This is a genomic window from Clostridium sp. CAG:265, assembly GCF_000436575.1.
Lineage (GTDB): Bacteria > Bacillota > Clostridia > Clostridiales > Clostridiaceae > Clostridium > Clostridium lentum.
Window position 1 is genome coordinate 1 of sequence record NZ_FR886642.1, and the last position, 57,671, is coordinate 57,671.

General features: G+C 28.6%; 55 protein-coding genes, 1 tRNA gene, 1 pseudogene and 2 riboswitches. Of the genes and pseudogenes, 8 read left to right on the plus strand and 49 right to left on the minus strand.

The genetic code is table 11. The features are described 5' to 3' along the window. Positions 1-23: 23 nt before the first annotated feature. Positions 24-100 (minus strand) — tRNA-Arg (locus tag Q5O29_RS10785). A 347-nt stretch (positions 101-447) separates the two neighbouring features. Between Q5O29_RS10785 and Q5O29_RS10790 the strand changes: the two genes are divergently transcribed. Next, a complete protein-coding gene (locus Q5O29_RS10790; protein ID WP_022212953.1) occupies positions 448-1,623 on the plus strand; it encodes an MFS transporter in 1,176 nt (391 codons plus the stop codon). A 44-nt stretch (positions 1,624-1,667) separates the two neighbouring features. On the opposite strand, the gene clpB is transcribed toward Q5O29_RS10790, so the two are convergent. Next, on the minus strand, positions 1,668-4,268 hold the full coding sequence (clpB, locus tag Q5O29_RS10795) for an ATP-dependent chaperone ClpB (protein ID WP_022212954.1): 2,601 nt from the start codon (positions 4,266-4,268) through the stop codon (positions 1,668-1,670). A gap of 197 nt (positions 4,269-4,465) precedes the next feature. Between clpB and Q5O29_RS10800 the strand changes: the two genes are divergently transcribed. Next, the gene (locus Q5O29_RS10800; protein WP_022212955.1) at positions 4,466-6,532 is read left to right on the plus strand and encodes a helix-turn-helix domain-containing protein; all 2,067 of its coding nucleotides are present in this window, start codon (positions 4,466-4,468) and stop codon (positions 6,530-6,532) included. Between the two features lie 38 nt (positions 6,533-6,570). Here Q5O29_RS10800 and Q5O29_RS10805 read toward each other — a convergent pair whose 3' ends face one another. The 5 genes from Q5O29_RS10805 to Q5O29_RS10825 all read right to left on the minus strand — a co-directional run bounded on the left by Q5O29_RS10805 (position 6,571) and on the right by Q5O29_RS10825 (position 11,538). Continuing rightward, positions 6,571-7,833, minus strand: a complete 1,263-nt coding sequence (locus Q5O29_RS10805; RefSeq protein ID WP_022212956.1) for a helix-turn-helix domain-containing protein — start codon at positions 7,831-7,833, stop codon at positions 6,571-6,573. A 17-nt stretch (positions 7,834-7,850) separates the two neighbouring features. Next, on the minus strand, positions 7,851-9,152 hold the full coding sequence (locus tag Q5O29_RS10810) for a helix-turn-helix domain-containing protein (protein ID WP_022212957.1): 1,302 nt from the start codon (positions 9,150-9,152) through the stop codon (positions 7,851-7,853). A gap of 234 nt (positions 9,153-9,386) precedes the next feature. Further along, on the minus strand, positions 9,387-9,557 hold the full coding sequence (locus Q5O29_RS10815) for a hypothetical protein (protein ID WP_022212958.1): 171 nt from the start codon (positions 9,555-9,557) through the stop codon (positions 9,387-9,389). An 82-nt stretch (positions 9,558-9,639) separates the two neighbouring features. Continuing rightward, positions 9,640-10,554, minus strand: coding sequence for a viroplasmin family protein (locus tag Q5O29_RS10820; RefSeq protein ID WP_022212959.1), 915 nt, complete (start codon positions 10,552-10,554; stop codon positions 9,640-9,642). A gap of 27 nt (positions 10,555-10,581) precedes the next feature. After that, a complete protein-coding gene (locus Q5O29_RS10825; protein ID WP_022212960.1) occupies positions 10,582-11,538 on the minus strand; it encodes a YkvA family protein in 957 nt (318 codons plus the stop codon). Positions 11,539-11,756: 218 nt separating this feature from the next. On the opposite strand from Q5O29_RS10825, the gene Q5O29_RS10830 reads away from it, so the two are divergent. After that, positions 11,757-13,508 (plus strand): ATP-dependent metallopeptidase FtsH/Yme1/Tma family protein, encoded by a 1,752-nt coding sequence (locus Q5O29_RS10830; RefSeq protein WP_022212961.1) that lies wholly within the window; start codon positions 11,757-11,759, stop codon positions 13,506-13,508. Positions 13,509-13,549: 41 nt separating this feature from the next. On the opposite strand, the gene Q5O29_RS10835 is transcribed toward Q5O29_RS10830, so the two are convergent. From Q5O29_RS10835 to Q5O29_RS10930, 20 genes are all read right to left on the minus strand, one after another. Further along, entirely contained in the window at positions 13,550-14,233 is a 684-nt protein-coding gene (locus Q5O29_RS10835; RefSeq protein ID WP_022212962.1) for an N-acetylmuramoyl-L-alanine amidase, read from the minus strand. 282 nt (positions 14,234-14,515) lie between these two features. Beyond that, positions 14,516-15,328, minus strand: a complete 813-nt coding sequence (locus Q5O29_RS10840; protein WP_022212963.1) for a MetQ/NlpA family ABC transporter substrate-binding protein — start codon at positions 15,326-15,328, stop codon at positions 14,516-14,518. A gap of 16 nt (positions 15,329-15,344) precedes the next feature. Next, on the minus strand, positions 15,345-15,983 hold the full coding sequence (locus tag Q5O29_RS10845; RefSeq protein WP_022212964.1) for a methionine ABC transporter permease: 639 nt from the start codon (positions 15,981-15,983) through the stop codon (positions 15,345-15,347). Continuing rightward, positions 15,983-16,948 (minus strand): methionine ABC transporter ATP-binding protein, encoded by a 966-nt coding sequence (locus Q5O29_RS10850; protein WP_022212965.1) that lies wholly within the window; start codon positions 16,946-16,948, stop codon positions 15,983-15,985. The genes Q5O29_RS10845 and Q5O29_RS10850 overlap by 1 nt, the downstream gene beginning before the upstream one ends. Positions 16,949-17,042: 94 nt before the next feature. After that, positions 17,043-17,248, minus strand: a riboswitch (SAM riboswitch). Between the two features lie 90 nt (positions 17,249-17,338). Further along, on the minus strand, positions 17,339-17,767 hold the full coding sequence (locus tag Q5O29_RS10855) for an Rrf2 family transcriptional regulator (RefSeq protein WP_022212966.1): 429 nt from the start codon (positions 17,765-17,767) through the stop codon (positions 17,339-17,341). 64 nt (positions 17,768-17,831) lie between these two features. Further along, positions 17,832-19,205, minus strand: a complete 1,374-nt coding sequence (locus Q5O29_RS10860) for a cation:dicarboxylate symporter family transporter (RefSeq protein WP_022212967.1) — start codon at positions 19,203-19,205, stop codon at positions 17,832-17,834. 114 nt (positions 19,206-19,319) lie between these two features. After that, complete coding sequence (gene ftsW, locus Q5O29_RS10865) at positions 19,320-20,471, minus strand: putative lipid II flippase FtsW (protein WP_186835244.1); 1,152 nt, start codon at positions 20,469-20,471, stop codon at positions 19,320-19,322. 48 nt (positions 20,472-20,519) lie between these two features. Beyond that, positions 20,520-22,736, minus strand: a complete 2,217-nt coding sequence (locus tag Q5O29_RS10870) for a stage V sporulation protein D (RefSeq protein ID WP_022212969.1) — start codon at positions 22,734-22,736, stop codon at positions 20,520-20,522. Positions 22,737-22,865: 129 nt separating this feature from the next. After that, complete coding sequence (locus Q5O29_RS10875) at positions 22,866-23,516, minus strand: HAD family hydrolase (protein WP_022212970.1); 651 nt, start codon at positions 23,514-23,516, stop codon at positions 22,866-22,868. 147 nt (positions 23,517-23,663) lie between these two features. Continuing rightward, complete coding sequence (locus Q5O29_RS10880) at positions 23,664-24,611, minus strand: siderophore ABC transporter substrate-binding protein (protein ID WP_022212971.1); 948 nt, start codon at positions 24,609-24,611, stop codon at positions 23,664-23,666. Positions 24,612-24,698: 87 nt separating this feature from the next. Further along, positions 24,699-25,454, minus strand: coding sequence for an ABC transporter ATP-binding protein (locus Q5O29_RS10885; protein WP_022212972.1), 756 nt, complete (start codon positions 25,452-25,454; stop codon positions 24,699-24,701). Positions 25,455-25,491: 37 nt separating this feature from the next. Beyond that, a complete protein-coding gene (locus Q5O29_RS10890; RefSeq protein ID WP_022212973.1) occupies positions 25,492-26,460 on the minus strand; it encodes an iron chelate uptake ABC transporter family permease subunit in 969 nt (322 codons plus the stop codon). Next, entirely contained in the window at positions 26,460-27,404 is a 945-nt protein-coding gene (locus tag Q5O29_RS10895) for an ABC transporter permease (RefSeq protein WP_022212974.1), read from the minus strand. Before Q5O29_RS10895 ends, Q5O29_RS10890 begins: the two co-directional genes overlap by 1 nt. Before the next feature lie 141 nt (positions 27,405-27,545). Then, entirely contained in the window at positions 27,546-27,941 is a 396-nt protein-coding gene (locus Q5O29_RS10900; RefSeq protein WP_022212975.1) for an ATP-binding protein, read from the minus strand. Between the two features lie 360 nt (positions 27,942-28,301). Next, the gene (locus Q5O29_RS10905) at positions 28,302-28,823 is read right to left on the minus strand and encodes a phosphatase PAP2 family protein (protein WP_022212976.1); all 522 of its coding nucleotides are present in this window, start codon (positions 28,821-28,823) and stop codon (positions 28,302-28,304) included. A gap of 120 nt (positions 28,824-28,943) precedes the next feature. Next, positions 28,944-29,513, minus strand: a complete 570-nt coding sequence (locus Q5O29_RS10910) for a hypothetical protein (RefSeq protein WP_022212977.1) — start codon at positions 29,511-29,513, stop codon at positions 28,944-28,946. Between the two features lie 166 nt (positions 29,514-29,679). Further along, on the minus strand, positions 29,680-30,882 hold the full coding sequence (locus Q5O29_RS10915) for a DHHA1 domain-containing protein (protein WP_022212978.1): 1,203 nt from the start codon (positions 30,880-30,882) through the stop codon (positions 29,680-29,682). Further along, complete coding sequence (locus Q5O29_RS10920; protein WP_022212979.1) at positions 30,863-31,600, minus strand: DUF975 family protein; 738 nt, start codon at positions 31,598-31,600, stop codon at positions 30,863-30,865. Before Q5O29_RS10920 ends, Q5O29_RS10915 begins: the two co-directional genes overlap by 20 nt. A 120-nt stretch (positions 31,601-31,720) precedes the next feature. Then, complete coding sequence (locus Q5O29_RS10925) at positions 31,721-32,074, minus strand: arsenate reductase family protein (protein ID WP_022212980.1); 354 nt, start codon at positions 32,072-32,074, stop codon at positions 31,721-31,723. A gap of 150 nt (positions 32,075-32,224) precedes the next feature. After that, positions 32,225-32,431, minus strand: a complete 207-nt coding sequence (locus tag Q5O29_RS10930; RefSeq protein ID WP_022212981.1) for a hypothetical protein — start codon at positions 32,429-32,431, stop codon at positions 32,225-32,227. Positions 32,432-32,664: 233 nt separating this feature from the next. Between Q5O29_RS10930 and Q5O29_RS10935 the strand changes: the two genes are divergently transcribed. Further along, a complete protein-coding gene (locus Q5O29_RS10935) occupies positions 32,665-33,474 on the plus strand; it encodes a lipopolysaccharide assembly protein LapB (RefSeq protein WP_022212982.1) in 810 nt (269 codons plus the stop codon). Between the two features lie 38 nt (positions 33,475-33,512). Here the strand turns inward: Q5O29_RS10935 and Q5O29_RS10940 are convergent, their stop codons facing one another. The 8 genes from Q5O29_RS10940 to Q5O29_RS10975 all read right to left on the minus strand — a co-directional run bounded on the left by Q5O29_RS10940 (position 33,513) and on the right by Q5O29_RS10975 (position 42,143). After that, positions 33,513-34,676 carry an AI-2E family transporter gene (locus Q5O29_RS10940; protein ID WP_022212983.1) on the minus strand — a complete coding sequence of 388 codons (1,164 nt, stop codon included), beginning with the start codon at positions 34,674-34,676 and terminating at the stop codon, positions 33,513-33,515. 237 nt (positions 34,677-34,913) lie between these two features. After that, a complete protein-coding gene (locus Q5O29_RS10945; protein ID WP_022212984.1) occupies positions 34,914-36,341 on the minus strand; it encodes a glycoside hydrolase family 32 protein in 1,428 nt (475 codons plus the stop codon). Between the two features lie 4 nt (positions 36,342-36,345). Next, positions 36,346-37,317, minus strand: coding sequence for a carbohydrate kinase (locus Q5O29_RS10950; RefSeq protein ID WP_022212985.1), 972 nt, complete (start codon positions 37,315-37,317; stop codon positions 36,346-36,348). 219 nt (positions 37,318-37,536) lie between these two features. Continuing rightward, complete coding sequence (locus tag Q5O29_RS10955) at positions 37,537-38,868, minus strand: FAD-dependent oxidoreductase (protein ID WP_022212986.1); 1,332 nt, start codon at positions 38,866-38,868, stop codon at positions 37,537-37,539. Positions 38,869-39,189: 321 nt separating this feature from the next. Beyond that, positions 39,190-39,375: a ferredoxin gene (locus Q5O29_RS10960; RefSeq protein ID WP_022212987.1), complete on the minus strand. Its 186-nt coding sequence runs from the start codon at positions 39,373-39,375 to the stop codon at positions 39,190-39,192. A 55-nt stretch (positions 39,376-39,430) separates the two neighbouring features. Then, positions 39,431-40,273, minus strand: coding sequence for a sirohydrochlorin cobaltochelatase (locus tag Q5O29_RS10965; RefSeq protein ID WP_022212988.1), 843 nt, complete (start codon positions 40,271-40,273; stop codon positions 39,431-39,433). A 71-nt stretch (positions 40,274-40,344) separates the two neighbouring features. Continuing rightward, positions 40,345-41,130, minus strand: coding sequence for a hypothetical protein (locus tag Q5O29_RS10970; protein WP_022212989.1), 786 nt, complete (start codon positions 41,128-41,130; stop codon positions 40,345-40,347). A 302-nt stretch (positions 41,131-41,432) separates the two neighbouring features. Continuing rightward, the gene (locus Q5O29_RS10975; RefSeq protein WP_022212990.1) at positions 41,433-42,143 is read right to left on the minus strand and encodes a PHP domain-containing protein; all 711 of its coding nucleotides are present in this window, start codon (positions 42,141-42,143) and stop codon (positions 41,433-41,435) included. Positions 42,144-42,289: 146 nt separating this feature from the next. Between Q5O29_RS10975 and Q5O29_RS10980 the strand changes: the two genes are divergently transcribed. After that, positions 42,290-43,072, plus strand: a complete 783-nt coding sequence (locus tag Q5O29_RS10980) for a Cof-type HAD-IIB family hydrolase (RefSeq protein ID WP_022212991.1) — start codon at positions 42,290-42,292, stop codon at positions 43,070-43,072. A 94-nt stretch (positions 43,073-43,166) separates the two neighbouring features. Here Q5O29_RS10980 and Q5O29_RS10985 read toward each other — a convergent pair whose 3' ends face one another. Beyond that, entirely contained in the window at positions 43,167-43,415 is a 249-nt protein-coding gene (locus tag Q5O29_RS10985; protein WP_022212992.1) for a DUF1653 domain-containing protein, read from the minus strand. Between the two features lie 167 nt (positions 43,416-43,582). On the opposite strand from Q5O29_RS10985, the gene Q5O29_RS10990 reads away from it, so the two are divergent. Next, positions 43,583-44,296: a gamma-glutamyl-gamma-aminobutyrate hydrolase family protein gene (locus Q5O29_RS10990; RefSeq protein ID WP_022212993.1), complete on the plus strand. Its 714-nt coding sequence runs from the start codon at positions 43,583-43,585 to the stop codon at positions 44,294-44,296. 123 nt (positions 44,297-44,419) lie between these two features. Then, positions 44,420-45,799 carry a GntP family permease gene (locus tag Q5O29_RS10995; RefSeq protein ID WP_022212994.1) on the plus strand — a complete coding sequence of 460 codons (1,380 nt, stop codon included), beginning with the start codon at positions 44,420-44,422 and terminating at the stop codon, positions 45,797-45,799. Between the two features lie 159 nt (positions 45,800-45,958). Here the strand turns inward: Q5O29_RS10995 and Q5O29_RS11000 are convergent, their stop codons facing one another. Continuing rightward, a complete protein-coding gene (locus Q5O29_RS11000; RefSeq protein ID WP_022212995.1) occupies positions 45,959-46,585 on the minus strand; it encodes an HAD family hydrolase in 627 nt (208 codons plus the stop codon). A 302-nt stretch (positions 46,586-46,887) separates the two neighbouring features. Between Q5O29_RS11000 and rpsD the strand changes: the two genes are divergently transcribed. Beyond that, entirely contained in the window at positions 46,888-47,484 is a 597-nt protein-coding gene (gene rpsD, locus Q5O29_RS11005) for a 30S ribosomal protein S4 (RefSeq protein WP_022212996.1), read from the plus strand. 208 nt (positions 47,485-47,692) lie between these two features. Here rpsD and Q5O29_RS11010 read toward each other — a convergent pair whose 3' ends face one another. The 12 genes and pseudogenes from Q5O29_RS11010 to mobB all read right to left on the minus strand — a co-directional run bounded on the left by Q5O29_RS11010 (position 47,693) and on the right by mobB (position 57,605). Further along, the gene (locus Q5O29_RS11010) at positions 47,693-48,964 is read right to left on the minus strand and encodes a serine dehydratase subunit alpha family protein (protein ID WP_022166555.1); all 1,272 of its coding nucleotides are present in this window, start codon (positions 48,962-48,964) and stop codon (positions 47,693-47,695) included. 104 nt (positions 48,965-49,068) lie between these two features. Beyond that, entirely contained in the window at positions 49,069-49,773 is a 705-nt protein-coding gene (locus Q5O29_RS11015) for an amino acid ABC transporter ATP-binding protein (RefSeq protein WP_022212997.1), read from the minus strand. Positions 49,774-49,785: 12 nt separating this feature from the next. After that, positions 49,786-50,454, minus strand: coding sequence for an amino acid ABC transporter permease (locus Q5O29_RS11020; RefSeq protein WP_022166557.1), 669 nt, complete (start codon positions 50,452-50,454; stop codon positions 49,786-49,788). A gap of 21 nt (positions 50,455-50,475) precedes the next feature. Then, the gene (locus tag Q5O29_RS11025) at positions 50,476-51,285 is read right to left on the minus strand and encodes an amino acid ABC transporter substrate-binding protein (RefSeq protein ID WP_022166558.1); all 810 of its coding nucleotides are present in this window, start codon (positions 51,283-51,285) and stop codon (positions 50,476-50,478) included. Between the two features lie 225 nt (positions 51,286-51,510). Further along, the gene (locus Q5O29_RS11030; RefSeq protein ID WP_022166559.1) at positions 51,511-51,966 is read right to left on the minus strand and encodes an MOSC domain-containing protein; all 456 of its coding nucleotides are present in this window, start codon (positions 51,964-51,966) and stop codon (positions 51,511-51,513) included. 7 nt (positions 51,967-51,973) lie between these two features. Continuing rightward, positions 51,974-52,945, minus strand: a complete 972-nt coding sequence (moaA, locus tag Q5O29_RS11035; protein WP_022212998.1) for a GTP 3',8-cyclase MoaA — start codon at positions 52,943-52,945, stop codon at positions 51,974-51,976. A 23-nt stretch (positions 52,946-52,968) separates the two neighbouring features. After that, on the minus strand, positions 52,969-53,445 hold the full coding sequence (gene moaC / locus Q5O29_RS11040) for a cyclic pyranopterin monophosphate synthase MoaC (RefSeq protein ID WP_022166561.1): 477 nt from the start codon (positions 53,443-53,445) through the stop codon (positions 52,969-52,971). 21 nt (positions 53,446-53,466) lie between these two features. After that, entirely contained in the window at positions 53,467-54,486 is a 1,020-nt protein-coding gene (locus tag Q5O29_RS11045) for a molybdopterin-binding protein (RefSeq protein ID WP_302631032.1), read from the minus strand. Between the two features lie 33 nt (positions 54,487-54,519). Further along, the gene (locus Q5O29_RS11050) at positions 54,520-55,011 is read right to left on the minus strand and encodes a molybdenum cofactor biosynthesis protein B (RefSeq protein ID WP_186834626.1); all 492 of its coding nucleotides are present in this window, start codon (positions 55,009-55,011) and stop codon (positions 54,520-54,522) included. Positions 55,012-55,122: 111 nt separating this feature from the next. Further along, positions 55,123-55,557 (minus strand): annotated as a pseudogene (locus tag Q5O29_RS11055) (molybdenum cofactor guanylyltransferase); the annotation flags it as partial. A 40-nt stretch (positions 55,558-55,597) separates the two neighbouring features. Continuing rightward, on the minus strand, positions 55,598-56,803 hold the full coding sequence (glp, locus tag Q5O29_RS11060) for a gephyrin-like molybdotransferase Glp (protein ID WP_022213001.1): 1,206 nt from the start codon (positions 56,801-56,803) through the stop codon (positions 55,598-55,600). Positions 56,804-56,976: 173 nt separating this feature from the next. Further along, a riboswitch (molybdenum cofactor riboswitch) is annotated at positions 56,977-57,111 on the minus strand. Further along, entirely contained in the window at positions 57,108-57,605 is a 498-nt protein-coding gene (mobB, locus tag Q5O29_RS11065; protein ID WP_022213002.1) for a molybdopterin-guanine dinucleotide biosynthesis protein B, read from the minus strand. (Overlaps the previous riboswitch by 4 nt.) Positions 57,606-57,671 lie beyond the last annotated feature (66 nt).

The window sequence follows — 57,671 nt, forward strand, 5'->3', positions numbered from 1 at the left end:
AACTGAACTACGTCCACCATACATGGTGCGTGTTAAGAGATTCGAACTCCTGGCCCACGCCTTAGAAGGGCGTTGCTCTATCCAGCTGAGCTAAACACGCATGTGTCTGTCGACTACTTTTAATATTATATAGACAAGTTCTACATATGTCAACAATTTTTTAAAACTTTGCTCAAAGTTTTAAAAAGTTAACTTTTAGAAACTACATTAGGCGTTTCATCCTAAATTAGCGAAGCGGTTAACTTAACAGCAACGGTTTAACTAACGAAGTGTTAATTAGCGTAGCGTTAATTCTTAACTAAACAAAGGCGTCTTAACTCGGCTTTGCATAAGCTACAAGCCAACTTAACTATAACTCTATTCCACTTAACTAATTAACGTTTCCAATCCCATCTCTATTATGGTAATATATCTCCATAAAATATATTCATTACACAGGAGGAAAAAATGAAAAACAAATCTTTAATATTTATATTATTACTTACCCTATTTAGTTCATTAACTTTCAGCATGGCACATCCAGTAACACCTATGCTTATGAAATCATTAAGTTTACCATCTTTTATGTTTGGTATTTTATTTGCAGTAATGGCTATTGGAAACTTTATTGGTTCTCCACTATGGGGAACATTATCCGATAATAAGGGAAGAATTAAATTTTTAATATTAGGTGCTTTAGGATATGGTTTTAGTCAATTGGGATTTGGATATGTAACTAACCCGTTAATAATTCTTCTTTTTAGATTTACAGGTGGTTTTTTTGTAGTAAGCTATCTAACTACTTCTATGGCTTATATTACTGATATAACCACTAAAGAAACAAGAGTTAAGTATATAACTTACTATTCAGCAACTAGTACAATTGGTTCTGCTCTTGGTTCTCTTTTGGGTGGTACTATTGGACGTAATAACTATAAAATTACATTTATTGTACAATTTATTTTCTGTATGATATTAGCTATATCTGTATACTTTTTATTGAATGAAACTATAACACCTTCAAGTGAAAAAATATACTTTAAGAAAAATAAATCTAATACTAATTCAACTTTTACTAATAAAAACTTAATGTCAGTTTTTATCGTAATAATATTATTTTTCTTTGCTTCCACAAGTTATAATTCGACAATAAATTATTATATAGAAGATGTATTAAATTTATCATCAACATTTATAGGTGCTTTCTTAGCTATAGCTGGTATAGTCGGATTTACAGTGAACTTATTTTTCACACCACTACTTACAAAATACTTTAAAGAAATTAATGTTTTTAAAATAATTACTTTACTTTTAAGCTTAACATTATTACTTATGGTTTATTGCAATAATTTAACAATATTCTTTTGTGCAGCAATACTTTTTGCTTCATTAGCAAGTATGCATATTCCTCTTCAACAAACTTTAATAACCAAACTATCTAATGGAAACTATGGCTCATTGATGGGTATTCTTAATTCTTGTAAAGCTATAGGTATGGTTGCTGGTTCACTTTCTGCAGGATTTATATTTGAACTTGGAAATAAATTACCTTTCTTTATTTCAGCTATAATTATTGCCACTGGACTTATTATATTAGCTTTATCAACAAAAAAAAGTTTGTCAAATAAAATTAAATCATATTAATTACAAAAACAAGGATATGACTTATTCCATATCCTTGATATTTATTATTCACTTTTTATTACTATTTCATCATCATGGCCATCAACAATTACATGTGAACCATAATGTACATCTCCAGAGATTATCTTTCTAGCAAGGTTATTTTCTAGAGTATTTTGAATAAATCTCTTAAGTGGCCTTGCTCCATAAACTGGATCGTAACCTTCAACAGCCAAGATATGCTTAGCTGCTGGTGTAATTTCTAAAGTTATATTTCTATCTTTTAATCTATTGGCAACTTCACCAACAAATATATCAATAATCTTTGTGATACCTGATTCAGATAATGGTTTAAACATAATTATATCGTCAACCCTATTTAAGAATTCCGGCTTAAATCTCATCTTTAATTCATCCATAACGGAAGCTCTTATGCTAGGATCTATACTTTCTTCAGAAGTATTTTCAAGCAAATAGTTACTTCCTATATTAGATGTCATAATAATTATTGTATTTTTAAAATCTACAGTCTTACCTTTATTATCAGTAAGTCTTCCATCATCTAATATTTGTAGGAAGATATTAAAGACATCTTCATGGGCCTTTTCAATTTCATCAAAAAGAATTACACTATATGGTTTTCTTCTAACTGCCTCAGTAAGCTGCCCACCTTCTTCATAGCCAACATATCCTGGAGGAGCTCCAACTAATCTAGATACTGTATGCTTTTCCATATATTCAGACATATCAATTCTGATGATATTTTCCTCTGAATCAAAAAGATTTCTAGCAAGTGTTTTAGCAAGTTCTGTTTTACCTACACCTGTTGGACCTAAAAAGATGAATGATCCTATTGGTCTATTTATGTCCTTTAATCCAGCTCTAGCTCTTAAAATAGCTGATGTAACTGCGGTAACTGCTTCACTTTGACCAATAACCCTCTTTTCCATTTCATCTTCTAGTCTTAATAATTTTTCTCTTTCACCTTCTAGAAGATTAGATACTGGAATTCCTGTCCATTTTGAAAGTATTTGAGAAACTTCTTCCTCAGTTACTTCTTCCTTAAGAAGTGCACCTTCATAATTCTCCTTTACCTCTACTTCCATCTGCTTAATAGCTTCTTCTAATGATGGAATTTCACTATATTGTATTTCAGCTGCCTTATTATAGTCATAATTTCTTTGAGCTTGCTCTAAGTTTCCTCTAGCATCATCAAGCCTACTCTTCAACTCTTTAAGTTTATCTATGGAACCTTTTTCTCTTTCAAATTTGGCAGTCATTTCATCATTTTTACCCTTAAGCTCTGCATATTCCTTTTCAAGAGCTTCTAACTTCTTTTTAGAACCTTCATCCTTTTCCTTAGTCAATGCTTCTTTTTCAATTTCAAGTTGCATAAGCTTTCTTCTTACAACATCAAGCTCTGATGGTAGAGAATCTATTTCTGTTCTTATCATAGCACCTGCTTCATCAATAAGATCTATAGCCTTATCTGGTAAATATCTATCTGATATATACCTATCTGATAATTTTGCTGCTGCAACTAATGCTGAGTCATGAATTCTAACACCATGATGAATTTCAAATCTTTCTTTTAACCCTCTTAAAATAGAAATTGCATCTTCCACTGATGGTTCATCAACAATTACTGGTTGGAACCTTCTCTCTAGAGCCTTATCCTTTTCTATATATTGTCTATATTCATCAAAGGTTGTTGCACCTATACAGTGAAGTTCTCCTCTAGCTAAAAGTGGCTTAATTAAATTACCAGCATCCATTGCCCCATCTGTTTTACCAGCACCAACAATAGTATGGATTTCGTCAATAAATAAAATAATTCTTCCTTCACTATTTTGAACTTCTTTCAATACAGCTTTTAATCTTTCTTCAAACTCACCTCTATACTTTGCTCCAGCAATCAATGAACCCATATCTAATGAAAAGATAATCTTATCCTTTAGACCTTCTGGTACATCTCCTCGAACAATTCTTTCAGCAAGCCCTTCTACAATAGCAGTTTTACCTACACCTGGCTCACCAATAAGCACTGGATTATTCTTAGTTCTTCTAGAAAGTATTCTTACTGTTCTTCTTATTTCATCATCTCTTCCTATAACTGGATCAAGCTTATGCTTCTTAGCTAGCTCCACAAGATTCGTACCGTATTTAGCAAGAGCATCATATGTTCCTTCTGGATCTTGTGTATCAACTCTTTGGCTTCCTCTTACTTCCTGAAGTACTTTCATAAAGCTCTTCTTATTAACACCATATTTATTTAAAATCTCTTTAGTTGATCCTTTTTTATCTACATCTAATATAGCAAGCATAAGATGTTCTACACTTATATATGAATCTTTAAATTCTTTTGCTATTTCATCTGCTGCAATAAGCACCCTATCAATATCCCTTGTTATATATGGTCCTGCACCTTCAGAACCACTGCCTGATACCTTTGGCATTCTTTCTAAAGCTGATGCAACATCTAATTTCATCATTTTTATATTAATACCCATCTTTGTGAAAATATTAGGTACCAATCCATCTTCTTGTTCTAATAAAGCAGAAAATAAGTGAATTATATCAATTTGTTGATGACTATATTTTACTGCTGTTAAATTGGCGTCATTTAATGCTTGTTGTACTCTTAATGTCATTTTTTCAACGTTCATTTATTTCACCTCGTTTATTTTTTTCTTACTATATTATTATAGTAATATAAAAGTCAAAGAAAGTCAAAGTATATTTTTATCTTTTTTCTTTTTATATTATTACCAGTATTTTTGTTTTATAATAAATTAATTGATATAATATTTACCATAAGCTTAAGATAGTAAAAAAGATAATTTTAGATAAAAGAGGTGAAATTTTGAGAAAGCAATATATAAACTATTCTTTAAATCTACCAGTGAATATTTCGTATTATAATATTCATAATTATCCCACTCACTGGCATAGTTCCACCGAGATCATTTATGTACTGGAGGGAACTATAAATATTTCCATAGATACAGATAGTTTTATTTTAAAAGAAAATGAAGTTGAAATAATTAACCCTGATGAATGTCATTCATTCTCCAGCGAAAGTGATAATAAAGTGTTGATATTTCAAATCGATCCTGATTTCTTCGAAAAATATTATAAGGATATTAGAAATGTTTTCTTTTATACTAATTCTAACGATGAAGAGGATCAAAGTGGCGAAAAATATGATGAGCTTAAATCTCTTCTTTGCAAAATATTATGTGAATTTGTTCAGACTCTAGATGATTTTGACGAACAAATAGAAGATATTCTAATCAACTTGCTTTATCATTTAATAAATAATTTTCACTACCTTACTACCGATAAAGAGGAGCTTAAAGAAAAATCAGAACAACTAGATAGATATCATCGAATCTCTAAGTATATCTTTAATAATTATAACAATAATATAACCTTACAGGAAATAGCTAAAAAGGAATTTCTTAGTCCACATTATTTATCTCATGAAATTAAATATGCTACTGGCCACAGTTTTACTCATTTAATAAATCTTACTCGTATAGAGGAATCAATTAAACTTCTTTTAGATACTTCTATGAGTATAACTGAAATATCTGAAGAAATAGGTTTTTCCCATGTACGTTATTATAATAAAAACTTTAAATTATATTTTGGTTGTACCCCCCTTCAATACAGAAAGAAATATTATTTAAACGAAAAGGATTTTGATAATTCCAAAAATGTTACTTCCTTAGATTTAAATAATGCTCTTAATTTATTATCATATAATTTAGAAAACTATGATAGGTTTAATTTTGAAAATAAACTTTGGAATATACATATAAACATGAATGAATCATTAAATATATTTGATAATAATTTCAAAGATATTCTAAATCTCGGTGAAGCTTTCGACCTGTTAATTGAAGATAATAAAGATATTTTAGAAGAGGTGCAAGAAGAAATACACTTTACTTATGGTAGACTGGAAAAGATGTTCCATAACGATATGGGGGTCTTCATAGATTCTGACTTTTATAATTGGAATAGAGCTAAATCTGTATTAGAATTTCTTTATGATATTGACATAAAACCATTAATAGTTATTGATAATTTAACCTTTACCACCGAAAAATATAGAAATGTTTTAAAAAGCTTTATTGAATATTTTTCAGCATTAGATTTTTCACCTATAGAACACTTAAAATTTCAATTTTCTTCTACCATAAACAAAGAAATTAAAAATAATCTTTTAGATTTTCTAAATAGTGAATTTAATTTCGAAATTTTGGATAATGATTTTATCATTGAAAACACTTTAAATCAAATATATGACACTTCTTACATGCTTCCTTATATAATACACAGTACTATCTTTAAAAAGGATAACCTTTCATTTTTAAGAAATTTTGATGTGTTAGAAAAAGCTACCAACATCACTAACGAAGTATTTATTGGAGCCTCTGGAATTGTTAATGATATGGGGATACGTAAACCATCTTATTATGCTTTTTATCTTTTAAGCAAGCTGGCTGATGAAATAGTATCCATTGATGATGGTTGTATCGTAACTAAATCTGATGACCTATGTGCTATACTTCTATATTGTCATAATAACGATATGGACTCTTTAGCTAAATATGACACTATCTATAAAAATGGTATATTAAAAAAATCCTTTAAAAAGAAATACTCTTTAAATATAGCTAATTTAAAAAGTTCAACAAGGATAATCACTTATACCATCGATGAAAGCACGGGTTCTTCCTATAACTATTGGCTTTCTATGGGCTCTCCTAAAAGACTTAACAAAGAAGAAAAAGAAATACTCCATAAAGCTTCTTATCCTAAAATTGAATTTAAATACAGCAAAAAAAATTCTGTCTTAAATATAATTACTGAATTAAATGGATACGGTGCAAAACTAATAATTTTACGAAACATAAAATAACAATTATTTATAAAAAGATAAGCAGTTTTGCTTATCTTTTATAGCTTCTTTTCTAAATTCATAGCTAAAGTAAAATATTTTATACATTCTTTTGGTTCATTTAAATTATAATATAAATCAGCCATTTCCAGACATCTCTTATATCTCTCTTCTTTATTGGCAAATCTAAATAAAGAATCTGTAGATAAATTCATATACATTTCTGCTTCTCTATATTTATTATTTTTTTGTAAAAGCATTCCTTTAAAATAATATGCTCTTTCAATAAGATGTAAGTCATTAAAGCATATAGCTAAATTCAAAGCAGTATCACAAATAGAAACAGCTAAATCAAGTTCATTATTATAATATAAAGTACAAATACATTTTATAAGAAATTTCACATATTCTCTTTCATTTTCCTTTGGGAAAATATCTATAGATTCTTTTATTTCATTTATTGCCTTAACATTATCCATTATGGCAAAGTAATATTTTCCATTTTCTGCTTTTGAATTTGCAACTTCAACTAAATCATTACCTTGATATCTTCTTGCAAGATTTATATATCTATCTGCCTCAACTTTATTTAACAATATATTTAAATTAGCAAACTCTTGATATATTTTTCCTTTATCCTTATTATCTTCAATATAATCTATATATTTTACGGCATTCATAAGTTTATTATATCCCTCTTGTATTTCATTAGTTTCTTTGTAGCAAAGCCCCTCTCTGAAACAAGTATATACATACCCCTTCTTATCTCTTATTCCATTTTCTTCAATTACTTCCCTTATCTTTGAGAAATAATTAATTGCTTCATTATACTCTTTCATCTTCATAAAAAATGAAGCCATATCATTATAATAAATCAAAGTATTTTTATCACTGCTACTTTTTTGATATAAATCATAATATTGCGAAATAAGAAGCTGTATATTTTCAATTTTATTATTTTCAACATAAAAATTTAATAATCTATGAATTAACTCAAATGCTAAGTCTAAGTATGAATAATCCATAGCATACTCTAAATTATAATTTATAAATTCATCTATTTTATTAAGTGGTACTTTATTATTTCTTAATAAATTAAGATTTTCTTCTATTTGTTCATAAACATCTTGAACTAGATAGTTATAATCTATATCAATTTTTTTAGAAATATACTGTAATACTTCACTATCTGCCTTTATTTTTCCATTTTCAATACAGCTCATTTTAGAGATAGATATTTCATCACTACATAGTTCCTTAAGTGTTATCCCTTTATAAACTCTGGCTCTTTTTATTTTTTCTCCAGTTGATAATATTTCCATTCCTACCCCCAAATAACTTAATTATTTAGAATACCTAACTCCTTAAATATTGTAACTCCTTGATTTAAATATTCAGCTGCTTCGCCATCTTTTTTTAGATCTATATATAATTTACCAATAATTATAGCAACTTGTGCTGCTCTCTTCTCTAGTCCATTGTTTTTTGCTAGATTAAATGTATCTATTAGTATATTCTCTGCTTGCTTGTACATTTCTCTAATCATATAAATTCTATACCATAAAAGATTATATTCAACTAATTGAGGAATACTACTTTCATTCATTAAGCTACGTATTTCATCTAAAACCTCTTCACATTTGTCTAAGTTTTTAAGCTTAATATAATTTTCGCAAATATTAATAAGCGTTTCAATAATGCTTCCATCTTTACTCTTTAATCTTATTTCCTTAGCTATTTCAAAATGTTTAAATGATTCTTCTAAATTATCAAATTCATAGAATAACTTCCCTAAATTATTTTCTATATTTGATATACTCTTTTCTTGCTGTAATTCCTTGTAAACTTCCAGTGTCTTTTGAGAATATTTTATGGCATTAACTAAATCGCCTTTCTTATTATAGTCTTCTGATAATAATAATAATGCTTTTGCATACTCTTCTCTATTATGTATCTGTTGGAACTTCTGCTTAGCTAGGAAAGAATAATTTATTGATTGCGAAATATTTTCTACCTTATAATAGGCATCTGCCATTTGATAATATATTTCTCCAAGTAAAAAATCATTTCCTATATTATTATCAATATATACTTTTTCAGCTTGACGTAAATAGCTAGTTGCTGAATGAAATGCTTTTAGCTTCAATGTTATCTTTCCTAAATTCAAGAATGTCTTAATAACCTCTTCATAATTATTATTCTTTATAAATATAACATTAGCTGATAGGTAAAATTGTTGAGCTAGAACTAATTCATTTTTACTCATACATATATTAGCTCTCAAGAATAATTTCTTAGCTTTTCTATATTCTAAATGAAACTTTTCATCATAATACAAAGCATTTTCTATATATTTTTCTGCTGTTATATATCCACCATTTAATATATATGATTCTGCAATCTGTTCGTAATAAATACTTATTTTTTCAGCTTGTGTTTCCTCTGACTCCATTAGATATTCCACAGATGTATTAAGAGCTCCAGCTAAGTACTCCAATAAATCCATTGACGGATTAGATCTTCCAGACTCAACTAAACTTATTTGCCCAGGTGTTATTCTATCACCTGCTAAGTCTTTCAATGTCATATTTAATTCTTTTCTTATTCTTTTGATTTTTTCGCCTAATGATAGAATTTCCATGTAATTATTCATCCTTTACAGTAAATTTATATAAATATATACCAATTTTCCCTATATATATTAATTATATCATAAATTTATCCAAATATATATTTTTTTTTACTTATTCTAATATAAATACGATATTAATAAAAAAAACTGCTACATTTTTTGAGGGCACTGAAAAACATTAAATTTTTCAGTGCCCTCTATTTTTATAGCAGTTTTTTATTAAAATAAATATAGTTATAAAACTCACTTCATATAACACATAATATTGTCATATGTATCATTAGCCATACATCTAGCTCTTTTCTTAGCTCTCTTTATGTTTCTTTGTGTTTTTCTATCGAATTCTGGAAACATCACAATTCCCATAACAGTTCCAATGGCTAATCCCAACATCATTGATTTAACTATTTTCATTATTAACACCTCACTTATTTCACCATAAATATTATATGTAAAATAAATAAGATCTAATCAGCAAGTTAAAATGTAATTTTTTCTATTTCTTTAATGTATATTGAAGAAGATATTCAATAAAATCTTCTTTCTTTTCTTCACTTAATTTAGATATTTCATTCATAATTCTATCTTTATTTTCAGCATATTCTTTCATTAAAACTTCAAAACTTTCTTCTTCAGCTTCTTCTTTTCTTTCATCACCAACCACTATAATATTTTCACTATATTTAGTAATTAATTTAGAAAGCTTTTCTTTTACTTCTTCACTTACCACTTTAATTTCATTACTACTTAGCCATTTTTCTACAATTTTATCAGAAGCTATTCTCAACTTTTCCTTACATATCTCATCTGCTAGTTCATTAAACAAATCTCCAGTATGGCTATCTACCTTTACAAATATGATTTCCATACCGCTATTTATGAAGTTTTGCATCTTTTCATAATATATTTTTGATGATTCTTCTTTCCTTTCCCAGAACCCTGTTGCATGATAGCATATGCCTATATAATCATGGAAAATAACAACTTTTTTCTCATGATTTTTCTTGGCATACTCTACACCTCTAACAGTAGCATCTAATTCTCCTGCTATCTGCCTTATATTTCTACTAGAATCATTAATTCCAATGCCTCCATCAATATATTCTATGATATTATTCTTCATGGCAACAAGACCATATGAGTATTGCTTCGTAGCCATATTATAACTTCCATCCACATATATATGCAAACAGTCCATAGGATAGTTATTATCTTCTTTCTTTAATACATCATTGGAATTATTTAAGAATTCATTGGCATCTACCATACTTTCAAAACTTTTATATTTTGCTCCTTTAACACCTTTAACATACTTTAAACATTCAGCCCATGTATTAACTACAATATTTTCTACTTTTTTATTATTTGTTGAATCAAAACCTTCTTTTATTGCATATACTTTTTTTGCCATCAACATCTGCTCCCTTAATTATCATCTTTATATTGAAACTATTTCATCTATTATACCATAGATAGTTTCTACATTTTTCGCACCAGTAAAATCTGTAACATATTGTGCAGCAGTTTTTAATACTATCACTATATTATTTTTTCCACCCCAATTTTCCAAGATTACTTTTGCTGGAACATCTTCAATTATCTTATTTAAGGCAAAAAAAGCCATAGCAATATCATCAATCTTTCCAATGAAAGGAATCTTATCCGGTATTATATCACTTGGTACTGCCATATAGCATATCACTGAAGATATAATTACCTTTGTCTTAATAGGCACTCTCTTATCCTTCAAAAGCCTATAAATCAATGCTATAATATCAGGTATTATAAGTATATAATCACTATATTTCTTAATCTTTATAGGCATTTTTTCCTTAACTTTTTCCCTTCCTACAGTATAGCAATCTTCTACTTTTTTAATTTCTTCTTCTTGGTAAACATCATTTTTTACACTTCTATCTATAAGCTGTACATCTTTCTTAATCAATCCTGCTGTAGAAACTTGTACATTACTTACTTCCACATTTACACATCCTAAATAGCAAAAAATATTTTCTATATCAAAATCCACATATGACACATCTTTTAATACATACTTATACTCTATTTCAACTTTCCCTTTATTATAAGTGATTCCCTTTTCCTTAAAAGATTTTAAAAGATACTTTATAGCCATATTTTTAATAAATTTTAAAATTCCAATATTTAATACTTTTATTTTTGTTATCTCTATTTTTATTATGTTATTTTCATAAGATTCAAATTTTAAATTTACTAAAAAATCAATATTAAATCCTTTATTAAGCCTTCCTGTAATATTTATTCCATCACTTATTTCAATATTTTTTACTTCAAGCCCTTCAACAGATACAAATTCACTATAAATACTTAATAAATCTTCTCCTGTTAAATTCACTTTTATTTTTGTAATATTCATTCCTTCAATCCCCCGAATATAGTTATAATTTTCCACTTACCGAAACATATATAAAAAGTATACTTCATTTAAATAAATTTTTAAAGTTACTTCTAACTTCTAACCTCTAAACCTTTTCCAGTAATTTCATTGGTAAATAATATGTCTTTTATTAGACTTTTTATTTCTTAAGTCTATAATAAAATTAATTTAAGGTTATTTACAAAGGAGGACTATCATTGAAAAATAATAAATTTAAGATAATTTTAATCCCAATAATCACCGCTGTACTCTCTTTAATAGTGTTGGGCTTTTCCTCTTTATATCCCAAAACTAAAAATAGTAAAACTTATTCTAATTTTCTTGAAGATTTAAATAACGAGGAAATTTCACAGGTATCCTTTAATTCATCATCAAAGATTTTAGTTACTTTAAAAGATGGATACACTTACCTAACAGATAATCCTAATTCTGAAAATTTTAAAGAAAATTTACTACTTAATAATATAGATGTTGTAGAAGAACCTGTTGCTCCTCTTAGCAAAACTATACCAGCAACTATTTTGATAATATCAATTTTTGCCATAGTGTTTCTTAAACTCAACAAAGGCTTTACGTCAAAATCATCCTTTGGTGAATTAAATCTACAGGATTTTAGCAATAAAGATTTAAATAGCTATGACTTTAGTAAAGTAGCAGGAAATGCTGAAGCTAAAGAAAGTTTAAATGATATCGTAGACTTTTTGAAAACACCTGAAAAATATAGCTCTTATGGAGCAAAAATGCCTAAAGGAATTATTCTCTATGGCCCTCCTGGTACAGGGAAAACGCTTTTAGCAAAAGCTGTAGCTGGTGAAGCTGGTGTACCATTTTATGCTTTAAGCGGCTCAGACTTTATACAAGTTTATGCTGGTGTAGGAGCCAGTAGAATAAGAAGCCTATTTAAAAAAGCTAAATCTCATGGAAAAGCTGTTATTTTTATCGACGAAATCGATGCTATAGGTAAAACAAGATCTGGTGGAAATGCTTCTTCTACAGGTAATGATGAACGTGATCAGACTTTAAATGCACTACTTACTGAAATGTCAGGTTTTAATGATTCTGATGGAATAATTGTAATAGCTGCTACCAATAGGTTAGACACTTTAGATTCTGCTTTATTAAGACCTGGACGTTTTGATAGGCATGTGGAGGTATCACTTCCTGATTTGAAAGCACGTGAACAAATATTAAAGCTTTACCTAAAAAATAAACCTCATGAAACAATAAATATAGAAAGCCTAGCTAAGAAAACAGCTTATTTTTCTGGTGCCAAACTAGAAAGTTTAATAAACGAAGCTGCCATTCTAGCTGCTAAACGAAATAAAGGCTCCATTACTTCTAATGAAATAAATGATGCTTTCTCCCTTGTACTAGCTGGAGCTAACAAGAAAGAACGTTCACATTTGAAGAAGGAAGATTTATTATTAACAGCATATCATGAAGCAGGTCATGCACTAGTATCGTTAATTGTACTACCTGAAGAAACTATCTCAAAGATAAGTATAATCCCTACTACTAAAGGTGCTGGTGGCTATACAATCACCATTCCTCAAGATAGCAGCTATCAACGAATTAATTATTTAAAATCAAAAATCATGGTTCTTTTAGGTGGTAGAGCTTCTGAGGAACTTATTTTTAATAAAAGTCAGATTTCAACTGGTGCTCAAGGAGATTTAGGGCAAGTAACTGATATTGCCATTGCTATGATTGCTGAATATGGTATGGGTGAAAGTTTAGGGCTATTAAAAATATCCAACCTAGGTAATCTTACATCAGGCTATGGTAATATAATTGTGGAAGAAGCAAAACTTCTTATAAATAATTTATATCAGGAAACTATAGATTTATTAAATAATAATAAATCATCTCTTGATAAGCTAGCTCTTCTACTTTTAGAAAATGAAACTCTTCATGAAGAAGAAATTGAAAACTTTAAGAATACTATTTAAAAGGAATTCCTCCAGGAATTCCTTCATTAATTTTCTATTATTTAATTTCCTTCATAAGGTACTACATAAGCATCTTTTACACCATCTTCATTAAGTTGTAAAACTTTATCCATTGCTGAATCATAATCCTTATAATATCCTACACATACTCTATAGGCTCTTTTCTGCATTTTTTTAGGAACCATTCTTTCACTGCTTAAAAGCACCTTATCCTTATATGCTAAGCATGCTTTAGCCACCATATAACCATATTTTTTACTATCAAAATTCTCCATAACTTTAATATTGCTAATGTACTCACCATAAACAATTACTGCATTGCAATTAATATCCTTATATAAATTACTTTCATTTATTACTCCACAATCTGCTGTATTTAACTCACTTTGTATTTCACACTTTATAAGTTGTGCTAAATATTCCATATCACCTGTTCTATTTACATAAGCTACTTTTACACCTTTTATGTTTATATCATCACTACTGTTCATGCGAAAAATAACTAATATTTCTATTTCACTATCTTTTATTATACCCTTTCTCTTACTGGCACTTATATACTCATCCATTTCCCTTGTAATTATAGTTTTTTCCCCATTTCTCTCCAAATGCCTTTGAGCCTCTAATACTGCTTCTAATACAATAGTACTCTCCCTTTCGCCATATGCTCCTATGTGTCCTATTTCAGCTCCTCCACCAAATGGATATAATCCCCATAATGACATAACTTTATCTCCTTATACAAAAAAATCTCATTATACTATATTTTATTTTATATAATCTTGTGTCATTTTAGCTAAGAAAATATACTGATGTAAATATTTAAACACAAATTAAAACAGCATGCTTTGCATGCTGTTTACATATACGTTTCCCTATATTTATTGCTTATATTTATTACTGCTTTTTATTTTTCTAAACCATCTTTTTTTCATTGATGATTAGCAGATTTCTTATTAATCCTCCTTAATTTTAGCCCCTTTAGGAGGAAATATAAAATTTCTTATTTAGAATACTGGTACTACCGCACCTTTATATTGCTTTTCTATAAATGTTCTAACATCATCTGAAGTTAACACTTCTATTAAATCTTTAATTTTTTCACTACTTTCATTTCCTTCTTTAACAGCTAATACATTTCTTCTAGCTTTCATTTCTTGTGAATTTTCATCTTCAACAAATAAAGCATCCTTTGTTACATCTAAATCAGCATCTAAAGCATAGTTTCCATTAATAACTGCTATATCAATATCATCAAGTGCTCTAGGTAACTGAGCTGCTTCTAATTCTTTAAATTGTAAATTCTTTGGATTTTCAGTTATATCTGCCACCGTAATAAGTTCTCCATCTTTAACCTTTATAAGTCCTGCTGAAACTAATACATTAAGTGCTCTAGCCTCATTACTTGGATCATTAGGTATCGCTACTGTTGCACCATCTTCTATGTCATCAATACTTTTATATTTATATGAATATGCGCCCATTGGCTCCACATGTATTTCTGATGCACTTACTAGATGAGTACCATTTTTTTTATTAAATTCTTCTAAATAAGCTAAAGTTTGAAAATAGTTAGCATCTAATGCACCATCTTCTAATGATGTATTTGGTTGAACATAATCTGAAAATTCCACAATTTCTACTGTGTATCCCTTTTCCTCTAATACTGGTATTACATGCTCAACAATTTCCCTATGCGGTACTGGTGTTACTCCTATTTTTATAGTCTTATCATCTGCTGTATTTTTGCTGCCACACCCAATTAACCCCATTGTTAAAACACCTGCTAGTGCTAGTGATAAAATTGATTTTTTCTTCATATTAATTCCCCCTAAATTATTTGTTTAACTTTTTATATAAATAATTACCTAGCATTTGTAACGCTTGTACTATTATTATCAATATTATTACTGTTATAATCATCACATCTTTTTGGAATCTTTGATAACCATAGCTAACCGCTAAATAACCAAGTCCTCCCCCACCAACTGTTCCTGCCATTGCTGAATACCCTATAATGCTAATAATTGTAAGAGTAAGTCCTGACACTATAGAAGGCACTGCTTCTTTTAACATAACCTTAAAAATAATTTGAAAATCTGATGCTCCAAAAGATTTTGCTGCTTCAATAACTCCTTTATCTACTTCTCTAAGTGATGATTCGATAATTCTTGCTACAAAAGGTGCTGCAGCAAAGGTTAATGGAACAATGGCTGCTTCTTTGCCAATAGAAGTTCCCACTATAGCTCTAGTTAACGGAATTATAAATACCATCAAAATAATAAATGGAAAACTTCTTAATATGTTTATTATCACATCAAGGATTTTATAGACAACCTTATTAGGCCTTAAACCATCTTCTGCTGAAATTGTCAATATTACAGCTAAGATAAAACCAAAAATCACTGAGAATATTGTTGAATAAAATGTCATAAATACTGTTTCATTAAATGCTTTTAATATTATATCAGCCATTACTTTAGCACCTCCAAAATAATATCTTTATCTTCTAAGTATGATAAAACCATATCTTTTTGACTTTTATCAATATTAATTACCAAACTTCCTAATACATCCTCCCTGAATTTTTCAAGTTTTCCTCCAACTATAGAAAAATCTATTTCTAGTTCTCTTGCCATCCTAGTTATAATTGCACTTTCAGAACATTTGCTTGGAAATAAAATTCTTATATTTACTCCACTTGTTGGTAATGTATCATTTTCTTCTTCACCTAAAAATTTCTTTATGGATATTCCTGGTTTTAAGAATACTTCTTCCACAGCACCTTTAGCAACCAATATTCCATCTTCAAGTAACGCTACCTTTTCACATATCTCTTTTACAACTTCCATTTGATGAGTAACCACTACAATGGTTATTCCTAACTCTTTATTTATCTTGTTTAATAAAGCTAAAATATCTTTTGTTGTTTTAGGGTCTAAAGCTGATGTAGCTTCATCACATAAAAGAATTTTAGGATTTAAAGCAAGGGCTCTAGCTATAGCTACTCTCTGCTTTTGTCCACCACTTAATTGCCCTGGTTTACTATTTACCTTATCTTCTAAATCAACTAATTTTAGTAGCTCCAACACTCTGTCTTTAATCTTATCTTTATCATAGTTCCATACTTCTAAAGGTAATGCTATATTTTTATAGACAGTCTTTCGATTTAGCAAATTAAAGTTTTGAAAGATCATTCCTAAGTCTTTTCTAAAGGCTCTTAATTCATTTTTATTTAAATTTTTAATTTCCTTGCCCATAACATTTACTGAGCCATCATCATAGCTCTCTAAACCATTTATACATCTAAGCAAGGTTGATTTACCAGCTCCACTGTGCCCTATAAGCCCATAAATTTCACCTTCATTTATCTCAATTGAAATATCCTTTAACACCTCTACATGACCAAAATTCTTCTTTACGCTCGTTAATTTAATCATAGTTATCCCCACCTATCGTCTACTTTACTTACTGTAAAACAAAAAAACGTACTGGAGAATAAATCCAGCACGTTAAAAACATTACTCATTCATTCTCTCATCTATCAGCTAAAAGCTGCAGGAATTAGCACCACAAATTCAATTGATACTTAATTATAAAAATTCTCTTAAGTTTCTATAAAATACGATTGTAAAAAAGTCCCTTAAGACTTTTATACATAATCATAAACTTTTAATTCTCAATTAAAAATAGGTTGCTGGGTTTCACAGGGCCAGTCCCTCCACCACTCTTGATAAGATTCGATATTTAATTTTCATAAAACTTTATGCTTAAATGATAAATTATTTAAACATATATGTCAATATTTTTTTATATTTTTTATAGCAAGCTTAAATATAATACATTATGGCAATTTTTCCTTCTATATAGTCTTTTACTAGCGCCTCTAAAGTTACTGAATCGAAGTATTCCTCTATTTGCCTATTAATATTATTCCAAATATTCTTCTGCATAAAACATTCTATATCATTTCTCTCTTCACTGGGAGATACTATTTTCAAATCTCCTTCTAAAATATTTAAAATTTCACCTACAGTTATATCTGCTGCAGTTCTAGCTAAAAAATATCCACCTTGTGCTCCTTTTTTAGATGTTATTATACCACCTTTTCTAAGTATAGAAAAAATTTGTTCTAAATACCTTTCAGAAATATTCTGCCTTTTCGAAACACTTTTTAGCGTAACAGCTTCACTTCCTGAATACAAACAAATATCCATTAAAGCTACTAATCCGTATTTTCCTTTACTTGAAATTATCATTTAAAATCACCATTCCTATAGTAAAAGCCCTTGTAATATAAATTACAAAGACTTTTGATTCTAATTATTCATTAAATTTATCTTTATCTATATCACCAAATGAATTTGCTACAGTTACAGCTGTAACCATAGTACCATTTACATTAAGCATTGTTCTTCCCATATCTAATATAGGATCAATTGCTATTATTCCTCCTAATAGAGGGAAGTATGATCCCATTCCCATACCAGATATAACTACTGATACTGCCATAGTAGCTGTTCCTGGAAGTCCAGCTATTCCTAAAGAACTTATTACTATAATAACTAATAACATTCCATAGAAACTAAAATCCATTGGTGTTCCTGACATATTAGCTACGGTAATTGCCATTAGAGCTGGATATATTGCTGCACAACCATTCATTCCTGCATTCGATCCCAAACTTCCTACAAAGCTAGCAACACCATTATCAACTCCTGCTTTTTCTGTTAAAGTTTCAATTGTTACTGGAAGAGTACCTAAACTTGATCTTGACGTAAAAGCTAATATTAAAGGCTCCATAACATTTTTTACATATTTAATTGGATTTAATCCATTTAAAGCTATAATAATTAAATGAATTATAAACATTATAGCCACACTTACATATAAGGCAATAATGAAATCAACTACTCCTAAAATTGCACTTACACCTCTAGCTGCTATTGTATTTGCTAATAAAGCTACTACAGCATATGGCATAAATTTAATTACTGTCATTGCCACACTTGTTATTATTTTATAAGATGCTTCAACTAAATCCCAAGCTGGTTTAATAACATCACTATATTTTTTATTTAATCTCTTCATAGAAGTTCCTATAAATGCTGCAAAGATAACAACTGCAACTATATTCCCTTCAGCCATTGCTTGTACTGGATTAGAAGGCAATAATCCTCTTATGGTATCCACTATAGAAGTTATTTCTCTAATATCTGTATTAGATGTTGCTACTACTTCTCCCACTCCTAAGTTAAATAAATTTCCTACAACTAATCCTACTATTGTAGCAAGGGTTGTTGTTCCTAATAAAACTAATAATGATTTTGATGTAAGCTTCCCTAAATTTACACCATCTTTCATGTTTATAATAACTCTTATTATAGATACAAATATTAAAGGTACAACTAGCATCTTTAAAAGATCCATAAATCCATTACCAACTAGTCCATACCATTTGCTAACTTCCTCAATCCATCTTACTGAAGACGGCTTTTCTGGAAATCCCGCTACTAACTGAATAATAAATCCTAACACAAGACCTATACCCATAGCAGAAATCATCCTTGTAGAGAATTTAATCTTCTTCTTCTCCATTTTCCTAACTAAAATAAATATTGCCACTAAAATCGCAATAAATGCTATGGTTTTTATATCAGTTATAAATAAAAATTCACTTAAAAACGTACTTTCCATATTCTCCTCCATCATTTCTTAGTATTCCTACCGTTTTAGTATATTTTATATAATATATTATTGTCAATATAAAAAACTGTAGTATGGCAATATTATTTGCCTTACTACAGTTTTTTATGCCAATTCATTTTTTTCTAAACTCTTACTTACTTTCGATATATTAAGTAGTATACCCATTGCTGCCATAATAAACACCATAGAAGTACCTCCATAGCTTATGAAAGGCATTGGAATTCCTGTAACTGGCATACTACCAGTTACAACTGCAACATTTATTATAAGCTGTATTGCCACAACTGATATTATCCCGGTGGATAAAAGTCTACCATACATATCTTTTGCTTTAATTGCTACATTAATACCAGCAGCAATTAATACAATAAATAATGCTATTATCAGCATACCACCTAAAAATCCTGTCTCCTCAACTATAATTGAAAAAATAAAATCATTATATGGTTCTGGAATATATAGTGCTTTTTGCTTAGATTGACCTAACCCCACACCAAAAAATCCACCTGATCCTATGGCATATAAAGAGTGTATAAGTTGGTACCCAACATCAGTTGCATCTTGCCAAGGGTCAAGAAAGTTTAAAAATCTAGCTCTTCTAAATGATGTACTAAATATAAAACCTATAGCTCCTATTACTCCCATTACACCAACAGTAAATACATGACTAAACTTTCCTCCTGCCACATAAATCATTATAAGTGTCACTGCCATTATTATTATGGTAACACTTAAACTATTTTGTAACAATACTAACCCTGCCATAAATGCTCCTACACCCAAATAGACTAATACTCCAGATTTAAAGTCTACTATTTTACTTTTTCTCTTATCCATTAATGTTGCTAATGCTATAACAATAGCATATTTAGATAACTCTGAAGGTTGTATTGATAGTGGTCCTAAATGTATCCATCTTGTAGCTCCTTTTATATTGGGAACTAAGCTAGTAAATCCTAGCTTTGCTCCTACCATAACACCTAACAAAAGTAGAAAAACACTTATATATATTGGTTTGGCTAATTTTTTATAATAATGATAATTAAAATTCATAGTGATATACATTGAAACAAATCCTATAATTGTCCATAAAATTTGCTTTTTAACAATTTTATATCTATCGCCATTATATTCAAAATATGCTGAATAGGAACTTGATGAAAATATCATTATAAAACCAATTGCCACTAAAACAACTATTGTCCAGAATATTACTAAATCACCAATACCCTTCTTGCTTTTTTTTCTGCTTATTTTCTTACTTCTTTTTTTAGCTTTCTTCTCCTTCACTTATTTCCTCCACTAATATTCAGATTCTTCCTTAAATACTAATTTCACTTTTGTACCACTACTTATTAATTCTCCGCTAGAAATACTCTGCTCAACAACTTTTCCACTTCCTTCATATTCATATTGAAGTCCTAAATTATCTAAAAGGTTAATGGCAAATTCCACTGTTGTTCCAGCAAGATCTGGCATAATTATTTTATTGTCTATTGAAGATTTAGCAGATGCTGTTAATTTTATCTTTGAACCAGCTTTTACAGTAGTTCCTGGATATGGGTTTATAGAAACAATAGTATTTCCCTCTCCCTCAACTTCACATCCTAAATCATTTTCTTCTAAAATAGTTTTAGCCTCTTCTACTGATTTTCCTCTTATTTCAGGTATAACTACATCTTTTGAAATTGAGTAACTAGCTTTACCTGTTGGAGACTCAATATATGAGAATATATAAGAAAATAATTTTTTCATCAGTGGTGATGCTACTTGTCCACCATAATACACACCTGTACTTGGCTCATCAACTGATATATATACCGTTAATTGAGGATCATCTACTGGTGTCATTGCAACCATTGATGCAATATATTTATCAGCTGAATATGCTCCTGTAGTTGGATCAACCTTTTGAGCTGTTCCTGTTTTTCCTCCAATATCGTATCCTTGGACAAAAGTCCCTGCTCCAGCATCTTGTGTAGCAGTCCTTTCAAGATACTCTCTTAAAGTTGCGCATGTTTTCTCTGAAAGCACATTTTCTGTACTCTTTCCTTCTATTGTCTTATCAACAATAGTATTTCCATTAGAATCTTTATGAGTTATTTCTTTTACAATATGAGGCTGTATTAAAGTTCCACCATTAGCAACTGCATTAACTGCTGTTAAAAGCTGAAGAGCATTTAATGTATTAGTTTGTCCAAATGCTATTGTTGCTAAATCAATATCACTGATACTATTGGTACTTTTCACAATACCTTCTGCTTCACCTGGTAAATCTATTCCTGTAATACTCCCAAAACCTAATTTTTTAATATACTCATTTAACTTTTCAGCACCTAATCTTGCACCTAATTCCATAAATCCAACATTACATGAATTTTTAAGTATTTCTGCTGCTGTTTGTGCACCATGCCCTGACAAGTTCCAACAATGAACCTGAACATCTCCAAAGGTCTTACTTCCATTACAAACAAACACATCATCATCATGAATTAATCCTTCTTCCATAGCAGCAGCCATGGTAATTATTTTAAATGTAGATCCTGGTTCATAAGTATCACTTACAATAGAATTTCTCCACATATTTTGAATTTTATCATTTTCAGTGTCTCCTTCAAAGTTTTCATATTCTTCATATGGGCTATTGGGATCATATCCTGGTGCATTTGCCATAGCTAATATTTCTCCATTATTAGGATTCATTATTGTTATGGATACTCGCTTTGCTTTATGTGTTTCAAGGCCTTCTTTAGCTACAAGTTCTGCATAATATTGAAGATTTTCATCAATGGTAGTAACAATGTCCTTCCCATTTATTGCATTAGTTTGTTTTCCACTTACAAATGGAAGATCATTAGAATAAGCATCAATACCTCCTATACGTATTCCTGATAGTCCACTTAAATAATCATCATATTGAAGCTCTAATCCTGTTAATCCTACACCTTCTGAATTGATTGTACCTAAAACTTGAGATAAATAATTACCATTAGGATAATATCTTTCTATTTCATCATAATAAACTAACCCAGCAATTTCTAAAGCTTTTACCTTATCTATAGCATCTTTTTCAAGTCCTTTAGATAAAATTATAAATTTATTTTCTTTATCACTGAGCTTTTTATAAATATTATCATAGGAAGTACCTATCGCTTCAGCTATATTGGCAGATACTTTCTCTATAGTGGTTTTTTCATCATCAACATATGCTCTTAATGTATCCATATCTACTTCAATTCTATAAACATTAGTTGATGTAACTAGAATAGAACCATTTCTATCTACTATATTACCTCTCATAGCCGTTAAATTCATTTCTGATTTCCATTCTGTTTCAGCTTTCTCTGCTAACTCTGAACCCTTTATAATAGTAAGATATAACATTCTTAAAAGTAAAACTACTATTACTACACCTATAGATATGCCTACAAGTATTAATCTATCAATGGACTGTTCATTGATTTTTTTTAACTCAAAAGGCTTTATTTTTTTCCTTTTTTTCTTTCTTAATTTATTCATTTTTCTACCTCTATAATATTAATAAAAAATTATACATTATTGTTTACCCTTTATTTTTAATAAAAATTGTTTATAATCTACATTTTTATTTACTACTGTTATATTAATGTACCTACCTTAACTTTAATACTATTTGATAATTTCACTTAATAATTCTTCTGAAGTATATACTATTTTATTTGCCCCAGCAGCAGATAATTCTCTAGCACCTCTAAATCCCCACGCAACACCAATGGAAAAAAGACCGGCATTTTTTCCTGTAAACATATCAACATCGGAATCTCCAATATAAACTGCTTCTTCTTTTTTACATTTAAAATGATTTAATGTCTCTATTACAGTTGTTGGATCTGGCTTTGCCAAGTATCCTTCTCTCTTTCCAAAAACTATATCAAAAGATTTACCAAAATATCTTTCTACTATTTCAACTGCAAATTCATGTGGTTTATTGGAAACAACTGCTGTTTTTATTCCTATTTCTTTTAAAGCTATTAATAATTCTTCTATACCATCATATGGCTTAGTAAAATCACTCTTATGCTTTTCATAGTATTTTTTAAATTCTGTTAAAACTTTATCTACCGTTTCACCATCTTTTTTATCCATTGGCAATGCTCTTTCCACTAGCTTATATACTCCATTTCCAAGAAAATATTTATATTCATCAATTTGATGTTCTGAAAAGCCATGCGACCTTAAGGCAAAATTACAAGCATCAGCCAAATCTTTCAAAGTGTTTAATAACGTCCCATCTAAATCAAAAATTGCTACCTTATACATTAGATCACCTTTTATATAATATTTTTCTATTCATTATCTCATAAATATTTAAATAAATCTATAACTCAACAAATGTAATTTTTACATATATATCTTTATATTATAAAAAGTCTTTGCTATTAATTGCAAAGACTTTTTATATTTATATTATGCTTTTACTGCTGATAAAACTTCTTCTATCATATTTAAAGTTGAAGTATATCCACCTGATACTGTATACCAGTTAACTGAATTTAAATACACTATATTTCCATTTTTATAAGCATCTGTTTGTTTTGTTAATTCATTTTCAATAATTGACTGAGCTGTTATGTCTTTAGAACCTGTAATTGAATTTCTGTCAATTACAAATATATATCCTGGATTTTTTTCAACTAAATATTCAAATGTAACTTCTTGTCCATGTGTAGAGTCATCAATATTTTCATCTGCTGCTTTAATTCCTAATTCATTGTGAATAAGTGCAAATCTTGATTTTGCACCATAAGCACTGATATTTCTTCCATTAACCATTATTATTGATGCATTAATATCTTTCTTTGCTATTTCAGCATTCGCTTCTTTAACTTTTTGTGCTACTTCTTCAATTATTTCTGTAGCTTTTTCTTCTTTATCAAATATATCACCAAACATTGTTGCCGTTTTATTAAAACTATTTATATAATCTGCACCATCACTTTCTACATATACAGTTGGTGCTATTTCAGAAAATTCTTCATAATAATCAGACATTCTTCCAGCCATTACAATTAAGTCTGGATTTAATTCATTAATGGCCTCTAAATCTGGTTCTTTTACACTACCAACATTAGTATATTGTTCTCCTGAAAACTCTTCTAAATATTCAGGTAAAGTTCCTGATTTAGGTAAACCAACTATATTTACATCCATTTCACTAAGTACGTCTAATGCTCCAAAGTCTAATACTACTACATTTTTAGGTGCTTCATTTAAAACAGTAGTTCCTAATTTATGTGTAACCTCTATAGCTCCTTCACTATATTTACTTTCTACTTTATTCCCCTTAAGTAAATATGCTCCTCCAGCTATTACTACAGCCGCTGCTGCAACTATTGCTAAAACTTTTTTATTCATTATTATTCCTCCTAAAATTAACTTTAATATTTTATAATGAATTTCATTATCAATAAATTCTTTTAAAAAATAAGCAAGGCTTATTTTTTAGAAATAAATACATATTTTTTTATCTTCAATATCTTGTATTTTAAATTCTGTATTATATAAATCTTCTAATACTTCATTATTAATGATGGATAAAGTTTCACCTTGCTTATACATTTTTCCATTTTTTAAAGCTACAATTATATCTGAATAGCATGATGCAAAATTAATATCATGTAACACAGTAACTACTGTTTTTCCTAAATCATCTACAAGCCCTCTAATAACCTTCATCATTTGTACACAATGCTTCATATCTAAATTATTTAATGGTTCATCTAGAAATATATATTCTGTGTCTTGTGCAATTACCATTGCTATATACGCCCTTTGTTTTTGTCCACCACTTAACTCATCTAAATATCTATGCTCAATATCTTCAAGCTGCATATATTTAATGGCTTTATCTATAAACTCATTATCTACTTCTGTTATATTACCTTGAGAATGTGGAAATCTTCCAAACTCAACAAGTTCTCTTATTGTTAAACGTAAATTAACATCATTTGCTTGTTTTAATATTGAAATTCTTTTTGAAAGTTCTCTATTATCCCATTTAGATAATTCAATATCATCTATAATAACTTGTCCTTCATCCATATCCATTAATCTTGTTATCATTGATAAAACCGTACTTTTACCTGCACCATTAGGTCCAATTAACGAAATCATCTTTCCCTTTTCTATGTTTAAAGATACATTATCAACTACTTTTGTATTGCCATATTTTTTAGTTAAATTTCTTACTTCTATCATAGCGATTCTCCCTTACTTTAAAAATTTTTCTTATTCTCTAAAGTTTTGATTCTTTAAGCAATAGATATAAGAAATATAATCCTCCTATAAAGTTTATTATTACTCCTAATGTTGTAGTGAATTTAAATATTCTTTCAACAAATATAAGTCCCACTATTATGCTACAAACACTTATTAATATTGAAGTAATAATTAAATATTTATGTTTAAAACTTTTCACTATTTGATATGTTACATTTACAACTATAAGTCCTAAGAATGTTAATGGTCCTACTAATGCTGTAGACATTGCTGTCATAACAGCAACTACTATTAAAAGCTTTTTCATAACTTTATCATAGTTTACTCCTAAATTTATAGCTTGTTCTTTTCCCAATGCCATCACATCAAGTAGTTTTAATTCATCATATATAAAAGGAAGTATACATAAAATTATCAGAATACATAAAATAATTATATCAGTATTTACATTATTAAAGCTTGCTATAAGCTTACTTTGTAATGTTAAATACTCATTAGGATCTATAATCACTTGCATAAATGATGTAAGACTGCTAAAAAATGTTCCCAATATTAATCCCACTAATAATAAATGCATTATTCCATTATTATCTCTTCCAAAAACAAACTTATATAGTAAAGTTGAAATAATCAACATTCCTATTAACGATAAAATAAAATTTAAATTTTTATTGGTCATTACAATGCTTGTACTACCAAATGCAAAAACAACTATGGTTTGTATAAAGCTATATACTGAGTCTAACCCCAATACACTAGGTGTCAAAATTCTATTATTGCATATTGTCTGAAATATGATTGATGAAAATGCAATTGCTCCACCACTTAAAGATATTGCTATGAGCTTTGGAATTCTTTTTGATAAAAGATAATCCATATTATTTTTATTCATGCCAATAACAACAAAAACTATATATGCTATTATTGTAAGTGTCAATAATACAATTATCTGATTTTTTGCTTTTTTGTCCCTGCTAATTTGCATTATTTTTTCCTCCTCATAACTAAGTATAAGAACATCGCACTACCTATAACACCTACAGTAAGTCCAATCGAAACTTCATATGGAGCAATAATAACTCTTCCAATTATGTCACATAGAAGTACAAAACTTCCTCCAAAAAGGCATGTCTCAACTAGCGAATTTTTTAGATTGTCTCCTTTAGATATACTTACTAGATTAGGAACAATAAGTCCTAAGAAAGGAATATTACCAACCATAACTAACGTCAGTGCTGATACTGCTGAAACTAATATCAATCCTATATTTACTATTCTTTCATGATTTAAGCCTAAATTGGTAGAAAAACTCTCTCCCATTCCTGCAATTGTAAACTTGTTTGCATATACAAAAGCTAATATAATTGCTGGTATACATAAATAAAGCAACTCATAATTTCCCTTCATTACAGTAGAAAAGCTTCCTTGAAACCATGCATTTAATGATTGATTCATATCTTTATAGTAAGATATGAATGATGTTATGGAGCTAACAAGATTTCCAAACATCATACCTACTAAAGGTACAAAGATTATATTCTTTACTTTTAACTTTTTTAATATGGTCATAAATATTAAAGATCCTAATAATGCAAAGACAAATGAAAAAATAGCTTTTGATATTACTCCTGCCTTTGGCATAAATAACATAGCAAACATCAAACCCATTTTAGCTGAATCCATAGTCCCTGCCGTTGTAGGTGATGTAAACTTATTTCTACTTATCTGCTGCATTATAAGACCACTTATACTTAGTCCCATACCAGCAATTATTATGCTGATAAGCCTTGGCAATCTGCTTATTAAAATTATCTGCACCTTACTGCTGTCACCAGCTAATATGTCTTTAATACTTATATTGCTTACTCCTATAAACAACGAAATAAACGATAATATTACTAAAGCTATTGCTAAATATCTTTTTTTCATTTTATCCTCCGCATTTTATTTATATATATTGATATTCATTATCATCTACTTCAGTATGATACAATGTCCTAGTATTTTTGTCAACATTATTTTTACAAAAACATAAAAAAACAACCATTTTTTTCTAATAACGGCTGCTTTTTAGAATTCTATCGAAAATTCTACAGAATTTTCTTTTGAATTCATATTATATTTAATATTTTTATTTTTATCAAAAATAGTTTTTACTATATATAAACCAAGCCCTGTTCCACCAGTCTTTCTATTTCTCGATTTATCAACTCTATAAAAAGCATTAAATACTTTTTTAAGTTCAGCTTCTTCAATAGTTACCCCTGTGTTTTCCACAGTAATTTTGTGAAGTTGTCCTTTTATTATTATATTTTCTCCATTTGGCGTATGAGTAATTTCATCTTGACCGTCAACTTCTATATAATTATCAAAATCAAGCTTTGCCATTTTCTTAGCTGCTTCATTTATTTTTATAAATGACTTACTGATAGCTCTTGAATAATATGTGGATATTACCAATGCCATCACAAGTCCCACCAATATTGCAAATAGTAAAAATAAAGATACTATTGTTGTTGCTTCATCTATTGGTTTTACAGATACATGTACCCTTAAAACACAATACTTATCTAAGCTTTTAATATATAACTCATTGACAATATTATCAGCTGAATTTATGATAATAATTATATTACCTCATTAAAAATTATCCAATTTTCATATATGAAAATTGGATATGGAAAATATCTTTATCCTAAAGAGACTCTTGATGAAATCAAAGAATTTTTTACCAATGAATTTAATGATCTTTTCCCCAATAAGCTTGTTAAATATATAATTTAAAAAAATAGGAATATATTAAGGTAAACCTTAATATATTCCTATTTAACTAAACATAGTGACTATTATTGTTCCTGAAAAAACTCCCAGTATTATTCCACCTATAACATCAGATAAATAATGAACTCGTAAATATAATCTTGAAAAAGATATTAAAACAGCTATAGCAACTATTAAAGATGTAAGTCTCATATCAGTTCTTATAAATACAGTAGCTGCTGCAAAAGAAGATGCTGTATGACCTGAAGGAAAAGAGTATGTTCCTGGATGAGGAATCAATAATTTTGCTATTTTATTTTTTATAAATGGTCTCCTTCTCTTTACTATATGTTTAATTATTCCTTCACCTAATATAGACGCTAATACTATGGCCAATAATAGCATAATGGCTACATTAGTATACTTCTTTCTACTAAACAAGAAAAAAGAAATTATAATCCATATAATACCTAAATCGCCACTTAAAGTAATTGCTATCATTAATTTATCTAGAAATTTGTTCTTATTATAGATAAATCCTATGATTTTTTCGCCAAAAGCATCTATCTTATAAATTAAATCTTTCATTTATACTCTCCTGATAAATATACATATATATTTTTACCAAATATGCTGAAAGTATACTATAATTATAAACTAAACAGAAAAGTTGAAAAATTCAACTTTTCTATTTAAAAGAATATATGACTATCTGCATTGAAACATATTATACATATACATTATCCTTCTTCTAAATTCTTGCTGTGCTTTCATATACCCCATCCTATATCCTACCTGCATGCCCTTTTGATATTCCATACAAGGCATCTTCCTTGGTTTTTTATGGTGCTTCTTTGGCTTACATTCATAATTCTCTAAGCAATTTTCTTTATTATAATAATTATAATTTTCTTCTACATTACATTTTTCTTCTATATTATATTTTTCTTCTGCATTACATTTTTCTTCTATATTATATCTTTCTTCTGCATTACATTTTTCTTCTACATTACATTTACACTGCTCAATACAAGGCTCTTCTTCATAACACTCTTGAAAACTGCTTATAATGAATTCTGCATGATTATTACAACATCCTTTAGAATATGAAGTTTGATCTATATCTACACAATCAACATTATCATTGGTACTACAACATTGTATATCATCTTCACCAATTCTGCAATCAAATTTCCCACTGTCTTCAGCCTGTTCAAAACCTCTTACATCACATATATCTTCAAACTCTTCATATTCTCTTGGTTTCTCATAGTACATAATTATATCTCCTTTGTGATATATTTTTTATATTTTATTATATGAAAGTTAAAAATAAATGTTATTATTTGTTTCATTATGAAAATAAAATAGACAGTACTAAAATATATTAGTGCTATCTATTCATACTGATATTCAAAGTAATAAATCTAAGTATTCAATTTAATTATTTTAATTGTTTATTTATTTTCATCACTGCATATTCCATTGCAGATTTAAGATTGCTATTATTCTTTCCACCACCTTGGGCTTGATTGTGACTTCCACCGCCTCTACCATCAATTAAACTTATAGCGTCTTTTAAAAGGTCATTCATAGAAACATCTTTAACTTGGGCAGAAGATTTAAATATCATATTAGCTTTATCATCTTGTACTAAAGCAAATAATACAATAGCTTTACTTCTTTCTGTAATTCTATCTGCTAATTTAATAAGATTTTTCATATCTGTATCTTTATATATATTTTTTATAATTGAAATATCCTTTATTTTTTCTGAACTTTCTAGCATTTCAATAATCTGATAATCCGATAACTTAATATTTAAGCTCTTATTTTCATCACTTAACTCTTTTATATGGTTTGATAAATTGTTAATAGTATTAATAACATCATCTTTTCCACAGCTTAGATATTTACAAATATCATTGCTAAAATTATCAACTTTCAAATAATCATTAAAAGCTCTATTTCCTACTAGATATTCAATTCTTGTATTTCCTTTATGCTTTTGCCATTTTTTTATTTTTATTATTCCTAAATCTAATGTTGAAGAAGGATGTACTCCACAACAAGCATTAATATCTAAATGACCAATTTTAACTATCCTTATCTCTTCATTAGTATTTGGTAAATCTCTTCTAATTTTAATTTTTTTCAATTCTGACTTTGTAGGCGTAAGCATTTCTACTTTAATATTTTCTCTAATGCAATCATTTGCTTTAATTTCTGCCTGCCTTATTTGTTCTTCTGTCAGTATTCCTTGAATATCTACCGTTGCAATTTCTTTTCCAACATGAACACTGACAGTATTAGCATTAAATAGCTGATAAAAACATCCTGATAAAACATGCTGTCCTAAATGATGCTGCATTCCATCTAATCTTCTTGCCCAATCTATGGAACATTTTACTCTATGTATTTTAATAAGTTTTTTCTCTAAAACATGATATACTTCCCCATTTTTTTCATATACATCTACTACTGGTATTTTTTCAATAAATCCTAAATCATTTTGCTGCCCGCCTCCGCCAGGAAAAAAAGCAGTTTCATTAAGCTTAACATGATATTTATCATCTATTTCTTCAATTGCTTCTACTTCAGCTACAAATTCCTTCTTATACTGATCTTCATAATATATTTTTCTCATGCTGCACCTCCACATTAATATTTTTTACTTCTTCATAGAAGTTTGCATTTGCAAGCATTGAATAAGGATTTACCCATAAAGTAGCTATACCTAAAGTAAATATTGAAAATATCCACCAACCAATAAAAGAGATTTGTAGTTTAAAATACTTAAATTTAAATCCCTTCATCATCTTTCTACTTTTCTTCATGCATTCAATTACTTTTATTTCCTGTTCTTCAACCATTATATAGTTAACTTGTGAATAAATTATATCAATAAAAAATAAAAAAATTGATATTGCTAATAAAATCATAAATATTAAAGTAATACTACTAACTGATAACTTTGTGCTCATTACATCTGCTGGTAATAAGCCTTTTATAATTAAAATTGATATTAACATGATTAAAGATTGAAAAATAAATATTATTAAGCTCATGGTAAATACTTTTAAAAATATATTAAATTGTGAAAATAAATCTGATATCTTTGGTTCTTCTTTTCCTTGAACCATATTTAACAAGAACTTGCATCTCCCTGCTTGTATTGGGGCAGAAATAAATAAGTATCCTATTGCAAATAGTAAAGAAAACAGTAATATATTATCATCTGTAATATCCAACATTACATTTACTATATTAAGTAAAATTGTCGAAAGTAATATTGTTCCAACCGCTAGTCCCATTCTATCCTTAAGCTGTCTTCTAGCTTTACTTCTTATGATGTAGTTTTCCATATAAATGTCTCCTTCCACTTAGTATTTTAACATATTACTGAAATATTGTATATTAATGCTAATCTTATCTTACCTTTAATTTAAAATAGAACTGCCATATATACAGTTCTACTACTTCTTTTATATAATTTCTTTATAATTTTCTTCTTTAAATCCTACAAGCACTATATCTTCTGTAACTAATAGCGGTCTCTTTACTAGCATTCCATTAGTGGATAATATTTCAATCATCTCTTCCTTTGACATAGTCTTTATCTTATCTTTTAAATTCATTTCTCTGTATAAAACACCAGATGTATTAAAAAACTTTCTTGGTTCTAAACCACTTTTATCCATCCATAAAGATAATTCTTCCGCTGTTGGATTTTCTTCTACTATATTTCTATTAACAAATTCTACATTGTTTTCTTTTAAAAACTTTTCTGCCCTTTTGCATGTGCTGCACTTAGGGTAATTAACAAATATTTTGCTCATCTTCCTATGTCCCTTCTAAAAATGTAACTTTTACTATAGTCTATCAATTTTTTTTATGATAGTAAATATTTTTTAGCAAGTACTTTTTAATATTTATATTTCAAATAAGTTAATCAATAAATATTTTCTATAACTTTATGGATTAACTTATTAATTCATCTGCTCAATCTTAGATATTACATTCATAAAACCAAAGTTTTTAAAGAACTTTTCTACTGCTTCATGTTTATCCTTAGCATAAACATAACCTAATTCATCTTGAAAGTAAAAATCATTTATAATATCACCTACTGGATTACTCTTCTTCTTTTTGATACAATAATATACTTTAAACTTATGTTCTAAATTATTAATCATAAATATATAGATAAAATTTATCTATTTTTCACCTCACATAATATATTTTATAATTAATTATCGTAATATTATCTATAAAACTTCATAAAATCAGCATAAAAAAATATTGTTTTTTTATTTGAAAATTATTCCGCTACATTTATCAAAAATAATCTAAAAAATATTTTCTTTAGTATTTTTGTAATTTATTGTATAATATTCTTTAATAATTATTAAATATATAGGTGGTTAAAATGGGAAATATAAAACAATCTACAATTTATATCTTATTTTTTATTATAATATTTTTAGTAACATTGTCTATTAATAAGATTCTAGCCATAACCTTGTTATTAGTAGCTCTATGCATACTTCTTGGTAAAAACATCTATTTACGAAAAATTATAAAAGCAAACAAATTATATTCTGGCAAAAATTACTCAGAAGCTTTAAAGCTTTACCGCCAAACTGTAAATAGAAAAAATATTCCTGGCTTTATTGTTAACAATTATTTAATTATGGAACTTAAATATGGAGATTGCACTATAGCCCAAAACTATATTAACTCTCTATCTTTGAATAATTCTAAAATTAAATCTGCTGATTTACTATCTATTAAGATATCTAAATCATTAGTTGCTTGGAAAAATAACAAATCAGATGAAGCTATAAATTATCTTAAAGAACTTTTAGAAGAAAGTGAAACAACTTATCTTTATGAAACACTTACTTCTCTACTTATTGTAAATAATAAATTAGATGATGCCTTAACTATTATAGATAAAGGCCTAAATTATAACGATACTAGTAATGTTCTTAAATCAAATTTTGCTGAAGCTAATTATTTATTAGGAAACTATAATGTGGCTGAAGTAAAGTTTAAAGAGCTTGTTGATAGTAATGTATCCTTTATGGAACCTTATTATTATTTAGGATTAATTCTACTTAATAATAATGAAAATGATGCTGCCTTAGAAATATTAAAAAAGGCTACCTTATTTAACGATTCATTAGTATCACTTGTAAACTGTGAAAAAATTAAAAACTTAATTACTTCTATATAAATAAAAAGATAGTTCATTCACTATCTTTTTATTTATATCTATTTATATTTTTCTGTTTCAACTGGCAATCCTTTTGCCTTTAGTCTTCTCTCTACGTTTTCTTTAATTATTGAATAAATTATTGCAAATATAGGTACACCTATTATCATTCCTATAAGTCCTAGAAATTTTGCAAATATAAGTAGTGAAAATAATATCCAAAATGCTGATATTCCAATGGAATCTCCTAATATTTTAGGTCCTATTATATTACCATCAATTTGTTGTATAACTAATATTATTCCAATAAACCATAATGCTTTAATTGGAGATACACATAAGATTATAATAGCTGATGGAATCGCTCCAAAGAACGGTCCAAAGAATGGTATTATATTAGTTATACCAATAACAACTGATATAAGAAGTATATATGGCATCTTAAATATTGTTAATATTATAAAAGTCAGTATACCTATTATTAATGAATCTAAAATTTTACCACTTAAAAACTTACCAAAAGTCTCATTACTTCTTTGAGCTAATTCTACTATTCTCTTTGATCTTTCTGCTGAAAAAATACTGAAAGTGACCTTTCTTGATAAAGCTATAAACTTTTCCTTATCTATCAATATATAAATTGATACTATTATTCCAATTATTACATTTAAAATACTTGAACCTAGCGTCATAATGAAATTACCTATAACAGGTATAAGGTTTGTCAGTAAAGTAATGATATAGTTTAATAGTTCATTCCATTTTTCAACTATCATATTCATATATTTGCTTTCTAAATTAAATTTTTCACTGATTTCTGTAATAACATGGCTTGCATCATTAACATATTGAGGAATGTTATTAGCTAACCCTACTATACTGTCTACTAATTGCGGCAATACAAACTGCATGAATAAAGATATCACTATAATAGCTGTTAAATAAGAAAGTAATAACCCTATTCCCCTTCTATATTTTCTATTTAGTTTATTTAGATATTTTAATTCAAAAACTACTTTTTCATAAAAATTCAATATAAAATTAATTATATATGCTATTGCTGAACCTATTATAAATGGCTGCATTGTTGCAATCATTCCACTAAACTTAATTTTTAAGTCTTCTGCTTGAGATGCCATAAGATATACTATTATGCTTGATGATATTACTAAAAATGCATAAATAGCTATGGTCGTATATTTTTTATTCCATTCTACTTTCATTTTGCCCCTCCATATAGTCTTTAGTATTATTTCCAGTATATCATAAAAAAACTGCTATAGACATTTTTTTATCTTTTTATTATTGATTATTTTTATGATGATTATAAATATAAAACGGAATCCCTGCAAGCATCAAGACGAATCCCCACATTACTATTTCTACACCTGAGCCACTTATTTCCTTATTTTTTTTATAGTAATAAAGAGTTGATTTAATATCAACTCTTTATTACTATACTAAATATTCCATCTTTTTATTACAGCTGTACCTTTACCTGAAAGAATAATATCACTATCTAAGCTCTCATTATAAACTCTAGTAGTGAACACTTCTTCACCATCATTAATGAATATTTCCATAGATGAATTGTCACTAAATATATCTATGCTTCTAAGATTACTTATATAAGCAGCTCTTTCATCTCTACCATATCCACTGTCTCCTTGTATAAGTTTAAATACACCTTCTGTGAAAGATACTACACAATCTTCTCTAAGCTTCATACTAAACTTGCTACATTGCTCTAAATCAATTCTTAACTCAAAGGTATTTCTATCTATGATATTTAAAACATTGTTATTATCTAAGTCTACTTTACTTTCAATTAAATCTTTTCTTAAAGTTTCTAATTCCTTTAATGGTAATTGATACAGTTTATTATTTATTATCTTTAATTCTCTTGGCAAAGTCAGTTGATGTTGCCAATAGTTTTCCACTGTTGGATTTTTATGTTCTATTGCATCAGGAACACCCATCCAACCAATCATTATTCTTCTTCCTTTTGCATCTTCAAAAGTTTGAGGTGCATAGAAGTCAAAACCTCTGTCTAGTTCTACAAAGTTTCCTAACTTTAGTTCTTTTTTATCATTTACAAAGTTTCCAAAGGCATATCCACTTTGATAAACATTATTATATTTAAATCCATCAGCTTTTAATCCTTGTGGTGAAAACATAAAGACAGTCTTGCCATCTACATAGAATAAATCAGGGCATTCCCACATATATCCCATATTTTCTTCTCCACCAGCTGGTACTGAATGTAACGTCCAATTATAAAGATCTGATGATTTATATAATAATACATATCCTTTATCATCCTTACCTCTTGCTCCAAGAACCATATAGTAAGTTCCATCTTCTTCCCAAACTTTTGGATCTCTCACATGAAGTGACATATTTTCTGGAAAGTCTGAATTCCTTAAAAGAATCTTCTTTTCTGAAAACTCTATTCCATCTTTACTTGTAACTAACATTACATTTTGCTCTCTTCCTGTAAGTATATAATCATGCTCACCATCATGTTTAACATTCCCTGTATAGAAGAAATACATTGTATCATCTTTTACAAATGCTGATCCAGAGTATACTCCATCCTTATCCTCCTTCACATCTGGATATATGGCAATATCTCTTTCCTGAAAATGCACTAAATCCTTAGATACAAAATGTCCCCAAAATTTCATACCACCTTTAGCTTCTAAAGGTGAATATTGATAAAAGACATGATATTCATCATTAAATTGACAAAGTCCATTAGGATCATTTATCCAACCAATTGGTGCCATTATATGATATTTACTTCTCCACTTATCTGAAAGAATCTTTGGCATATTATTATCTATATGCTCTTTAATTTTTTGCTCATATTCCGCTCTAGTAATCATATACTTACCTCTCACTGATTTTTGCTAAAACTTCTTCTTTTAATGGTAATGCACCTATAGCACCTTTTTTACATACAGTTAAAGCTGCTGTAGCATTAGAAAAAGTTAATATTTCTTGTACTTTTTCTTCTGATAAATCTACTAATTGCTCTAATGAATATTCCCCTTCTGCCACTTGATATAATAATGAGCCAATAAATGAATCTCCTGCTCCTGTTGTATCTTGTGCTGAAACTTTAAATGAAGGTGAGAAAATAACTCTTTCCTTAGTTATAAATTCTGCACCATTAGTTCCTTTTGTATATATTATCACCTTTACATCACCAGTTAATAAAAAATCTAAAGCTTCCTTCTCATCTTTTATACCAGTTATAAATTCTAATTCTTCATCACTTATCTTAACTATATTTGATAATGGAAGGAATTCTAGTATTGCCTTTCTGCAATCTTCAGGATTTTTCCATAATGGTAATCTTACATTAGGATCAAAGCTTATTAAACACCCCTTTTCTTTAGCTATTTCTATAGCTCTTCTATGTGCTTCTTTAATAGGTGCATCTATTAAACTTACTGAACAAAAATGCAATATATCTTTTTCATTAAAGTCTTCTACACATATTTCTTCAGCACTTAATAACATATCTGCACTTGGATTTCTATAGAATGAAAAATCTCTTTCTCCATCTTCTCTTAATGATACAAATGCCAGAGCTGTATTAGCTTCATTTGTTCTTGATATTCTTGAAACATCTACACCTAAAGGTTTTACTTCATTTAATATTGCATCACCAAATCCATCTTGTCCAAGCTTTGTAAGCATTTGTGATTTTCCACCTAACTTAGCTACTGCTGCCGCAACATTTAATGGAGCTCCGCCAGGTACTCTTAAAAAGTTTTCTACATCATTTAATGCTCTTCCTTTTTCATGTGGTATAAAATCAATTAATGCTTCACCTATAGCTATTACCTTTTTCATATTATTAATCCTCCTCAATAATCATTTATAAATGTTAATTCTTTTTAACATTTATACAGTTAAGGGAACGTTCCCATTATCCCTAAAAAATATATTAACTTTAAAATATATTATATATTGTAAAATAATTTTAGTCCACCTTTAAAATTTAAAAATCAATTTTAGTTAAAAAGTACATAGCCTTTAACTAAAAAAGGACTCGCTATCCGAGTCCTTTTTTTATAAAGCCTTAAGTGCTACTGCATTTAATAAGCTCCATGGTTTATTGTAGTGTGGTTGGAAGAAGAAATCTGTCATTGCTAATTCTTCTATTGTCATATCATTTTGTATAACAACTGATAAAGTATTCATAAATTGAGTTAAATCTACTTTAGAAATTATCTGTCCACCTAAAACTCTTCTTGTATCTGCATCATAAACAATCTTTATTGTTGCTGGTTCATAAGTTGGCATAAACTCTGGTCTATAATTATCAGTTAATGAAACTGTAGCAATATTCATCTTTGTTGTCGCCTTAGCTACTTCTTCAGTCATTCCTGTTGAAGCTATATTTTGCTCATATATCTTTATTCCTGAAGTTCCTTGAGTTCCCATATACTTAAGTGTTGGTTTAACTATATTTCTAGCAACTAACGTTCCCATTCTTACCGCATTGGTAGCAAGTGGAATATATCTTGTATCCTTAGCAGGGTTATATGTTACAACACAGCAATCTCCAGCTGCAAATACATCTTCTTTGCTTGTTCTCATATATTCATCTATTATAATAGCTCCATTTGGTAATGTATCTAATTTACCTTGAACCAACTTAGTATTAGGAGCAAATCCTATACATAATACTACTAAATCACCTTGATATGTTCCATTTTCAGTAATAACTTCTGTTACTTTACCATTTTCACCATTAAACTTTTGAACTTTTTCTCCAAGTACTAATTTTACTCCTCTATCTGAGAATTCCTTTTCAGCTACATCTGTAAAGTCCTTATCTAAATATTTTGCCATTATTCTCTTTTCAGCATCTATTAGTGTTACGTTTTTACCTTGCATTTCAAATGCTTCAACAAGTTCAACACCAATGTATCCAGCACCAATAATAACAACATTTTTTGCATCTTTTGATTTTTCTATTATATTTAGTGCATGATCATGATTTTTACATAAAACTATATTTTCTAATTCTCCACCTTCAAATCTTGGTACTATTGGCCATGACCCTAAAGTCAATACTAATTTATCGTAATTGTCTTCAAAAACTTCTTCTGTGATTAAATTTTTAACTTTTAAAGTTTTATTTTCAAAGTCTATATCTAATACCTCATGCTTCATATTAGTTACAACACCTAATTTAGCTAAGTTTTCAGGAGAGTTATAAAAAAGACTCTCTGTATCTTCTATTACCTTACCAACATTTAATGCAATACCACATGATAAAAATGATATATTATCATTCTTTTCATATATTGTAATATCACTTTCTGGATAAAGTTCTTTTAAATTAACTACTGATGCTGTTCCTGCATGAGTACATCCAACTACTACTATTTTCATTTAATTCTTCCTCCAAATAAAAAATTTTAATAGATTATGTTTATTAATTAACAATAATTATTCTTTAGATACAGATTACTCTTTTTCTTTCATTTTGTAAATACCTATTTTTAGTTTTTTATTAAAAAATTTTTTTATACATTTCCTTGATTTTTTAAGGATTTAAATAATTATATGTATTTTTTATAACAACTAACTTTTATGTTAATTAATTATCATTTTGGCATTATTTATCTGAACATTTTTTATAATTTCATAAAAAAAGAGTTGCATAAATGCAACTCTCATATAATTTATAGGTGATTTAAAGGGATTAAATAATTATTCTACTGATATTGCCGCTACTGGACAACTATCACACGCTTCGTTAACCGCATCTTCTAAATCTGCAGCCACATCTCCTTCTATAGCTACTGCTACTCCAGTATCAAGTGAAAATACATCTCCACAGATTCCTTCACACATTCCACAGCTTATACATACATTTTCATCTACAAATGCTTTCATTTGAATTTCCTCCTAAGTTTTTATATTATTTAAGTATATTATCATAGAATAATTATTATTTGTCAATATATATTATTTTATGTTTTTTTATTTCTCCTGTTCCAATATATCTATTATTTATTAAATCATCTACTCTATCTATATATAACTGTGCAAATTCATCTACTTCCCCTAGTCCTTTGGTCCATAGCTTTACTTCTATCCCTTCAGCTTCCAGCATAGATTTCCATGAATTATCTTTTTCCGAAGTCATATCATTGATAGCATGATTTCCAGCTACAAGCATAAGTGGCATTAATAATACTTTCTTAATACCTCGTTTCTTTATTTTATTTAATACACTTGTAAAATTTGGATAGCCTTTTACTGTTCCTACAAAAACATTTTTATATCCTTCATCATTTAAAACACTTTGAAGAGCTCCATATACTGCATTAGATGGATGAACTGTTCCATGCCCCATCATAACTACTGCTTCTTCTCCTTCTATAATTCCTTTAATAGATTTTATAAATAATGAATAATCTTCTGGAAGTCCTTCTATTCCTTGATAATAAAATATTGGACGTCCAACCTTTATTGATTTAAACTTATCTTTAAAATATACTTCAATATTCTTTATATAACTAAATTCTTCTCCTGGTATTATATGAAGAGGCTGAATTATAACTTCTTCATATCCCTCAATATATAATCTTTCAAGTAATTCTTCTGGTTTTTCAACTATAAGTCCATGTACTATTTCAAGCTTTTTAATTATCATATGAGATGTAAATGCTCTATATACATCATAATCTTTAAATTGATTTCTAATTTTATTTTCAACATTTTCAATTGAATTCTTCAATGGTTCCAAATAACTTGTACCAAAGCTTACCACTAAAATAGCTTTTTTCATTTGTCCTACTTCTTTCTTACTATTTTATTTTTTAAAGAAAAATATCATGAAAATAAATCTTTATATTCTTCTTATAAATTATCTCTATACTGTTTTTTATATTCTTTTAAATAACACTTATCTTTTTCACTTTTACTTCTTGTATCAAATGGATTATTTATAAGGGCTTTACAATATAATGCTGGATATTCTTCACTTAAATATTTCATATATTCTGCCCATTCTATTGTCAGATATTTATATGCCAACATAATATCTTTTTCTATATGCTTAATCTCATATTCTTGCATATCTACACTTAATCTTGTGTTAAGCTCCTCTCTTAAATGAATAATAGACATAAGCATTTCTGTAAATGTTTCATGTTCTATAAGATTTTCATTAGCTATTAATGAAATAAGTAATTCCTTATTTTCATCTAAATTATTTTTAATATTTTCTAAAGATACTTTATTAATATCTACATTATAATCATGTTTTAAAATCCTATTATGAAGTTTTTCAAATGGCTTTTTCTTCCATGTATCATTGGTTATTGACGCTCCACTTAAAAACCCCCTATCATTATCCCCTTCTGCTATATTAAGCAAAAGTTTTGTACCTACTTCAGTATAAAATACTCCTATCAGCATATTTAACTTTCCTAGTAAGTGATCTTTTTCTCTTTTTTCTAGGAATCTATCCAATATTAAGCTAGTAAAAAACACATCCATTGGTATAAAAGCAATATCTGCAACTAAAAAAATCATAGTATGATGAGCATCTTTAAATATTAAATAATGTACATAATGTAAAATTAAAGATAATGTCACAAGGCCTGTACCAATTAAAATAGTTTCTTTTGTTTTTTTCTTCACTCAAACTCCCCCTAAAAAATATTTCTTCTTTTAGTTTACCTTAAGATAACATTAAATATCACATTGTGTCAATTATACCGTTAAAGAATTAATTTGCGAATTTTATTTCCATTATTATACTATTTTCTATTCTCCAGTATTCTTTATGGGTATTGAGTAATTTACATCATCTAAGTTGTTGCCTATGCTTTACACATTTATAAAGGAAGCACCTACATAAATAGGCACTTCTTTTACCGAAGAATCTCAATATTATATTCAATTAATTATATAATGTACCATAACTTGAATTTTTTAATTATCTACAGAAAAAATTCTTCAACCCAAATATCAAGTCCTGACTGTGCTAGAAAATCTTCAATTTCTTCTGCATTTAAAAAAACATCACCTATAAGTCCATGAATTCTGTATTCCTCAATTCTTGTATGAAAATCTGATCCTGCTGTATAATATAATCCTTTTTCTTTGGCAAATTTAATATAAAACTCTGTATCCTGCTCATTATTTAAAAAGTAACGTGCTTCAATGCCATCAAAATCCATATTTTCTATATTAAAAAAGCATTCCCTACTTAATAATACTGGATGGGCAAGTACAACTGTTGCACCAAAAAATCTCAATAACTGGATTCCACTTTCTACGTATAACTTCTTTTTGTATCCATTAAAATTTATCTTACTACCAAATATACTCCTTAAATCACCTATCTTATCTCCTTTTATCTTCCTTAATACCTCTTTAAAAAGCTCATTATTATAACTATCATCTTTAAAATATCCTAATATATGAACTCTATTTTCTTTATATTTCGTAGACAATTCTACTGCTGGAATAACTACTATACCACTTCTTTTCCCTTCACTTATTGCCTCATATAAACCATCACAGCTGTTATGGTCTGTAAGCGCTATTATATCAACCTTTCTCTTCTTAGCATATCTCACCAACTCAGCTGGACTCAAATTCCCATCTGAACAAGTTGAATGCATATGAAAATCCCCTTTTATCAACATGTTTTATTTCCTTTAGCAATACTCTATATTTTACTATATTCTCAAATCAACAAATTGATTAATGCTTAATTTTATGATAAAATGATAACAAATAAAACTAAATAACAATAACTGATAATAAACAATATTTACAGAGGGTGATTTTTATGATTAAATTTATTGCAACAGATATGGATGGTACTTTATTAAATTCTAATAATGAAATACATGCAGATTTCTATCCAATGTTTCAATCACTAAAAGAAAAGGATATTATTTTTGCTGCAGCCAGTGGAAGACAATATTATAATCTTCTAGAAAGATTCAAAGATATAAAAGATGATATGATGTTTATTGCTGAAAATGGAACATTTGTGGTATATAAAGGTAAAGAGATTATTGTTAATTCCCTTAAAAAAAGTATTGCTAAAGAATTAATTAAAATCGGTAGAACAATTCCTAATTCTTATGTTATATTATGTGGGAAAACTTCAGCTTATATTGAAAGCCATGATGAAAGGCTAGTAAAGCAAACTGCTAAATATTATGAACGATATAAAATAGTAGAGGACTTAACAGTAGTTGATGATGATATTTTAAAAGTAACAATTTGTGATTTTGATGGTGCTGAAAATAATAGTAATAAATATTTTAATGACTATAGAGATAAAGTTCAAGTAACTGTTTCAGGTAAAATTTGGCTTGATATGGTTGCTAAAGGTATAAATAAAGGTATGGCTATAAATGAAATACAAGAACTTTTAAATATTGATTATAAAGAAACCATGGTTTTTGGTGATTATTTAAATGACCTTGAAATGATGGAAAGTGCTTACTACAGCTATGCCATGGCTAATGCTCATGATACTCTAAAAAAAGTAGCCAGATTTATTGCTAAAAGCAATGATGAAAATGGTGTAGTACAAGCCATTAAGAACTACGTTCTTTAATGAATAATTATGTTGGAAAGTATTTGAATACTTTCTTAAAAATAATGAATAGAGGAACTTCAAAAGAAGTTACTCTATTTATTATTTAACATAACTATTTTACGCTTTTAACTACGTATTCTTCAAATCTATATTTTTGACCTGTAGGATTTTCTTTTTCTGCTGGTACTTCTTCTAAGAACATATCATATGGTCTTACAAATAATCCACAACTTCCATAAAGTGCTCTATAGAGAACCATCTTTTCTTGTGTTTCTGAATGAGTTACAAAGTCTTCAACTAAATATAAATCCCCCTTAAAATGTCTAAAAATTTTTCCTTTTGAATTACTTATATCTCTCACGATTTACCTCCTTGTTCAATAATATTAATTATTATACAACATTTATATAGTACTTTCTTTTTTAATTTAGATAAATTTAAAATTACAAGTGTATTTTTATCTAATATCATCATATTATGTATCATGCTATATTCTATTCCATTATTAGATGAAAGGATTGATATACAGTGAAGAAAAGTAAAATTGGTATAGTTTCAACTTTATTTTTAGATAATAAGATAAGCAAAATCAGTGTAAGTTCTGATTATGTAAATGCTATAGAAAAAGCTGCTGGACTTCCACTGATAATCCCAATCACTTCCAACTTAGAAAATATAGATTCATATATAGATTTGTGCGATGGATTCTTATTTACTGGTGGTATTGATATTAATCCATATTTTTATAAAAAAAATCCTCATAAGGAACTTGGCGAATTTAATAGTAAGCTTGATTTATTTCAGCTTTCACTAATGCAAAATATTATTAGCTCTAAAAAACCTTTCTTGGCAATCTGTCGAGGAATTCAAATTCTTAATGTAGCTTGTGGAGGAACTTTATATCAAGATTTTAGCGAAGTCCCTAACAATACAATACAGCACTACCAGAAATCTGCAAAATATGAATTTATCCATCTAATTAATATTAAAACTGATTCACTACTTTATAATTTATTTGGTGAAAGTCTCTATGTTAATAGCTTTCATCATCAATGCATTAACCAACTAGGTGATAATTTAAGCATTTCTGCTATTGCTCCTGATAATATTATTGAAGCTATAGAACTTAATAACTATACATTCGGTATAGGTGTTCAATGGCATCCAGAAATGATGCTTATAAATAATAATAAAATGTTGCCTTTATTTTCTAAACTAATATCAACTTCTCTTAAAAACTGAAGCATTTTTGCTTTAGTTTTTTTATTGTGACTTTATTACACACATAATTATAAGAATTGGTTAAACTATTAATGTTATTAAAGAGTAACATTAATTACTACATTTAAGAAAGGAAATTTTTTTATGATTAATATAATAGCATTGATAATTTCTCTATCTCTAATCATGTATTTAGCTTATAAGGGATATTCAACAATTATTACGGCACCAATTATCGGGCTACTTACCCTACTTTTAACTTTTGGACTTAATAGCCACTTAATGGTTAATTATACAGAAATATATATGAGTGGATTTGCAGGATTCGTTAAAAACTACTTCCCTCTATTTCTTACAGGTGCAATCTTTGCTAAGCTTATGGAAGAAGCTAATTACGGTAAATCTATTGCATCATTCATTACCAATAAGCTTGGAAAAGATAAAGCAATACTTGCTGTAGTCTTATCTGGTGCATTTCTTACTTATGGAGGAGTTTCTTTATTTGTTGTTGCATTTATTCTATATCCTCTAGCCAATATATTATTTAAGGAAGCAGATATTCCTAAAAGGCTTATTCCAGGAACTATCGCATTAGGTGCCTTTACCTTTACCATGACTGCAATGCCTGGTTCCCCTGAAATACAAAATGTAATTCCTATGAGCTATTTTGGAACTGACACATTTGCTGCGCCATTTATTGGAATTATAGCTAGCATCACAATGCTTTCCTTAGGTTTATTATGGCTTAACTACCGATTAAAAAAAGCTAGAAGTTTTGGTGAAGGATATGGAAAACATAAATTTAAATTAGAAGAAATAGAAAATGAAAGTCTTCCTTGTATATTTATTTCTGTACTTCCTATTTTAATAATTTTTATTTCAAACTTTACTTTATCCAAAATTTATTATCCTAATATAGATGGAAGTTACTTAGAAAAATATGGAGTTTCTTTAGATAATGTTTCTGGTACTTGGAGTGTTATAATATCCATAGTTATTGCCATTATATTTATTTTAGCTCTAAACTTTAAGAAACTACCTAATTTAAATGATATATTAAATATTGGTGTTAAAAATTCCTTTTTACCACTGCTTAACTCCAGTGCTATTGTTGGCTATGGAAGTATAATTAAATCTCTACCGATTTTTCTAACTATACAAAATACCATCATGAATGTATCTAGTAATCCAATTATTTCTGAAGCTATTTCTGTTAATGTAATTTGCGGGCTTACTGCTTCTGCTTCTGGTGGACTTGGCATAAGCTTAAATGCTCTAGCACCAACCTTTATTCAAATGAGTGATGCATTATCTATCTCTCCAGAAATTCTTCATAGAATAGCTTCTCTATCATCTGGTGGATTAGATACACTGCCCCATAACGGTGCAGTTATTACTACTTTAGCAATATGCAGTCTTACTCACAAAGAAAGCTACAAAGATATTTTTGTAACATCTGTATTAATACCTATTTTCACTACTGCAATAATAGTATTAATAACCTCATTGCAATATACTACATAAAAAATTAATTTTTAAAAATCAAAGATTATAGAGATAAAAAAATAACAGTAGCCTAAGATTAATATTATCTACTGTTATTTTTTCATTTTAAACAATAACCTATATCTTAAATAATTGTTAAATTGAACATATTTATATATTTTATATTAATTAATAAAATTACCACTTTATAGTTAATAAATCTTGAAAGCTATCAATTTCATATTGATATTTTTCTACAGATCCAAAACCATATTTAGCAAAAACAAAAGGAATACCTGCTACTCTTGCTGATTCAGCATCTCCTTCAGTATCTCCTACATATACTGGTTTTTTTAAATTATTTCTTTCAATAACTAACTTATTATTCTCTCCTTTAGAAAGTCCTGTTCTTCCTGGACATTCATAATCAGTAAAATACTTATCTAATTTATGAGCTTTAAAAAAACATTCTATATATCCATCTTGACAATTGCTTACAACAAATAATTTGTATTTTTTAGAAAGTTCTTTTAGTGTTTCTTCAACCTTAGCATAAAGCACTCCTCCATGCTCCCCTAGATATTCATTTTCTAAAGTACAACATTCATTCATTAAATTTTTTCTTACTTCACTGCTTAACTTAGGAAAAAGAATTTTACCTATTTCATCAAGCTGCTTACCCATACAACTGTGTAAATCCTCAACAGTAACCTCTTTTCTCTCATAATCATATTTATTTAAAACAAGACTCCATGTTTTTGACACTCCTTCTGTAGAGTCCCATAAAGTCCCATCTAAATCAAAAATAATACTATCTATCTTCATACCATTCTCCCCTTATACTTTAATTATTTATTCTACTATTACTAAATATGCAACTTTAAAACTTTCACCTACTGCTAATTTGTATATATCACCTTTAACCTTCTATAAATTCATTTATATAATAAATTATATAATAATTTCACCTTTTTTTACAAAATAATTTCTCAATTAAATAATACAAAAGTGAAAATTTATAATATCTTTATAAATGATAATGATTTTCATTTACATTCATCCTTAACTATGCTATATTATATGTGAGGCTTAAATTATCGCGGCAAATGATTTAAGGAGATGATTTTATGGCAAAAATGATGGGACCTAGATTTAAACAATGTCGTAGACTTGGATTAAATGTTTGTGGTCATCCAAAAGCAATGAAAAGAGCAGCGAAAGGTTCTGCAAGAAATGATAAAAAACTTTCAGACTATGGTACACAACTTTTAGAAAAACAAAGACTTAGAGCATATTATGGAGTAATGGAAAAACAATTTGCTAATTACTTTGAAAAAGCTTCTAAATCTAAAGAGTTAACTGGTTTTGCATTAATTAAACTTCTAGAATGCAGATTAGACAACTTAGTATATAGATTAGGATTTGCTAACTCAATAAGACAAGCACGTCAAATGGTAGTGCATGGCCATATTTTAGTTAATGGTAAAAAAGTAGATATTCCATCTTTCAATGTTTCAGTTGGTGATGAAATTAAACTAAGAGAGAAATCTCAAAAAAATCCTATGTTTAAAGAAAACTTCGAATCTAGCATACTTAATGTATTGCCATACATAAGTAAAAACGAAGCTGATTTCTCTGGTACTCTGTTAAGATACCCTGAAAGAAATGAAGTGCCAATAGAAATAAATGAAGTTTTAGTTGTGGAATATTACTCAAAAAATTAATATATAATATTCTTTTCTCCCTAAGATCTGATATAGATATATTAATTAACTTCAATTAAAACTTTAAGCATCTATCCTTAAGATTGCTTAACGTCAATAGATTAAGCCTTCTGTTGAATACAAATATAAAAGAAAAAATCTTATGTATGTGCAGATACATAAGATTTTTTCTTTTTTTTAATAAATTTAACTTAATTAACTTTTAATATTATGCTTCAAGCATAATATCTAATATTTCTTTATCAGTTTCTCTCATACCAATTTTTCCAAGTCTCCCTATGGCGCTAATGGTTTCTTCTATATCTTCTTTTAATATTCCAGTATTAGCACTATAACCTCTATTTATCATAGCCAATGAATGCGACATCATGGCAGCATCTAAACTTGTAGCAATCTTTGCTGCACATGAAGCTTTTGCTCCATCACAAACAATTCCTGAAATATTGGCTAAAGTGTTGTTAATAGTTTTATTTATTTGTTCTAGACTTCCACCTTCTAAATAAGTTATTCCTGCTCCACTAGCACATCCTGATGTTACTGCTCCACAAAATGCAGAAAGTCTTCCAATTCCAGCTTTTTGATGTATATTAATTAAATTCGCAAACACTAAAGCTCTATATAATAATTCTTTAGAAATATTTTTTTCTCTAGCATATATAATCAATGGTACTGAAATTGTCATACCGGAATTTCCACTGCCTGAATTAGTCATTACAGGTAAAGAGCATCCACTCATTCTCGCTTCAGAAGCTGCTGCTGTATAAGCTTTTACTTTGTTTGTTAATGAGTTTCCAGCTTCTAAAATAACTTTTCCAATCCCTACTCCATAGGAACCTTTCAATCCTTCTTCTGCTATATCAATATTATACTTCATTTGATTATCTAATAGTTCTTTAACATCATCAATATTCATTGTATTGGCAAATTCATAAATCTTCTCCACACTTAAAATACTTCTATCTATAAAAACTCCTAGATATTTATTGGAATCCTCTTCCAATTTAAAGATTGCTTCTCCATCTTTTATAATACTTGAAATATTATCATGGGCATGTTTTATTTCTATCGATGCACTTTCTTCTTTATTAAAAACATCTACTATTATATGTAATTCTATCTCTGAATCTAAAAACTCAACTTTACAATAATCTGATTGTATAAGTTCATGTGTTTTTATGATTGCTTCTTCACTTACTTCATTAATTACTTCCAGTTTTCTATGAGATTTTCCTGCTAAAATTCCAATAATTGCACTTGCTTCAATACCAACTAAATCTCCTGTATTTGGCACTGTAACACATCTAGCATTTTTTATCATATTTCCACTACATTTAACTATAACACTCTCTGGGAAAGTGCCAAGCACATCTCTTGCCTTTGCTGCTGCATATGCTATTGCTATTGGTTCAGTGCATCCCATAGCTGGAACCAATTCTTCATTCAAAATTTGAATATATTTTTTGTATGTATTTAAATCCATACAAAACTCCCCCTTATTAGATTCTTACAAAAAAAGACAATGAGTTTCTAAAAACTTCATTGTCACCACTTAATTATATCATTACAACCTTACAGTTACAATAACTATGTTATAATAGTGCCTTCACTACTTCTATATATATGCCTCTCAACAATCTCTCCATTATCCATAGAAATTATTCTACTGGCCACTTTTTCTGCAAAGGTCATATCATGAGTTATTATCAGCATAGTCATTCCTTTTTTACTTAACATCTTGATTACATTAGCTACTTCCTCAGTAAGCTCAGGATCTAGTGCTGAAGTAGGTTCATCAAAACACATTAACTTAGGTTCCATAGCTAAAGCACGACCTATAGCTACTCTTTGCTTTTGACCACCTGATAACTGATGAGGATAACTATCCTCCTTTTCACTTAAGCCTAAAAAACTCAATATTTCTCGAGCTTCACTTTTAGATTGTTCCTTGCTTTTTTTAAGCACCCTCATAGGTCCTTCAATTATATTTTCAATGACAGATTTATGAGGAAATAGATTAAAATTTTGAAATACCATTCCTACATCTTTACTTATCTCCATCATAGATTTTTTATCTATGTATCTGCCATCATTACATAATACTCTCCCATTTACTTCAATATATCCACTATGACATCTTTCTAGCATATTTATTATTCTAAGAAGCGTTGTTTTTCCTCCTCCTGAAGGTCCAACCAACACAACTATTTCTTTTTCATCAATATCTAAATCTATTGACTTCAATACATCAAGATTACCAAAACTCTTTTTTATCTTCCTGAGCTTTAACATCTATCCTTCCCCCTAATTATAATATTCATATCTTTTCTCTATTTTTTCCATAATCTTAGATAATACTCCTATCAAGATTAAATATACTATACCAATTACTAGTAAGGGCATTAGTGATGAATCCCTATTGGCTGCAACCTTGCCAACTTTTAATAAATCACTTAATCCAATAACATATACAAGAGCAGTATCTTTTATTAAAGTTACTATTTCATTTGTTATTGGTGGAAGAACTCTCTTAAAAGCTTGAGGTAATACTATTCTAAAAAATATATCTGTATTAGACATACCTAAAACCTGTCCTGCTTCATACTGCCCCTCATCTATAGAATCAATTCCTGCTCTAAATATCTCACCAAAGTAAGCTCCATAGTTTAATGTAAATGCTAATATAGCTGCTGGAAACCTCTCAATTACTATTCCTATACTTGGGATGGATAAGCCAAAGAAAATAAAAACTATCTGTAATAATAAAGGCGTTCCTCTCATTATTAAAACATAAATTGATGTTATCTTATTTATTATCTTTATCTTTGATCGCCTTCCCATAGCAGTTACTATTCCTAATGGTATAGATAAAATCAAAGTTATGGCAAATATCTCTAAAGTAACTTTAAGTCCACTTATAACTTGAGGCATTAACATTACTATATTGCTTCCTAAGTTCCTTAAAAACTCCATTATGCTCTCCACTCTCTTTCTTTAATTATCTGTTATATCTTCCCCAAACCACTTTTGTGAAATCTCTGCCATTTTGCCATCTTTCTTAATTTCTTCAAAAGCATTATTAATTGCTTCAACAGTTTCAGCATCTCCTTTTCTAATGCCTACTCCATATTCTTCACTACCAAAATCTTCAGTTAAAACTTTAAATTTATCTTCACCTTTTAACTTTATATAATATTTCACTAAAATCTCATCAGCTACCACTGCATCTATCCTTCCTGCTTCTAAATCCATTAGAGCCTGATTATTATCTTCAAAGGTTATTGCTTCACCACCACTAAGGCTTTCATATAGCTCCGTATCTTTCTCCATAGCTTCAATAGCTGAAGACTCACTTTGTGCTCCAACTTTTTTACCTGATAAATCACTTTTAGCGTTAATATCAGAATTTGCTAAAGTTACTATAACTTGCTTATTATTTAGATAAGCTTCTGAAAAGTTCACCTTTTCCTTTCTTTCTTCTGTAATTGTATATCCATTCCATATAAAATCTATATTCCCATTATTTAATTCTGATTCCTTCATTGACCAATCAATAGGTTGAAAAACAACTTTCTTACCTAATCTATCTCCTACTTCTTTTGCCAAATCCACATCAAATCCTACAATTTCACCACTTTCATCTTTAAATCCCATAGGTGCAAAAGCATCATCTAACCCAACAATTACTTCATTCTTATCCATAACACTTTTAATTTCCTTCTTATTACATGCTAAAAGCGTAAAACTTATACTCCCCATAATTATTCCTAATAAAATATTTTTTCTAATTCCTTTTATGCTCACGTTGAATTATCCCCCTATTACTTTATCTATTTACCACTTTATCATACTAAAGTAATAAAATCAAGTATTTTTCTATAACAAAAAAAGATAAATTCTTCTTAATATCTAATAACCTTATAATTTATCCTTATTATATAAAAAAATGAGGATATGGCACTAAAAATTTTATATACAATATATTGTATTATTTATTCTTAATACGACATCCCCATTTTCATTAATCAATTATAAAGATAATATCTTTTTACCACTATCTATTAAAGTACACTGATCTCCAACTTTAACTTTTCCACCTTTAAGAACTCTTGTAAATATACCGTTCTTTGGCATTATACATTCTCCTACTTGATAGTATATTGCACATTTGTCATGGCACTCTTTACCAATTTGTGTAACTTCTAATAATACTTCTCCCACTTGTAACTGTTGTCCTACTGGTAGTTTATGTAGCTCAATTCCATCTACAACTAAATTTTCTCCAAAAGCTCCAAAATCAACATTTCCGCCTTTATTTCTAAAATCATCAATTTTTTCAAAAGCTAAAAGACTTACTTGTCTATGCCATTTTCCTGCGTGAGCATCTCCTTCAATACCAAATTCTTCAATGAAATTTGCTTCACTTACTTCATTTTTTAATGTTCCTTTATGTTTGCTTATACATATTGCTAATACTTTACTCATCTTATGTTTATCCTCCAATTTGATTCATAAATTTAATTTCTTTATGTTCACATTTTTCTAAAAATAAATGTTTTTCTGGTTTGTCATATATATTATGGTATATAACCTTTTTAAGTTCTTCATCACTTATGCCATCTCTCATAAGTTTTCTTAGATCAACACCATAATCAAAATGTAGACACTGCTTTAAAAATCCTTCTGGTGTAAGCCTTATTCTATTACAATCTTCACAGAAGCAATTACTCATTGCACTTATAAACCCTATTTTCCCTTTTGCTTCATTAAGTTTTACATAAGTAGCAGGTCCACCCATCTTACTTCTTTTTACTTCAATAACTTCTTTATAATGCTCTTTTATTGTAGCTAATATTTCTTCATTAGTTACACCTTTATAGTTTACAGCAATACCTATTGGCATTAACTCTATAAATCTCACATCTACAGCTTTATTTTTAGTCATATCTACAAAATCAATAATTTCATCTTTATTTATGTCATTTACCATTACAGTGTTTATTTTAACCTTTAAATTATACTCTAAGCATTTATCTATAGCCTTTAAAACACTGCTAAGCTCGCCTCTTCTTGTTAAAGTCTTAAATCTTTCTTCCTTTAGTGAATCTAAACTTATATTTACTCCCTTAAGACCATTCTTTGCTAAAGCTTCTACTTTATCATATAGCAAAATTCCATTAGTAGTCATATATATTTCTTCAATACCTGGAATACTATTTATTCTTCCTATAAGCTCTACTATTCCCTGTCTCACTAAAGGCTCTCCACCTGTAATCCTTATTTTCTTTATTCCAAGACTAGCACTTTCTTTTACTATTCTATATATTTCATCATCTGTAAGCTTATTTTCCTTTTTTAAAAAAATATTATCCTTTTCTTCCATGCAATATACACATCTTAAATTACAGTTGTCAGTTACAGATACTCTTAAATAATCTATTTCTCTTCCAAACTTATCTTTCATTATGCTTTTAGGAGACTTCTTCCTTAAAAATTAAATTCTCCGCTCTTTCCTCCTGTCTTTTTAAGTAAATGTGTGCCTTCAATTACCATTCTCTTATCAACAGCTTTACACATATCATAAATAGTTAATGCTGTTACCATAGCTGCTGTTAATGCCTCCATTTCAACACCAGTCTTATCAACTATTTTTACAGTAGCCTTTATTCCTATATAACTTTCTTCCTTATTTATATCAAAATCTATATTACAGCTTGAAATCATCAGTGGATGGCACATAGGAATTAAATTAGAAGTTTGCTTACTAGCCATTATTCCAGCAACTCTTGCTACACCTAATACATCACCTTTACCTATCTGACCTTTTTCAATAAGTTCTAAAGTTTCTTCACTTACTTTTATTCTAGAAACAGCAATAGCCACTCTTTCTGTAGGAACTTTACTTCCTACATCCACCATTCTTGCATTTCCACTATTATCAAAATGAGTTAATTTATTATCCATAATTCCTCCTAAAACTTTAACTTATTTACCAAATGAGCAGTGTGGGAAAGTACATACTTTGCAGTCTAAACACAATCCTCCATGACCATACTCCGCAATATCTTCCATAGTAAGTCTTTCATCTGCTAAAACTCTTGGTAGTACTAAATCCAGCACTGTTCTCTTAGAATACATTGCACAACTTGGTACTCCAAGTATTGGAATGTCATTATAATATGCAAGAAGGAACATTGCCCCTGGAAGTATCGGTGAACCATATGTAACAAGTTCTCCTCCACAATCCTTTATTGCTGTTGGAGTAACATCATCTGGATCTACAGACATTCCTCCTGTACAAATAATCATATCTGCTTTATCTTCATTAACAGCTTTTAATATCTCTTCCGTTATTCTTTCCTTATCATCAGGAAGTATTACTTGTTTTATTACTTCACTACCATAATACCCTAGTTTTTGTTTTATTACTGGCAAGAATGCATCTTTGATTCTTCCATAATAAACTTCATTACCAGTAGTTATAACTGCACATCTTTTTGTTTTGATTTCATCAACTCTGATTATCTTTTCTTTTATTAACTCTTCAGCTTCTATTATCTTATTTTCATCTATAATTAATGGAATTACTCTTGTAGCTCCAATCTTTTCACCTTTTCTTATTGGAGTATTGTTATGTAATGTAGAAACTATTATTTCACCTAGAGAATTTAATTTAAATAATTTCTCCTTATCTATCTTTAATACTCCATTTCTGTCAGCAAAGAAGTCTACTTTTCCTTCTTTTATTTCTTCTGATGTAGCTACTCCATCACCTACCACAAGATTTGATAATCTTATGGCTGCATCATTTTCATGAAGTTGACCTTCCTCTGGTTCCCATACATAAACATGATCTTTTCCTATAGATAGTAGTTTTTCTATATCTTCTTCCTTTATTATATGACCTTTCTTAAAAGCTCTGCCTTTAAACTCTCCTGGTATAATTTGTGTTACATCATGAGATAATACTGATCCTACTGCATCTTGTACTTTTATCATTTTCATCATAACGTTTTTCACTCTCCCTCTTCTTAAATATTATTTTCTAGCACATTCTCTCGCTTCACCTAATAATATATCTATTCCATGCTTAACATCATCTAAAACAAAATCTAAAGCCTCTTTGCATGCCTTAGGACTTCCTGGTAAATTAACTATAAGTGTATCTTTTCTTATTCCTGACACTGCTCTTGAAAGCATTGCTCTCTTAGTTATTTGTAAACTAAAATATCTTATTGCTTCAACAATTCCTGGTGCTTCTCTTTCTATAACATCCTTTGTTGCTTCTGGAGTTATATCTCTTTTAGAGAAACCAGTTCCCCCTGTACTTAATATTAAATTAACCTTTAATTCATCGCACATCTTTATCATTTCGTCTCTTAACATTTCTCTTTCATCAGGAAGAATTACCTGTTTAACAACAGTAAATCCATTAGCCTCAACTATTTCCTTTACTGTAGCTCCACTTTTGTCTTCTCTTTCTCCTGCATATCCCTTATCACTACTTGTTATAATTGCTACTGTATACATATTATCTATTTCCTCCAATCTTTTATAATCATCAGGTGTATTTATATTAAAAAATTCTCCTTCTGTTAAACTTTTCTCATGTACTTCTTTATAATCTAAACTATATATAAGCTTTTGTAGCTTATTATCATCATTTTCTAAAGCCTTTTCTATTTTCCCTAGTATCTTCTTAGAATAAATTGAACATAAAGGCTGTAATCTATCATTTACTCTTGGTACTAAAACTTCATACTCATCTTTTACATTTGCTAAAAATTCTAGTGTATCTTTACTTATCAATGGCATATCACATGCCACACATAAGACTTTATCAGTATCTGAATAACTAAGTGCTGAATGAATTCCACTTAAAGGGCCATTTCCTACATAAATGTCACTTATCACATCAACATTAAAATCCCTATAGATCTCCTTATTATTTGCCACAATAACAACTTTTTTAAAATTCTTCCCTGCTTCAATAATATTCTCAATAAATGTTTTTTCCTTGTAGCTTAAAAGAGCCTTATTATTATAATTCATTCTGCTACTTTTCCCACCTGCCATAATTGCCAGTGTCTTATTTATCTTCAATGATTATGCACCTCTAAAATTTTATTATGTCTACCATTGTTCCTTGCGAAACTCCTGCATTCCCAGCCTCTAACTCTATGATACAATTTGAATTTAAAGTTGAACTTAAAATGCCATTACCACTTTTTACTTGCGTTATATATACACATTGTTTGCCATCCATATATTGAAGCTGTCCTCTTAAAAATCTTCTCTGTGGGCTTTTCTTATTAAAGTCATTAAGAAGTACAGCTTTTTCTCTTTTTATTTCTATTTTACTGCCTCCGCTCATTCTTTCCAGAGAGGTTCTTGCTAAAAGTTCAAAAGTAGTTAGTGCTGCTGTAGGATTACCTGAAAGACTTATAATTACTGTATTATTGTATTTGCTGCATAATACTGATGATCCTGGTTTAATTTTAATCTTCCAAAAAAGTTTCTCACCATCAATTTCATCAATGGCTTCCTTTATTAAATCTTTATCTCCTACAGATGCACCACCTGTAGTTATGACAAAGTCAGCCATATTACATATTTCTTTTATAGTATTTCCTATGTCTGCATACTGATCATTAACATGCTTTATATTAATTACTTCATATCCTAATTCCTTGATTCTTGCTAAAATTGTATACTTATTACTATTAAAAATCTTTCCATAACTAAGGTTCTGCCCAATATCTACTACTTCATCACCGGTGCTTATAAAGGCTACTTTTGGCTTTTTATAAACTTTAATCATACTTATACCTGAACTAGCAATGATTCCAATATCAGCATAATTTAACTTCTTTCCTTTTCCTACAAGGAGCTGACCTTCTTTTATATCTTCACCTTTGAAACATATATTTTCATTTTCCTTTAATTGTTTCTTTAAAATTATGCTATTTTCTTTAATTTCTACATCTTCTTTTTTTATTACAGCATTTGCTCCCTTAGGAATAGGCGCTCCTGTCATGATTTTAATAGCTGTTCCTACTGTAACTTCCTTATTTGAAGTTTCTCCCGCAAATACTTCATCAATTACCTGAAGCACTTTTCCACTTTCATTTGTATCTTCATACATTACTGCATAACCATCCATTGCAGACTTATTGAATGGTGGATTATTTATTAATGAATATACATCTTCTGCAAGAACTTTATCAATGGCATCAATAAGCTGAACTTCTTCAACTTCCATTGTTTTCACATTTTCATTCAACATTTCTATTGCTTCTTCTAGGCTTATAAATGACTTCATTTGAACCTCTTTTCTAACATCTATTTAAAGTTATATTTCTATATAAAAAAAACTTATTATCAAACAAATTAAGAATGACAATAAGCACACAATTAAAATTATGAATTATGAATTACCAATGATGAATTAAGGAGTTTATTCCATAATTCATAATTCATCACTCGTCATTCATAATTACCTAAGCTTATTTTCCTTCCCAAAACGTGGAGACAGCCTCTTTTCAAAGACTACCCTGTGAATTAAATTCAGGTATAAAATCCATATATATAAATACTTAGGACTTTTATACTCTAGAAAATATCAATTATATTTTAAATTCTTTCTCTTTTTCAATTAAATCAGCCAAAGCTTTAAAATCTTCCTTAGGAATTACTTTGACATCATCCATGTGTATATCTATATCACTGGCTATAGCAATCAATTTTTCTTTTGGTGTTATTATTTTTTCACTTAAGCCATCTCTATACACTTCTATCTTTCTAAGATTACTTTTCTTATAGCCTTCTACTAAAATAATATCTTTGTCACTGGCCATTTCTATAATCTCTTGTAACTCTGTTTCTTTATTCAGTTCTTTTATAATTGCAATCCTGTTTTTTGAAGAAATTATTACAGTTTCAGAACCAGCTTTCCTATGCTTATATGTATCTTTTCCTTCTTTATCTATGTCAAATCCATGAACATCATGCTTTATAGTTGCAATGCTTAATCCACGGCTTTTTAATTCTTTTATAATCCCTTCCATAATGTATGTCTTTCCTACATTACTTCCAGAACCTATTATGTTTATCACTTTAGCCATAACACCCTCATAAAAATTTAAACTTTAAAATGAAAAATATATTTGCATTAACATGAGAGTACAATA

What these genes read in the sequence shown, in the direction of transcription:
- Q5O29_RS10790 (WP_022212953.1), top strand. Translation starts at nt 448, where the DNA reads ATGAAAAACAAATCTTTAATATTTATATTATTACTTACCCTATTTAGT.
- clpB (WP_022212954.1), bottom strand. Translation starts at nt 4,268, where the DNA reads ATGAACGTTGAAAAAATGACATTAAGAGTACAACAAGCATTAAATGAC.
- Q5O29_RS10805 (WP_022212956.1), bottom strand. Translation starts at nt 7,833, where the DNA reads ATGGAAATATTATCAACTGGAGAAAAAATAAAAAGAGCCAGAGTTTAT.
- Q5O29_RS10810 (WP_022212957.1), bottom strand. Translation starts at nt 9,152, where the DNA reads ATGGAAATTCTATCATTAGGCGAAAAAATCAAAAGAATAAGAAAAGAA.
- Q5O29_RS10815 (WP_022212958.1), bottom strand. Translation starts at nt 9,557, where the DNA reads ATGAAAATAGTTAAATCAATGATGTTGGGATTAGCCATTGGAACTGTT.
- Q5O29_RS10820 (WP_022212959.1), bottom strand. Translation starts at nt 10,554, where the DNA reads ATGGCAAAAAAAGTATATGCAATAAAAGAAGGTTTTGATTCAACAAAT.
- Q5O29_RS10825 (WP_022212960.1), bottom strand. Translation starts at nt 11,538, where the DNA reads ATGAATATTACAAAAATAAAAGTGAATTTAACAGGAGAAGATTTATTA.
- Q5O29_RS10835 (WP_022212962.1), bottom strand. Translation starts at nt 14,233, where the DNA reads ATGTCATTATGGGGATTATATCCATTTGGTGGAGGAGCTGAAATAGGA.
- Q5O29_RS10840 (WP_022212963.1), bottom strand. Translation starts at nt 15,328, where the DNA reads ATGAAGAAAAAATCAATTTTATCACTAGCACTAGCAGGTGTTTTAACA.
- Q5O29_RS10845 (WP_022212964.1), bottom strand. Translation starts at nt 15,983, where the DNA reads ATGGCTGATATAATATTAAAAGCATTTAATGAAACAGTATTTATGACA.
- Q5O29_RS10850 (WP_022212965.1), bottom strand. Translation starts at nt 16,948, where the DNA reads ATGATTAAATTAACGAGCGTAAAGAAGAATTTTGGTCATGTAGAGGTG.
- Q5O29_RS10855 (WP_022212966.1), bottom strand. Translation starts at nt 17,767, where the DNA reads ATGATAATTTCAAGTAAAGGAAAATACGGATTAGTAGCTTTAATGGAT.
- Q5O29_RS10860 (WP_022212967.1), bottom strand. Translation starts at nt 19,205, where the DNA reads ATGGAAAGTACGTTTTTAAGTGAATTTTTATTTATAACTGATATAAAA.
- Q5O29_RS10870 (WP_022212969.1), bottom strand. Translation starts at nt 22,736, where the DNA reads ATGAATAAATTAAGAAAGAAAAAAAGGAAAAAAATAAAGCCTTTTGAG.
- Q5O29_RS10875 (WP_022212970.1), bottom strand. Translation starts at nt 23,516, where the DNA reads ATGTATAAGGTAGCAATTTTTGATTTAGATGGGACGTTATTAAACACT.
- Q5O29_RS10880 (WP_022212971.1), bottom strand. Translation starts at nt 24,611, where the DNA reads ATGAATAAAAAAGTTTTAGCAATAGTTGCAGCAGCGGCTGTAGTAATA.
- Q5O29_RS10885 (WP_022212972.1), bottom strand. Translation starts at nt 25,454, where the DNA reads ATGATAGAAGTAAGAAATTTAACTAAAAAATATGGCAATACAAAAGTA.
- Q5O29_RS10890 (WP_022212973.1), bottom strand. Translation starts at nt 26,460, where the DNA reads ATGCAAATTAGCAGGGACAAAAAAGCAAAAAATCAGATAATTGTATTA.
- Q5O29_RS10895 (WP_022212974.1), bottom strand. Translation starts at nt 27,404, where the DNA reads ATGAAAAAAAGATATTTAGCAATAGCTTTAGTAATATTATCGTTTATT.
- Q5O29_RS10900 (WP_022212975.1), bottom strand. Translation starts at nt 27,941, where the DNA reads ATGGCATTGGTAATATCCACATATTATTCAAGAGCTATCAGTAAGTCA.
- Q5O29_RS10905 (WP_022212976.1), bottom strand. Translation starts at nt 28,823, where the DNA reads ATGAAAGATTTAATTTATAAGATAGATGCTTTTGGCGAAAAAATCATA.
- Q5O29_RS10910 (WP_022212977.1), bottom strand. Translation starts at nt 29,513, where the DNA reads ATGTACTATGAGAAACCAAGAGAATATGAAGAGTTTGAAGATATATGT.
- Q5O29_RS10915 (WP_022212978.1), bottom strand. Translation starts at nt 30,882, where the DNA reads ATGAGAAAAATATATTATGAAGATCAGTATAAGAAGGAATTTGTAGCT.
- Q5O29_RS10920 (WP_022212979.1), bottom strand. Translation starts at nt 31,600, where the DNA reads ATGGAAAACTACATCATAAGAAGTAAAGCTAGAAGACAGCTTAAGGAT.
- Q5O29_RS10925 (WP_022212980.1), bottom strand. Translation starts at nt 32,074, where the DNA reads ATGAGCAAAATATTTGTTAATTACCCTAAGTGCAGCACATGCAAAAGG.
- Q5O29_RS10930 (WP_022212981.1), bottom strand. Translation starts at nt 32,431, where the DNA reads ATGATTAATAATTTAGAACATAAGTTTAAAGTATATTATTGTATCAAA.
- Q5O29_RS10935 (WP_022212982.1), top strand. Translation starts at nt 32,665, where the DNA reads ATGGGAAATATAAAACAATCTACAATTTATATCTTATTTTTTATTATA.
- Q5O29_RS10940 (WP_022212983.1), bottom strand. Translation starts at nt 34,676, where the DNA reads ATGAAAGTAGAATGGAATAAAAAATATACGACCATAGCTATTTATGCA.
- Q5O29_RS10945 (WP_022212984.1), bottom strand. Translation starts at nt 36,341, where the DNA reads ATGATTACTAGAGCGGAATATGAGCAAAAAATTAAAGAGCATATAGAT.
- Q5O29_RS10950 (WP_022212985.1), bottom strand. Translation starts at nt 37,317, where the DNA reads ATGAAAAAGGTAATAGCTATAGGTGAAGCATTAATTGATTTTATACCA.
- Q5O29_RS10955 (WP_022212986.1), bottom strand. Translation starts at nt 38,868, where the DNA reads ATGAAAATAGTAGTAGTTGGATGTACTCATGCAGGAACAGCATCAGTA.
- Q5O29_RS10960 (WP_022212987.1), bottom strand. Translation starts at nt 39,375, where the DNA reads ATGAAAGCATTTGTAGATGAAAATGTATGTATAAGCTGTGGAATGTGT.
- Q5O29_RS10965 (WP_022212988.1), bottom strand. Translation starts at nt 40,273, where the DNA reads ATGAAAAAAGCTATTTTAGTGGTAAGCTTTGGTACAAGTTATTTGGAA.
- Q5O29_RS10975 (WP_022212990.1), bottom strand. Translation starts at nt 42,143, where the DNA reads ATGTTGATAAAAGGGGATTTTCATATGCATTCAACTTGTTCAGATGGG.
- Q5O29_RS10980 (WP_022212991.1), top strand. Translation starts at nt 42,290, where the DNA reads ATGATTAAATTTATTGCAACAGATATGGATGGTACTTTATTAAATTCT.
- Q5O29_RS10995 (WP_022212994.1), top strand. Translation starts at nt 44,420, where the DNA reads ATGATTAATATAATAGCATTGATAATTTCTCTATCTCTAATCATGTAT.
- Q5O29_RS11000 (WP_022212995.1), bottom strand. Translation starts at nt 46,585, where the DNA reads ATGAAGATAGATAGTATTATTTTTGATTTAGATGGGACTTTATGGGAC.
- rpsD (WP_022212996.1), top strand. Translation starts at nt 46,888, where the DNA reads ATGGCAAAAATGATGGGACCTAGATTTAAACAATGTCGTAGACTTGGA.
- Q5O29_RS11010 (WP_022166555.1), bottom strand. Translation starts at nt 48,964, where the DNA reads ATGGATTTAAATACATACAAAAAATATATTCAAATTTTGAATGAAGAA.
- Q5O29_RS11015 (WP_022212997.1), bottom strand. Translation starts at nt 49,773, where the DNA reads ATGTTAAAGCTCAGGAAGATAAAAAAGAGTTTTGGTAATCTTGATGTA.
- Q5O29_RS11020 (WP_022166557.1), bottom strand. Translation starts at nt 50,454, where the DNA reads ATGGAGTTTTTAAGGAACTTAGGAAGCAATATAGTAATGTTAATGCCT.
- Q5O29_RS11030 (WP_022166559.1), bottom strand. Translation starts at nt 51,966, where the DNA reads ATGAGTAAAGTATTAGCAATATGTATAAGCAAACATAAAGGAACATTA.
- moaA (WP_022212998.1), bottom strand. Translation starts at nt 52,945, where the DNA reads ATGAAAGATAAGTTTGGAAGAGAAATAGATTATTTAAGAGTATCTGTA.
- moaC (WP_022166561.1), bottom strand. Translation starts at nt 53,445, where the DNA reads ATGGATAATAAATTAACTCATTTTGATAATAGTGGAAATGCAAGAATG.
- Q5O29_RS11045 (WP_302631032.1), bottom strand. Translation starts at nt 54,486, where the DNA reads ATGAAAATGATAAAAGTACAAGATGCAGTAGGATCAGTATTATCTCAT.
- Q5O29_RS11050 (WP_186834626.1), bottom strand. Translation starts at nt 55,011, where the DNA reads ATGTATACAGTAGCAATTATAACAAGTAGTGATAAGGGATATGCAGGA.
- glp (WP_022213001.1), bottom strand. Translation starts at nt 56,803, where the DNA reads ATGAAGTCATTTATAAGCCTAGAAGAAGCAATAGAAATGTTGAATGAA.
- mobB (WP_022213002.1), bottom strand. Translation starts at nt 57,605, where the DNA reads ATGGCTAAAGTGATAAACATAATAGGTTCTGGAAGTAATGTAGGAAAG.